This window comes from Vibrio sp. 03_296, assembly GCF_002265885.1.
Genome location: NZ_NPKW01000070.1, coordinates 115,343 through 166,867 on the forward strand (window position 1 = coordinate 115,343; position 51,525 = coordinate 166,867).

47 protein-coding genes (1 of these 47 running past the window's edge) are annotated in these 51,525 nt (G+C 47.9%); 31 read left to right on the forward strand and 16 right to left on the reverse strand.

What is annotated here, in order from left to right:
• On the forward strand, window positions 1-602 hold the end of the coding sequence (locus tag CIK04_RS09100) for a DUF4832 domain-containing protein (RefSeq protein ID WP_097352752.1). Its footprint begins 877 nt before the window's first position; only the last 602 of its 1,479 coding nucleotides appear in the window; its start codon lies off the left edge, out of view; the stop codon is at window positions 600-602.
• A gap of 72 nt (window positions 603-674) precedes the next feature.
• On the opposite strand, the gene CIK04_RS09105 is transcribed toward CIK04_RS09100, so the two are convergent.
• A complete protein-coding gene (locus CIK04_RS09105) occupies window positions 675-1,166 on the reverse strand; it encodes a type II secretion system protein (protein WP_026050545.1) in 492 nt (163 codons plus the stop codon).
• A 246-nt stretch (window positions 1,167-1,412) separates the two neighbouring features.
• Between CIK04_RS09105 and CIK04_RS09110 the strand changes: the two genes are divergently transcribed.
• From CIK04_RS09110 to CIK04_RS09120, 3 genes are read left to right on the forward strand one after another with little or no spacing between them, the layout of a single operon-like run.
• Entirely contained in the window at window positions 1,413-2,396 is a 984-nt protein-coding gene (locus CIK04_RS09110; protein ID WP_086467654.1) for an ABC transporter substrate-binding protein, read from the forward strand.
• Window positions 2,397-2,408: 12 nt separating this feature from the next.
• Window positions 2,409-3,722, forward strand: a complete 1,314-nt coding sequence (locus tag CIK04_RS09115) for a diguanylate cyclase (RefSeq protein WP_097352751.1) — start codon at window positions 2,409-2,411, stop codon at window positions 3,720-3,722.
• Between the two features lie 3 nt (window positions 3,723-3,725).
• Window positions 3,726-4,265: a GNAT family N-acetyltransferase gene (locus CIK04_RS09120; RefSeq protein ID WP_097352750.1), complete on the forward strand. Its 540-nt coding sequence runs from the start codon at window positions 3,726-3,728 to the stop codon at window positions 4,263-4,265.
• 1 nt (window position 4,266) lies between these two features.
• On the opposite strand, the gene CIK04_RS09125 is transcribed toward CIK04_RS09120, so the two are convergent.
• The gene (locus tag CIK04_RS09125; protein WP_097352749.1) at window positions 4,267-4,971 is read right to left on the reverse strand and encodes a DNA-3-methyladenine glycosylase I; all 705 of its coding nucleotides are present in this window, start codon (window positions 4,969-4,971) and stop codon (window positions 4,267-4,269) included.
• Window positions 4,972-5,099: 128 nt separating this feature from the next.
• Between CIK04_RS09125 and CIK04_RS32705 the strand changes: the two genes are divergently transcribed.
• Window positions 5,100-5,273 (forward strand): hypothetical protein, encoded by a 174-nt coding sequence (locus tag CIK04_RS32705; RefSeq protein WP_013571524.1) that lies wholly within the window; start codon window positions 5,100-5,102, stop codon window positions 5,271-5,273.
• A 71-nt stretch (window positions 5,274-5,344) separates the two neighbouring features.
• Here CIK04_RS32705 and CIK04_RS09130 read toward each other — a convergent pair whose 3' ends face one another.
• The 3 genes from CIK04_RS09130 to CIK04_RS09140 are packed head-to-tail and all read right to left on the reverse strand — an operon-like array spanning window position 5,345 to window position 10,750.
• Window positions 5,345-8,152 carry an Hsp70 family protein gene (locus CIK04_RS09130; protein WP_097352748.1) on the reverse strand — a complete coding sequence of 936 codons (2,808 nt, stop codon included), beginning with the start codon at window positions 8,150-8,152 and terminating at the stop codon, window positions 5,345-5,347.
• 58 nt (window positions 8,153-8,210) lie between these two features.
• Window positions 8,211-10,118 (reverse strand): Hsp70 family protein, encoded by a 1,908-nt coding sequence (locus CIK04_RS09135; RefSeq protein WP_058667028.1) that lies wholly within the window; start codon window positions 10,116-10,118, stop codon window positions 8,211-8,213.
• Entirely contained in the window at window positions 10,118-10,750 is a 633-nt protein-coding gene (locus tag CIK04_RS09140) for a DUF2760 domain-containing protein (RefSeq protein ID WP_038940697.1), read from the reverse strand. Before CIK04_RS09140 ends, CIK04_RS09135 begins: the two co-directional genes overlap by 1 nt.
• Window positions 10,751-11,031: 281 nt before the next feature.
• Between CIK04_RS09140 and CIK04_RS09145 the strand changes: the two genes are divergently transcribed.
• On the forward strand, window positions 11,032-12,591 hold the full coding sequence (locus CIK04_RS09145; protein WP_097352747.1) for a diguanylate cyclase: 1,560 nt from the start codon (window positions 11,032-11,034) through the stop codon (window positions 12,589-12,591).
• Between the two features lie 89 nt (window positions 12,592-12,680).
• Window positions 12,681-13,211 carry a 3'-5' exonuclease gene (locus tag CIK04_RS09150; RefSeq protein WP_017421117.1) on the forward strand — a complete coding sequence of 177 codons (531 nt, stop codon included), beginning with the start codon at window positions 12,681-12,683 and terminating at the stop codon, window positions 13,209-13,211.
• Window positions 13,212-13,300: 89 nt separating this feature from the next.
• Here the strand turns inward: CIK04_RS09150 and CIK04_RS09155 are convergent, their stop codons facing one another.
• Entirely contained in the window at window positions 13,301-13,747 is a 447-nt protein-coding gene (locus CIK04_RS09155) for a TerB family tellurite resistance protein (RefSeq protein WP_026050548.1), read from the reverse strand.
• Between the two features lie 71 nt (window positions 13,748-13,818).
• Entirely contained in the window at window positions 13,819-14,178 is a 360-nt protein-coding gene (locus tag CIK04_RS09160; protein WP_011150559.1) for a hypothetical protein, read from the reverse strand.
• Between the two features lie 118 nt (window positions 14,179-14,296).
• Here CIK04_RS09160 and CIK04_RS09165 point away from each other — a divergent pair, with 118 nt between their 5' ends.
• On the forward strand, window positions 14,297-15,601 hold the full coding sequence (locus CIK04_RS09165; RefSeq protein WP_039449757.1) for a MipA/OmpV family protein: 1,305 nt from the start codon (window positions 14,297-14,299) through the stop codon (window positions 15,599-15,601).
• A gap of 66 nt (window positions 15,602-15,667) precedes the next feature.
• On the opposite strand, the gene CIK04_RS09170 is transcribed toward CIK04_RS09165, so the two are convergent.
• Window positions 15,668-16,591 carry a DUF1566 domain-containing protein gene (locus tag CIK04_RS09170; protein ID WP_097352746.1) on the reverse strand — a complete coding sequence of 308 codons (924 nt, stop codon included), beginning with the start codon at window positions 16,589-16,591 and terminating at the stop codon, window positions 15,668-15,670.
• A 10-nt stretch (window positions 16,592-16,601) separates the two neighbouring features.
• On the reverse strand, window positions 16,602-19,490 hold the full coding sequence (locus CIK04_RS09175) for a fibronectin type III domain-containing protein (protein WP_097352745.1): 2,889 nt from the start codon (window positions 19,488-19,490) through the stop codon (window positions 16,602-16,604).
• 248 nt (window positions 19,491-19,738) lie between these two features.
• Between CIK04_RS09175 and CIK04_RS09180 the strand changes: the two genes are divergently transcribed.
• From CIK04_RS09180 to CIK04_RS09240, 13 genes are read left to right on the forward strand one after another with little or no spacing between them, the layout of a single operon-like run.
• Window positions 19,739-19,915, forward strand: coding sequence for a Flp family type IVb pilin (locus CIK04_RS09180; protein ID WP_017421111.1), 177 nt, complete (start codon window positions 19,739-19,741; stop codon window positions 19,913-19,915).
• A gap of 2 nt (window positions 19,916-19,917) precedes the next feature.
• Complete coding sequence (locus CIK04_RS09185) at window positions 19,918-20,349, forward strand: prepilin peptidase (protein WP_097352744.1); 432 nt, start codon at window positions 19,918-19,920, stop codon at window positions 20,347-20,349.
• A gap of 15 nt (window positions 20,350-20,364) precedes the next feature.
• On the forward strand, window positions 20,365-21,204 hold the full coding sequence (cpaB, locus tag CIK04_RS09190) for a Flp pilus assembly protein CpaB (protein WP_038969219.1): 840 nt from the start codon (window positions 20,365-20,367) through the stop codon (window positions 21,202-21,204).
• A 2-nt stretch (window positions 21,205-21,206) separates the two neighbouring features.
• Complete coding sequence (locus CIK04_RS09195; RefSeq protein ID WP_227745964.1) at window positions 21,207-22,598, forward strand: type II and III secretion system protein family protein; 1,392 nt, start codon at window positions 21,207-21,209, stop codon at window positions 22,596-22,598.
• 17 nt (window positions 22,599-22,615) lie between these two features.
• On the forward strand, window positions 22,616-23,185 hold the full coding sequence (locus CIK04_RS09200) for a hypothetical protein (protein ID WP_038964610.1): 570 nt from the start codon (window positions 22,616-22,618) through the stop codon (window positions 23,183-23,185).
• Window positions 23,175-24,272: an AAA family ATPase gene (locus CIK04_RS09205; RefSeq protein ID WP_232708658.1), complete on the forward strand. Its 1,098-nt coding sequence runs from the start codon at window positions 23,175-23,177 to the stop codon at window positions 24,270-24,272. Before CIK04_RS09200 ends, CIK04_RS09205 begins: the two co-directional genes overlap by 11 nt.
• On the forward strand, window positions 24,272-25,564 hold the full coding sequence (locus tag CIK04_RS09210) for a CpaF family protein (RefSeq protein WP_017421105.1): 1,293 nt from the start codon (window positions 24,272-24,274) through the stop codon (window positions 25,562-25,564). The genes CIK04_RS09205 and CIK04_RS09210 overlap by 1 nt, the downstream gene beginning before the upstream one ends.
• A gap of 9 nt (window positions 25,565-25,573) precedes the next feature.
• Window positions 25,574-26,458, forward strand: a complete 885-nt coding sequence (locus tag CIK04_RS09215) for a type II secretion system F family protein (protein WP_097352743.1) — start codon at window positions 25,574-25,576, stop codon at window positions 26,456-26,458.
• 3 nt (window positions 26,459-26,461) lie between these two features.
• Window positions 26,462-27,343 (forward strand): type II secretion system F family protein, encoded by an 882-nt coding sequence (locus CIK04_RS09220; protein WP_097352742.1) that lies wholly within the window; start codon window positions 26,462-26,464, stop codon window positions 27,341-27,343.
• Between the two features lie 47 nt (window positions 27,344-27,390).
• Window positions 27,391-28,131 (forward strand): tetratricopeptide repeat protein, encoded by a 741-nt coding sequence (locus CIK04_RS09225; protein WP_097352741.1) that lies wholly within the window; start codon window positions 27,391-27,393, stop codon window positions 28,129-28,131.
• Window positions 28,128-28,595: a TadE family protein gene (locus CIK04_RS09230; protein WP_086467641.1), complete on the forward strand. Its 468-nt coding sequence runs from the start codon at window positions 28,128-28,130 to the stop codon at window positions 28,593-28,595. The genes CIK04_RS09225 and CIK04_RS09230 overlap by 4 nt, the downstream gene beginning before the upstream one ends.
• Entirely contained in the window at window positions 28,582-29,070 is a 489-nt protein-coding gene (locus CIK04_RS09235) for a TadE/TadG family type IV pilus assembly protein (RefSeq protein WP_097352740.1), read from the forward strand. Before CIK04_RS09230 ends, CIK04_RS09235 begins: the two co-directional genes overlap by 14 nt.
• A gap of 1 nt (window position 29,071) precedes the next feature.
• Window positions 29,072-30,469: a VWA domain-containing protein gene (locus CIK04_RS09240; RefSeq protein ID WP_097352739.1), complete on the forward strand. Its 1,398-nt coding sequence runs from the start codon at window positions 29,072-29,074 to the stop codon at window positions 30,467-30,469.
• A gap of 147 nt (window positions 30,470-30,616) precedes the next feature.
• On the opposite strand, the gene CIK04_RS09245 is transcribed toward CIK04_RS09240, so the two are convergent.
• Both CIK04_RS09245 and CIK04_RS09250 read right to left on the reverse strand, forming a co-directional pair.
• Window positions 30,617-31,204 (reverse strand): FMN-dependent NADH-azoreductase, encoded by a 588-nt coding sequence (locus tag CIK04_RS09245; RefSeq protein WP_017421098.1) that lies wholly within the window; start codon window positions 31,202-31,204, stop codon window positions 30,617-30,619.
• 185 nt (window positions 31,205-31,389) lie between these two features.
• Window positions 31,390-34,242, reverse strand: a complete 2,853-nt coding sequence (locus CIK04_RS09250; RefSeq protein ID WP_097352738.1) for an Ig-like domain-containing protein — start codon at window positions 34,240-34,242, stop codon at window positions 31,390-31,392.
• 337 nt (window positions 34,243-34,579) lie between these two features.
• Between CIK04_RS09250 and hrpA the strand changes: the two genes are divergently transcribed.
• Both hrpA and CIK04_RS09265 read left to right on the forward strand, forming a co-directional pair.
• Window positions 34,580-38,512, forward strand: coding sequence for an ATP-dependent RNA helicase HrpA (gene hrpA / locus CIK04_RS09260; protein WP_097352737.1), 3,933 nt, complete (start codon window positions 34,580-34,582; stop codon window positions 38,510-38,512).
• 121 nt (window positions 38,513-38,633) lie between these two features.
• Complete coding sequence (locus tag CIK04_RS09265) at window positions 38,634-39,131, forward strand: outer membrane beta-barrel protein (RefSeq protein WP_011080213.1); 498 nt, start codon at window positions 38,634-38,636, stop codon at window positions 39,129-39,131.
• Window positions 39,132-39,167: 36 nt separating this feature from the next.
• Here the strand turns inward: CIK04_RS09265 and CIK04_RS09270 are convergent, their stop codons facing one another.
• A complete protein-coding gene (locus tag CIK04_RS09270; protein WP_053543046.1) occupies window positions 39,168-39,620 on the reverse strand; it encodes a hypothetical protein in 453 nt (150 codons plus the stop codon).
• Window positions 39,621-39,833: 213 nt separating this feature from the next.
• Here CIK04_RS09270 and CIK04_RS09275 point away from each other — a divergent pair, with 213 nt between their 5' ends.
• The 4 genes from CIK04_RS09275 to CIK04_RS09290 all read left to right on the forward strand — a co-directional run bounded on the left by CIK04_RS09275 (window position 39,834) and on the right by CIK04_RS09290 (window position 42,724).
• Window positions 39,834-40,232: a hypothetical protein gene (locus CIK04_RS09275; protein ID WP_097352736.1), complete on the forward strand. Its 399-nt coding sequence runs from the start codon at window positions 39,834-39,836 to the stop codon at window positions 40,230-40,232.
• A 43-nt stretch (window positions 40,233-40,275) separates the two neighbouring features.
• The gene (locus tag CIK04_RS09280; RefSeq protein ID WP_017421093.1) at window positions 40,276-40,737 is read left to right on the forward strand and encodes an OsmC family protein; all 462 of its coding nucleotides are present in this window, start codon (window positions 40,276-40,278) and stop codon (window positions 40,735-40,737) included.
• 219 nt (window positions 40,738-40,956) lie between these two features.
• Window positions 40,957-41,865: a triacylglycerol lipase gene (locus CIK04_RS09285; protein ID WP_198516118.1), complete on the forward strand. Its 909-nt coding sequence runs from the start codon at window positions 40,957-40,959 to the stop codon at window positions 41,863-41,865.
• A 16-nt stretch (window positions 41,866-41,881) separates the two neighbouring features.
• Window positions 41,882-42,724 (forward strand): lipase secretion chaperone, encoded by an 843-nt coding sequence (locus CIK04_RS09290; protein ID WP_097352735.1) that lies wholly within the window; start codon window positions 41,882-41,884, stop codon window positions 42,722-42,724.
• A gap of 52 nt (window positions 42,725-42,776) precedes the next feature.
• Here the strand turns inward: CIK04_RS09290 and emrD are convergent, their stop codons facing one another.
• From emrD to speA, 3 genes are all read right to left on the reverse strand, one after another.
• Window positions 42,777-43,982, reverse strand: coding sequence for a multidrug efflux MFS transporter EmrD (gene emrD, locus CIK04_RS09295; protein ID WP_039449780.1), 1,206 nt, complete (start codon window positions 43,980-43,982; stop codon window positions 42,777-42,779).
• A gap of 365 nt (window positions 43,983-44,347) precedes the next feature.
• Window positions 44,348-45,283 carry an agmatinase gene (gene speB / locus CIK04_RS09300; RefSeq protein WP_011080223.1) on the reverse strand — a complete coding sequence of 312 codons (936 nt, stop codon included), beginning with the start codon at window positions 45,281-45,283 and terminating at the stop codon, window positions 44,348-44,350.
• A complete protein-coding gene (speA, locus tag CIK04_RS09305; protein WP_176463308.1) occupies window positions 45,284-47,194 on the reverse strand; it encodes an arginine decarboxylase in 1,911 nt (636 codons plus the stop codon).
• A gap of 213 nt (window positions 47,195-47,407) precedes the next feature.
• On the opposite strand from speA, the gene CIK04_RS09310 reads away from it, so the two are divergent.
• Window positions 47,408-47,884, forward strand: a complete 477-nt coding sequence (locus tag CIK04_RS09310) for an HAD family hydrolase (protein ID WP_097352733.1) — start codon at window positions 47,408-47,410, stop codon at window positions 47,882-47,884.
• A gap of 116 nt (window positions 47,885-48,000) precedes the next feature.
• On the opposite strand, the gene CIK04_RS09315 is transcribed toward CIK04_RS09310, so the two are convergent.
• The gene (locus CIK04_RS09315) at window positions 48,001-48,831 is read right to left on the reverse strand and encodes an HDOD domain-containing protein (protein WP_039539633.1); all 831 of its coding nucleotides are present in this window, start codon (window positions 48,829-48,831) and stop codon (window positions 48,001-48,003) included.
• Window positions 48,832-49,046: 215 nt separating this feature from the next.
• On the opposite strand from CIK04_RS09315, the gene CIK04_RS09320 reads away from it, so the two are divergent.
• From CIK04_RS09320 to CIK04_RS09330, 3 genes are all read left to right on the forward strand, one after another.
• A complete protein-coding gene (locus tag CIK04_RS09320) occupies window positions 49,047-49,619 on the forward strand; it encodes a DJ-1/PfpI family protein (protein WP_045590681.1) in 573 nt (190 codons plus the stop codon).
• 11 nt (window positions 49,620-49,630) lie between these two features.
• On the forward strand, window positions 49,631-50,170 hold the full coding sequence (locus CIK04_RS09325) for a GNAT family N-acetyltransferase (RefSeq protein ID WP_017421086.1): 540 nt from the start codon (window positions 49,631-49,633) through the stop codon (window positions 50,168-50,170).
• Between the two features lie 251 nt (window positions 50,171-50,421).
• A complete protein-coding gene (locus CIK04_RS09330) occupies window positions 50,422-51,231 on the forward strand; it encodes a helix-turn-helix transcriptional regulator (RefSeq protein WP_017421085.1) in 810 nt (269 codons plus the stop codon).
• Window positions 51,232-51,525: the final 294 nt, after the last annotated feature.

The following is a 51,525-nucleotide window of genomic DNA, read 5'->3' on the forward strand; positions in this document are numbered from 1 at the left end:
AAGCCGAACAAAAAGACAGCCAGTTTAAAGAGGCGTGGCAACACGGGCCTATAAGCTTAGAAACCTGCGGTACCATGCAGGAATGGCAAAGCGCTCAGGCATACACATTAGAGGAAGTCCAGGCAAGCTTAGATTGGGCCATTGCACACCATGCTTCTTCGCTTAATCTCAAATCGAAACCGATCCCAGAGGCGTATCGCCCACTGATGGATAACGCGTTGATCAAGTTAGGCTACCGATTGAGAATCAAAAGTTTATCTCACCAGCAGTGGCTCAGTGCGGGCAGCACTTGGGTTATTGAAACCTTGTTCAGTAACGACGGCGTGGCGCCTCCCTATGTTCACCGTAACTTGGCGTATCGTCTGCGTAACAGTGAAGGAGAAACCGTGTTTTCAGCGATATCTAAGTATGACGTGAATACATGGTTACCCGGAGAGCATGCGACAAGAACCAGTTTAACGTTGCCTGATGATCTCGAACGTGGAGATTATGCCGTTGAAGTGGCATTGATTGATAGCCATGGTGAGCTACCGCTGAACTTGGCTAATGATGGCAAGCAAGCCTCTGGTTGGTATCGGCTTTCTCAGTTGAGCATTCAATAACGCTTTTCAGCAAAAACACCCCAAACGGCACCGAGCCTTTTGGGGTGTTTTCTTTTCGATTCTTTTTGCGGTTTAACAGTGCGCAGTTTGCAATTGATAGGTGACATCACCTCCCGCACTGGCGGGGTAAAACACTTCAACGTAGCAACGATGCGTAGGACCCACAGGCTTGTTCGCAAACCCAATTAAAAAATAGGGTTCGGCTGGATTATCCACACCATACCATTTATTGATTGTGAGTTTGGGGTCGAGCCCTGCAAGATCTTGTGCGGGAATCACGTATTTGATCAGGCCAAAATAGCCAATGAGATCGGGATGACCATCCCCATCGAGATCGATATTCGGAGCCAACTGCGCATTGATGGACTCTTGGTTTTGCAAAATGGCTTTGGTGTAGACTTGCGTATTGGCCGTTTCTAGTGCCGTTCTCGCTCCTTGGAGCACCGCAATACGAGCGTCCGTCTGAATATCCAGAAATCGCGCTGCTGCGGTAACCGCAATAATACCAATGATAACCAGCGTCACCACCAGTTCGATGAGAGTAAAGCCTTTCGCTTTGGCCATAAGTCGTCCTAAAAAGTATCGAAATAGGAGTGTAAGACCAGATTAATCAACATCACGTTTCATATCTGAGAAAAACCATACTTGAATCAACAACATTTTTAGAACGTGAATCAAAGCTTTTCTTTTGCAGTTTTAATTGATGATTAAGTGACTAAAAAATGCATTTAGGCACAAAAAATAACCATTTAGTATTATGTGAAATTCAGACTATGATTATATGAGTCTGATTTCATTTGGTTGGCGAGTATGTTGGTTCGGTTCCGAGCAAGTTTGTTTGTCACACTACTGTTAGTAACGGTAGGGGCTGCTGTTTGGCTGAGCAGTCAAAAGCCTCTTTATGACTCTGATTCAGTGATCACCATAGCGGTGTCTCAAACGCCACTTTCTGCCCCGTTTATCATTGCCAAAGAGCTTGGTTATCTTGATTCCGAAGCCCTACGCGTTGATATATTACCTTGTTATGGTGGGGTGAAATGTGCCCAGCTGATGTTTAATGGCGAGGTTCAGTATGCAACGGCATCAGAATCGGTAGTCATGTTTTCCAGCTTTGATCGAAATGATTTTGCTGTTTTGGCGAGCTTTGTGGAGTCAGACAATGATTTAAAGTTACTCACTCTCAAAGAAAATGGCATCGAACAAATTCGTCAACTCGATGGTAAGAAGGTCGGCGTTATAAAAGCCAGTTCCAGTGAGTATTATCTTGATGCGTTGATCAAATCGAGCGTCACGCCAGACATTTTCATAGAAAAGCATTACCTTCCCCCCAACGAAATGAGTATTGCGTTGCTGGATCATCAAGTAGACGCGATCTCTATTTGGGAACCCTACGGCTACCAGCTACAAAATGAAGAGTCCCACCAGATTCACGATTTGAGTATTCGCGGTATCTACCATCTTTCTTTTAACCTTATGGCATTAAAGTCCACGTTGGAATCCGCACCTCAAGAGAACAAGCAAGTGTTGGTGGCCTTAGATCGAGCGCTAGAATGGATGCATGAGCATCCTATAGAGACGCAGAAGATTGTTGCGCGTTATTTGGATATTCCGATTGGGCAGTTGTCTTGGACTTGGGATGACTACACATTTCGCTTGGTGTTGAGTAACAGCTTGCTTTCAAACTTACAGATCCAAGCTCGTTGGGCGCTGGAAAATGGATTGGTGGCGGGTGAGATGCCCGACTACCGAAAACTCATCGATCGAACGCAGTTATCGCGTGCGATACAGCACTAAAGGGTGGCAAGGATGAGTTCATTAACGCAAAAACTGACGCTGCTCTTTTTCTCCACCTTGCTGGTGGTTGGGGTTGTCGCGCACTCTTTGTTTAACGTCTATGAAGAACAAAATAGCATCAGGCAAGAGATGGCGGTGATCAACCTTACTCAGTCAAACCTCGAACAATTGAGAAATCAGCTCTCTTTGTTTATTCAGTACCAAGACGAGGAAAGCTACGAGCAATTGTTTGTGGCACAACAAAAGTTATCAGAACACATTCAACAAACATCTGGCTTTCACCGCACCATGAGCAACTTGGAGCGAATGTGCATAACCTTTCAAGACTTGCTGATTCATGAGCGCTCACTCGGCAACGCCAATTATGCGGCAAAAGAGCTTTTGCACTCACGATATAACATGATTGTGCTGTCAATGGACGAAGAACTCTCATTTCTACAAAGAAATGTGTTGGAAAAACGGCTTGGGCAGTTAACCAGTGTCATCGTTAAAAGTGGCATCTCACTGGTGTGTTTTACTCTGTTGGTCAGTGTTGTGACTTTCCTGATCTTGAAGCGTTTTAAAAAAGGTTGTTCAGTATTGCAGTCGGGATTCAACCAGCTAAGTCACGGTGATTTAGAAAGCCGTATCAGTAGCAAAGGGATAGATGAAGAGTTTGTGGTGGTTGCCGATCGCTTTAATTCGATGAAAACCTCACTCAGGCAGATCACCGTGACCAGAGAACAACTCGAGTTGGAAGTGCTGCGCCAAACGACCGAGTTAAGAGCACAAAAAGAACAGTTGGTTTATCTTTCTGAGCGTGACCCCTTAACGGGTTTGAAGAACCGACGGGCATTTATGACCGCTTTAGAAGACGCAGCCATCAAAGCCAACCGAAGTGGGCTGAAAATGGCACTGTTGTTTATTGATCTCAACAAGTTTAAGGAAATTAACGACACTTACGGACATGATGCTGGCGATGAAATACTGTGTCGCGTAGCAGAACGAATGGTTGATTGTTTTAGGCATTCGGATATCTTGGGCCGGCTAGGGGGAGATGAGTTTGTCGTCTGTCTCGATTTGTTGAAGAGCTATGACGGTGTAATAAGTAAAGCGGAGCAGTTTGCTGAACACATGAGTGCGCCAATTCTCTTTCATGGCCACCACTTGCAAGTAACGCCGAGTATTGGTATCAGTTGTTATCCTGATCAGAGCAGTTCAATATTGGAGCTGGTGAAGTTGGCCGACGAAGACATGTATCAGGCCAAAAACGCCAATGGTGACTTTATTGTTAGCCGTTTTCTGTCACAAGCGCCTGATATGGCGTTACTTAAGGAGTTTAAATAAACAGTGGAAGTTGAAAGTGATCGCCTCAGTATCCGTTGGCCTGAGATAAGCGATGCCTGGCCCTTGTATCAAGGGTATTTTTCCGATGTGGCGGCGTCTAAGTTCTTGGGCAGAGCCGCGCACCCGAATCCCGAAGTCACCTTAAGAAGCATCGAACTTTGGCGATCATTTAGGTATGACGCGCAGGCCGATACGCGAGTGCTGAGCGTGGTGTTGAAAGCCAGCCAGCAACCCATCGGTATTATGGTGCTTAAGCGGGAAGGAGCGGCAATAGAGATTCACTTTGGCCTCAACCGTACATACAGTGGTCAGGGGTACGCGACAGAAATGTGTCGAGCCATGGCGAACGCATTACAAGCAAGCGGATACCACAAGGTCTGGAGCTATGCTCATATTGAGCACACGGCGAGTCTGCGTGTGTTAGAAAAGGCCGGCTTTCAACCTGCAAGGAGACTAAGGTCGTGGATGGTGTTCCCCAACCTTAGTAACGACAAGCAAGATTGCCTTGAAATGATTTATCAGGCTGACGTGCCTGCCCAATAATTTATTCTTCAATCGCACTTTGTACGCGGTTATCTCCCGAGCTAAAAGCGATAACTTGGCTAATTTCCGTGAGACTGCGTCCACTTTGCTGTTGCCAATGAGTAAAGGCCAGCGTTGCGGCTTCTAACGAGCGCTTAGTTTCTTTGCCGCCTTCAATGATTTTATAGCTGCGCAAGTACGCCTCTACATCCCCAGATAAAATAAAGGTATCGACGCCAAGCTGACGTAGGCTGTAAGGGCCGGTGTTACCACCGAGTCGACTGCCGTGCTTTTTCAAAAACGCCCATAGTCCCGTTATTTCTTCTTTCGGCCAGTTCGCCACCATTTGGCCAAATGAGCCGTATTGCAACCCCACTTCGTGCATCATTTGCGCATTCGCTTGAATGGATTTGACCTTAGCGTGATGGCGAATAATACGCGTATCCGCCGCTTTCAGATCCCACTGTTCATCAGAAAGCATCAACAAAGGTGCCACTTTAAAATCAAAGAAGACTTCTTCGAAATTTGGCCACTTGTTTCGCACGACTTTCCAAGAAATGCCACTTTGGAAAATCTTCATACTGAAAGCAGAGAGCCAACGATCATCCGGAATGGCGGCAATTTGCGCTTGGGTGAGTGGTTTGGACAAAAGGGCTTCAAGCTTTGCTTCGCCACCTTTGCGCTCAGCGGCTCTTTGATAGATGTCGTCAAATTTTTCTAGATTCACAATCTCAATCTCCCTTTCTATGCGCTTTTACCGAGGACTAACAAAGCCAAACGATATGTTGACTAACGAATGACATTTTAAAAGCAAGAGTCAGTAAAGTCTGCGACAAAACATGAGGTTATAAAACTATGAAAAAAACATGGATTGCGCTAGGTCTATGCGCATTTTTATCTGGCTGCCAATTGACTAGCGTTGAAGGGGAGTACAAAGATGTGGAAGTGAAACTGAAGAACAAGAGTTCCAGCCACGAGGAAAGCCAATCATTTTGTCCTCCTGGACAGGCGAAAAAAGGGCGATGCTAATTGGTTGGTGCACGATGAAAAACAATCAGCCAGCATGATGCTGGCTGATTGGGCGGTTCAATAATGCTGGTTTACTGAGTCACTAGACGCAACCCGCTAGGGAGTGCATCGCCAAACACGCGTTTAGACTCGCTTTCAGAAAGCTCTTTGACCTCTTCGACCAAGCTTATCCACGCATCCGGCACTCGGCTCTGTTTCAGTTTGGTGAGCACTTGTTGGCGGAAATCTTCAGAGATATCAAAGAGACGATCACCTGTTTTACGACAAATCATCACCGCAGCGAAGGCGATCATCGGTTCTTTTTGCCAGTTTTGATCTAATAGTTTCGGTAACCATTGTTCCGCTTGCTCACGTGGAATGACACGATGTTGGCTTGCGTAGAGCGGTGTACGAGAGGCTAAGCGGCCAATTGCCCACCAGTGTGCTTGTTCAAATTGGTTTTGATTCAGTGCTTTGCTCAAAAACCAACTGGTTAGCAAAACTTTGTCTTCCACTTCAAGATGCTCTAGAGACGCGGCCAGTCGAACCATGGCTTCGTAGCCCATATCTTGAGCGGCTTTTGCTGTTTGTGGGTTTTTCATCGCGCCAGGGTGCAAGTACTTGGCAATGTCGGCAAGCAGCGTTTCCTGTTGCTCTTGGTTCAAACCACCAGCAATACGGCGCCAGAATACCCACCAATCGGTCCAACCTTGATGATTTTGGAACTGGATTCCTTGTTGGTAGAGACCCCACACTTGCTCGATACGCCAAGAATCGGTTGCATCACCAAAACCCGGGCGAAGAGAAAAGCCCGCTAAACGCAGCCAGTTTTTTTCGTGTTGTTCAGAGCGGCGACGACGTTTTCGGCCTTGTGCAAAGGCATCAAACAAGTGGCGTAGGGTGGTGAAGTCCCATTCATCTCGCTTGCCAAGTTTGCGTTCAAGCTCTTTGGCTAATACTTTGATTTCATTGCCTTCGCCACTTTTCTTGTTACCACTATAGAGGCGAGTAATGAGTTCTTTGCACTCATTCAATCGTGGGTGAAGTGTGGCGTGTTCTTGTTCTTCCGCTTTTTTGTTGCGAACTTCAAACTCCAGTGCCCAACGTTTGTCCTCTTCTTCGACACTGACGCACTCCATCTTCAGGGTGCCGACTTCGGTCAATTGACAGGCGAGTTGAACTTCCACACGCTCTTTCTGGTTTGCTTCTAATTCTGCGCCTTCCCCCTGCAATGTAACGATATACGGGGGAAGTGGGGTGAAGATATCAGGGTCGATGTCCGCCATGACGCCGTTCTGAATCGCCACATGGTGCGACAAGGCATCGTGCGTTGAAGTAAGTAGGTTAAAGCGTACAGGTTCACCAAGGGTGAGCGAGAAGCGTCGTCCAGTGAGACGAATTTCTTGTCCTTCTTCGGTGCCTTTTGCAAGCAAACAGAGCGCTTTGCCCATTTTGTTTTTTTCTTGCAGATGCAAAAAGTAAGACCGAGCAGAACCGCCGCCGATTTTTAGTTGTGCACCGCGACGGGCTTTGGCAAAGGCCACGGCCCCTAATGCCACCGACCAATCGGGATGTGGGTTATCAAGGACGGTAACCGGCGCGCCGCGCCAGCGACCGAGCAACTCGGTCATCCGCGCCGTGACGAGGTCACTGTTAAACACGCCGCCGTTCAACAACAGACCTACCGGAATGGCAGGTTGCTCACCCTCTGACTCTCCTAACGCAGCATGAGAGACTTGTTGGTGCTGAGATAAAAACTCGGCCACGTGTTTGCTCACTGCAGGATCGGCAACATAAGGCAAACCAAATTCGACCACGGCGCTGCGGCGTTTATCCGGCGTTTGAGTAAAATCAGAAAGCGGGAAGAAGCCGTCGAGGGCGATTTGATGAACTTCCTGTTTGTTCAAAGCGATGCTCTTGGTGCCGCCAAGCAGTTTGGAACCGCTGCCCAGCATGGTGATCTTCACTTCTTCCGGTGCCTTACTCGAGAGGAGTTGCTCTTTGGCTTTGCGTGTTTGTTGAATCAGTTTGGTGAGGCTGGCAGCATTGAGTTTTTTGCTTTGATTAAAGCGCTGCTCCGCTAAATGCGCGAGGGCCAAATCTAGGTTATCGCCGCCGAGCATGAGGTGTTCACCAACCCCGATGCGATCCAAGGCGAGTGCATCTTGGTTAAATTTTGCTTCAATCAAGCTTAAGTCGGTGGTGCCGCCGCCGACATCGCACACTAAAATCAGCGGGATTTCTTTTAATAACTCTGTGGCATTGTGCTGGTGGCGAGCGTACCAGTCGTAGCAAACCGCTTGAGGCTCTTCGAGCAGAAGCACTTGGCTTAAGCCTGCCAGTTGAGCGGCTTCGAGGGTCAGCTTACGTGCGGTTTCATCAAATGATGCCGGTACGGTGACCACCACCTCTTGCTCTTCGAGCAGATTACCCGGGTGGCGATGATTCCATGCCTGGCGAATGTGATTAAGGTAACTGGCACTGGCAATAACAGGGGAGACTTTCTCAACATCGCTGACCCCGGCCCAAGGCAGTATTTCTGAATGACGATCAACCGCTTGATGAGAAAGCCAGCTCTTAGCGCTCGAAACCTGACGCCCTTCCACCTTCGCGCCCAATTCGCGTGCCCATTCACCAATGATCACATTAGCAATGTCGCCAGCCACATTTTGGTTTTCCCACGGTAAGGTGAGATCGGCAGGCGCGATTTGCCCGTTGGCAGGGTGGTAGCGAAAAGAGGGAAGCAGCGGTTTACGAACCACTTCACCGGGGCCGATAAGCTGGTCAATATCGAAAAGGGAGACGTTGGATTGTTGTAAGTTCTCGGTCAGTTCGCAAAACGCGACCACCGTGTTCGTGGTGCCTAAGTCAATGCCGACAAGATAGCGAGGAGATGCCATGACAAACCCTTGATTGATTTAAAAACGGCACCCTTCGGATGCCGTTTGTTTTGTTCGATTATTCTGCCAGAGAGGCATCGTCACGCACGTCAAATTCCACGTGCCATTTTTGACCATTGTCCGCTGCAATCGCTTCTAAATACAGTGTGCCAAGTTCAGTCACGCGTGAGGCCAATGTCACCGGCACCACTTCGCCTTCACGGCGACCTTCGGAAACCGGTAACGTTACTTGAATTTCTGGTAACTCTTCAAGCTCATCTTGGCCCCAATGGTCCAAATGTGTTCCTGCAAGATCGTCGCGACGAACCGTTGAGCCAAAGAATTGGAAGTTCACTGGTTGGCCGATGATCAAACCAAACTGCTGGCTTGGTACGTCGACACTGGTGCCTTCTTCCATGCCAAACGGAGCCACACACAGTGCTTCCATTGGAGGAGCCATACCCGGAATGGCAGGCATTGCGCTCTCGATACCGACATAATAGCTTGAAGCAATACCACCGCGGATACGTACACCTTGACCACGACGCACTGCGCCATAGTAAGCCGCGCCGCTCGCCACCGCGAGATCCAAATCGACGCCGGTGAGTCGTTTTGCCATCTCTGCATCAGCGTCAAGCAACCATTCGTTAATGGTCTCTTCCAAACGTTCTGCCAATAGCGATGATTTCAGCACACCACCATTGAACAAAATCGCGGTCGGTTTGATGAAATCGACAGCAGCTTGTTGAGCCATGCCCGGCATTCCGCCAACAAACGGGTTGTAATCTTGTGCAGGTACCGCTTCACCGTTGGCATTGGCTTGCTTCGACAAGAACGCTGCAATGTGGCGAGTGATGCCTGCGTCTTGTGCATAAGGCAGGCCCATCTGGGTTAGTGCACCGCGGTTACGTTGTACTGGGTGTTCGGTGATAGCGACTTTAGGGAAGAAGCCATCGACGAGCATTTGCTGCACTTCTTGCTGCGTCAGCTCGGTTTTCAGTGTTGCGCCGAGCAACTTAGAACCGCGGCTTGGCACGACAATCGGTACCGATTGCAGTTCGGCATCATTGAGCAGCGCTTCTTTCGCGTCACGACAAGCGTGCGTCATGGCTTGTACTTGCCAAGGTTGCAGTTCTTTGCCTTCCTGAGCCAGTTTCATCTTCAAGCTGTAGGCGAGGGCAAGATCCATGTTGTCACCGCCCAGAAGAATGTGTTCTCCGACAGCGATACGTTTGAGGGTCAGATTGCCTTCTTCTTCGGTCACTTCCACCAAAGAAAGGTCAGTGGTGCCACCGCCGATGTCCACCACCAGCACGATATCACCTACGGTGACTTCATCGCGCCATTTGTCATTGCTGTTGTCGATCCAGTTATAAAGTGCCGCTTGAGGTTCTTCCAACAAGGTAAGATGGACAAAACCCACATTGCGCGCAGCTTCTGCAGTCAGATCGCGCGCCGCAGGATCAAACGACGCTGGTACCGTAATGGTCACGTCTTGCTCTGATAGCGGGTGATTTGGCTGTGCGTGATCCCACGCCTGCTTTAGATGCTCTAAATAAAGTTCGGTGGCGCGCAATGGTGAAACTTTTTCAATCTCTTCTGGGCTGCCAGCAGGCAAAAACGCATCACGGCGATTCACGCCACCATGGCAAAGCCAAGATTTCGCACTGGCCACCAAACGCAAAGGCGTTTTGCCACCCAGATTACGGGCGATCGCACCGACAAGGGCAGTCGGTTCTGTCGTCCATGGTAACACGCGTGATGCAGGGTTCATCTCATGCTCATGCGGCTGGTAAAGAAAAGAACCAAGCTGGTTGCGAGACTCAACGGTGCCAGGCGCCGTCAATTGTGGAATAGCCATCACTTGTACGCGAGCTTGCTCATCCTGGGTATCCATGAATGACATAACACAGTGCGTGGTACCTAAGTCGATACCAACGCTGAATTTTGCTACTTGCTCGGTTGCGGGTGTCATCATCGTTTCCATTACAGCTCAACCTCAGCGGGTGCGATGATCGAAGCGTCGTAGTTTTCCGCCAGTTTAGGTAGCGACATCGCAGAAGCCTTCCAACCTTTGTGGATTAAGGTGCCGTTAAATGGCGCATTACCCGTTACGTTTCCGACTAAACGGATCGCTTGAGGGTTAAAACCTTCTTCAACCACAATGCGGCTCTCTTCGTCTTCGTTACGGATCGCTTCGAGCGTCACGTACTCTTTCAGTACTTTTTGGCCACCGCTATGAATAACACGCGCTGCAGCGCCCACTTCTTCATCAGAGAATGCGGTGAGATCTTCTTGTAGGAAGTCAATCAAGCGAGCTTCTTGCTGCATGATTGAAAGCAGTTGCATCGCAGAATCAGTGGATGCGGTGGCAAGCTTAGATTGGACTTCCACCACTTTTTCAATCACTTTTTCAACTTCAACGATTTTCTCTACTTCGACGATTTTTTCGACCGGTTTTTCGACTTCAACGATTTTTTCTACAGGCTTCTCAACCACTTTCTCGATCACTTTGGATTTACGAGAAACAGCCACTAGTAGTAATAAAACGCTCGACGCCGCTAGACCTGCGTGAAGCATATCGAACGTTTGAGGAATAAGGTTTAAATCAATGTTCATGCTAATTTTTCTCTATTCGATTGATTTAAAGGTGCATTGATTGGCTCGCGATAGACGACATAGACGGGCGAATTTGCGATTTGCACCTAGTATTAGACGTAAAAATGGTGACGAATATTAGCATATTCAAGCTGCTAGGCTGCAATAAATGCGAGATTGAGGCAAAATTTAGGGCTTGATTGCTGAAAAAAACAACATAACCGACTGGTGTACGATTAATAAGCTTGATGTTTATACGGTTATCGTGTTTATTGGCGATCGATTCGGTGATATTGAATTAAATGGATTTGTTTGTGGGTCAACCTGTTTCTGTCTTTTCTACCAAATGGTTGCGTAGGCATTCTGCCTCGCTTATCGCGTTTGTTGCGACGTTAGTTGTGACGGCAGTTTTCCTCTTTGTTGCCGCCAAAATTCAGCAGCGTTATACCACGACCATGTTTAACAACCTTGCACAGCGTCAAGCTGAATCATTGCGAGAGTTTGTGCAAAACGACTTGGATTATATAGGCTCGGGCGCTAATTTCTTTTACTCCGTTGCGCCGGAAGATTGGGAGCGCTTTGAAGTTTTCGCTCGCCACACTGTGGCATCTTCAAAGAGTTTGATCGGTTTGCAGTGGATGCAAAAAGTCTACCCCGAGCAGCTTGAGCAGCATATTGCCCATGTTAGAGAAACCTTTCCGAATTTCATCGTTTTCACTGTTCCTAAAGATGGCCCCAAGACCGAAGGGTACGTCTTTTCTGACGGGCGACCTATCTACATTGCCAGTGACATTTACCCACGAAGTGAAAAGAATATTGAACTGCTTGGCTTTTATTCGGCTCGAGTTCGTTTCGAGTTGATTCTGGACGATATTTTTAGCACTGGGCGGGCGAATGTTTCCGATAAAGTCCGTTTACTGCAAGATGGTTACGATCGCTCATTAGATAAAACGGGACTGTTGGTTTATCACCCTGTATTCGACCAGCGCCGCGAAACCTTACTTGGTGTTGTGGTGGGGGTGATTCGTAGTACGGTCTACTTTGAAGAACTGGTGACGAAAACCGCGACGGAACTTAGCCTAGTGGTAAGAGTGACAGATTTAGGCTTTGATGCTGAAGATGACCCTATCCTTTACCAGAGCCCTCACTGGTCAAACATTAAAGGTGCTGTGGTGAGTAAAGTGGTGTCGTTGCCAAATCGTGACTGGCAAGTGGAGTTTAAGCTGGAAAGAAGCCTGTCCAAGTGGGACCGTGCTGTGTTAATGGGGATCGTGGTTATCGGCCTCATCATGGCGTCTTTAGTAGCACACGTGGTGAACTTGCAAACTCGCGAGAAGCAACGCCTTAACTATATGCTCAACGAAAAAACCAAAGAGCTGCAGTTTATGGTGGATCATGACTCATTAACTCAATTGTTGAATCGCCGCGCGTTTCGCCACGATTTAACTGAAATGATTGATAAACAAGTGCCATTTAGTTTGATCGGCTTTGATGTTGACCATTTCAAGCAGATCAATGACCAATATGGCCATTTAGGTGGGGACGAAGTGTTGGTTGAAGTGGCAAGGATGATCAGTGCTTTGCTGCAAGAGGGCGACCGTTTTTACCGTTTTGGTGGTGATGAATTTGGCATTCTCTCTTCGGTGACTCAACCAAAAGAGCTGTCGTGTTACCTAGAGTCGATTCGAGAGGGGATCGAAATAACGGCCTGCTATTATCAAGAAACCCCAATTCACTGCACGCTTAGTATAGGGGCCGCGATACATAAAGATGAGGACGTGGAAGAGTTGATACAAAGGATGGATATTCAGCTTTACCGAAGCAAAAACAAAGGGCGAAATTGCGCGACAATTGCAGGCTAATTAGACAAACGGTATGGCTTGAGTCGAGTTTCTGTTTTTATTGAGGTAAACTTCCGCGCTTTATTGGCTGGGAAACGAAAAGGCGATTTATGAACCACAACCGAATTGTTTGCTTTGATTTAGAAATGTGCTGCTGGAACGAAGATGGCGTAGGTCGCACAGGGGAAATCATTGAAATCGGTTTAGCAGAGATTGATTTGCTCAAAGGTGAAATCGTCAAGCGCGCTCAGTATTACGTTAAGCCCGAACACGATGAAGTGTCGCTATTTTGCGCTGAGTTGACAGGGATTACGCCGCGTAAGATTGAAAAGCAGGGTAGGCCGCTGGCTGAAGTGATTAAGTCGATGATCAAGAACTTTGGTGGCAGCAATAAAATCTATGCCTCTTGGGGGCGTGATGACCGAATCCTTATGCAAGAATGCCAAGAAAAAGGCATAGATGCGCCATTCAATGAGTTCATTAATATTGCGACGTTGTACCGAATTCAAAATCGCTTGAAAGATAAGCGTATTGGTCATCGAGCTGCGCAAGAAGCCAAAGGCATTGAGTGGGAAGGGCGTCAACATTCTGGGTATGTGGATGCTTATAACCTCGCTAAACTGGCATTAACCATGTTCTAACGGGTGGATGGCCAAATACATCGTATCTGTAATAAAAAACGCGCCTCGGCGCGTTTTTTCGTTGAGTTTGTTGTGACGTTATTAAAAAACTACTTATCGAGCACTTGCAGTTTGGCACGTATAAAGTCGCTGTGGTCGACATAAAGCAGTTCGGCGGTTTTACGAATGACGGCGTCTTCCAGTGGGTCGATCTCGCCATCAGCGTGGGCAACTTCCCACATGCCTTTAATCAAATCAAAGCGGACTTCTTGAGACAACTCTCTAAGCTGAGAGGTGAAATCATACAAAGAAGCTGATTCAGCGACACCGCTTTGTGCTTGCGTAAGTAAGGCTTCTACTTGAGTATCGTCTAGATTGAGTAGGCGTTTGAGTAATTGCCTTTTAACGGCTTGCTCACGCTCATCGATTTGGTAATCGGCACCGGCGACTTCACAAAGTAGGCTCGCAATGGCCAAATTTGGGTTGGTCGCTTTGTGCTTACTGAGGTCAGAACCCTCAATAAGCTCCTTAAATAATGAAGTTAATACATTAAACATAGTGTTCACCAGCAAACGAGGTTAACTACAACATGAAGTCATTTACGCCATTTTACAAGGTGAGAGGAAGATTAATATCCATCACTGTCGTCGTTTTCTTCAAGAATTTCGATCACCTCAGAGCTTGAGAGCTCATGGCCCATCAGGAAGAGAGCCAACATAGCGTCGGCTTTAGTTTTTGTGTCACTGGCTTCATCGAGAATGTGTTCAAAGCGCTGTCTTATCATGGCAATTTCATGTTCAACAAAGCCACGACCCTCTTCATCGCCTTGGTTTTCTTCTGGAGCATTATCGAATTCAAGAAACAACAAATTATCGTCAAGGCGTGTATTTACCAACCTTTCTGGCAGCCATTCTTCTCCCATCACAACATCGGGATCGTAACCGTCTGGCAGGCTAAGGAGAAAAGTTTTCAGTTCTGAGGCTTTCACATTAAATTCAAATCAATGACAATATCTACTAATTGTAACGGCTAATTGATAATGAACATAAGAGCTTTTCTTCTGTTTGATGAATTAATCAGCGTAATTAACTGGAATTTAAACAAAAATGAAAAAGAAATGGCTGGCTTTAAGTCTAATTGTTGGCTTAGGTGGGACACAAAGCGCTTTGGCTGCAGAAGAGGAAAACTGGGGCATCGCCGCAATGTACCGCACAGCGTCGATTCCTTTTGATACGCAAGGAGGCGATCAAACCGTTAGTACCTTTGTACCTATGATGTTTTTTGACAATGAATATGTGTTCATTCGCGGCATCGAAGGGGGGGCGTACTTGTGGCAGTCAGAAGAGCAACAATTGCAATTTAATGCGCTGACGCGTCTACGTTTTATCGATATTCCCAAGATTGCACAAAACTCTATCGAAGGCGACAAAGCGGATTTCGGTGGACAATTGAAATATCAAATAGACGACCAGTGGCGTTTTGAAGTGGAATTGATGTCTGACGACAGTTTCCGTTTTCACTCCAACTACCGCTTGGCTGCCAAATATGACTTTGGTGACTGGGAGCTAGAGCCTTCAGTCACGCTGCGCTACAAAGACGCTGATTTCAACAGTACTTACTATGCGTTTTCAGATGTCTCCAAACAGAACATTGGCGCCGGTGTGGACACCAATATCGCGTTAAAAGGCCGTTACCACGTTATTTCTAATCTTTACTTGCTCGGCCAAACCAGTATTACGCGTTTAGATAACAATGCTTACAACAGCGATGCGGTGGAAGATCGTTATGAGGGTGAGTTCTACGTTGGCTTTGGTTTCTTTAACGATAAAACCAAAGAACGAAAGTCTAACCTGAAAAACAAGCCGTATCTGCGTGTGGCGCACGGTTGGGGAACGCCGTCGAACATTGGTGAGATATTCAAATTTGAACACGAAAAAGATCCTTACAATAACCAGCTAACGTCAGTGTTCTATGGCCATCCGTTGACAGATGAGTTGTTCGGACTGCCGCTAGACCTCTACTTGCATTCGGGCATCGCGCACCACTGGAGCTCAGAGGTGCAAAGCTCAAGTACAGAGACCGTGGTCTCTATCAAAGCGTATTACACCTTTAACTGGCCGACGCAATGGCGCTTTGGTGTGGCAGAAGGGATGTCTTATATCGACAATATCACCTATATCGAGAAGAGTGAAATGGAGCGTAAGGGTTATACCCCAAGCCATTTGCTCAACTATCTCGACTTTTCATTTGATGTGAATGTGGGTGATTTGGTGGGTAAGAATGATTGGAAGAACGTCTGGTTTGGCTACTCCTTGCATCACCGCTCCGCGATCTTTGAGAAAGCCTCGCAGTTTGGTCGAATCAAAGGCGGCAGTAACTACAACACGGTCTACTTGCAGTTTGATTTTTAACTCCGGCCATTGAGTCATGGATGTCAAAAATAAGAAAGCAGGGGCACGAATGCCCCTGCTTTTGTATTAGCGATTCTCGTGTGGTATCGCTCTGACCAATCGTACATAGTATTTCCACCAATTTTGTTGGCTTTGAATCGTAAGCAGTGAATGGTCGTAGTTCACGCTTAAGATGCTATCACTAGCAATATCTAACTTTGGTACGTTTTTAAAAGAGATGGTCGCCCCATTTTGAGTTGCGTAAGCCTGTTCCATTTTCGAGTAATGGTTACTGTAGAACTTGTTGAGGCTTTCTAACCCTAGATCTTTATCTCCGAAGTGAGGAGAGTTCAAGAACTTGTAGAAACTTGTGCGTGCATTTACCCATTCAGGCACATTGTCTTTTAACCACGGTTCCAGTTTTTGAGCGACATAGTTTTGTGTCTCAAGTGTCCATTCATCGTAGTTCAGGAGCTGCCTGCGTTTTTCCAACCATTCTGCCATTTTTGCATCAACCTCTGAATCGGCTTCTCGGCGTTTTTGCAGTAGCGCTAAGTTATCTTGATGGCGCTGATACAGAATGTCCATTTTCTCTTTGAAAGGGGCGACAGCTTGATAAAGCTGCTCTAAATGCTCGGTGGTTTCCGCTAAGTGGAAGTAATCGGTATAAGTGCCATAGCGACAGCTCTGATCGGAGATGGTAATTAGCTCTTGGGTATGAGGCAGGCGCCACGTTAGCGTGCTGTCCCCTTCGGCTTGATTGAAGGTCTCAATAAGCCCATCAAGATCCAAACGTTTTTCTTGAACCGCATCACCGATGCACTGTTCACCTTGCTGACCCATCGGACACATCATCCATTGAAGCTCAGTTTTGTTATCGTTGATCACCCAGTAGTTCGTGCCTTGAAAGTCAATCATCGTTTTTTCAAAACGCCCTTCTTCTGGAAGGCATTGTGCAGAGACAGGAACGGAAAGCGCCGCTGCTAATGAAATGAGAAAAGTTGTCTTCATGTCTGCTTCCTTATTCCTGATCCACTTTTAATCCATCACTCACCAACATCACTTGATGAGGGGTGTTGATCTGCGTGATTTGTGTTCTCACATCGATGCTGGTAGAGCGAAGTAGATTGGCGTAGCCAGTCAGTGCTGGATTGTGCTCGCTCATCCACAACAAGTTGCCATCTATGCTAGGGAAGTAATCATCATCAAAGTTCAACTGAGGTTTGCCTTTCAAAGTGAGAATATTGAGTGTTTCTTCGTAGGTCGGCAGCCTCCATTCGCTGATGCCACAGAGTTTGGATTCGTTGGCTCGCTGAACTAGCTGATTCACCGTACAGTGGCGCGCTTTGTCTTGGCTATAAACCTCACCATTGATGGCGACACAAAACCCGTTGTATTGGTCGTCTGTTACCGCCAAGTTATCACCATGCAGGTATCGATTGTCGATGCCATACCAGTGACGAATGCGATCGCCTTCCTCCATCTCACTGTTTGGCACAGCCCAAGTTCGGCCAGTTTTGCTTTCCACTGTGCAGCTATGCGGTGTCGCAATATAAGGGAGATCTTGTCGAGCCAAGCGCTCGCCTTGCGCATCGATTTTGAGGAAGGAAAGGGATTGGTAACCATCGGCATTGGAGTTTCGTGCGTAACCACTCATCGAGTCGCAGCCAAAGTCTGAATCAAAACGATGTGAGTTGGTCAGCCCTGCGTCACCGATGCGTACGTTGAACTGAGCGCTTGGTGTCCCTTTATGAGCAATTTGGAAGTAATAACGAGTGAACTTAGTGAGCCCAGTTAACGTTATTATGTTTTCCTCCGCTACCGTTTGATTGGCAGCCTCGCTTAAGTTCGTGAATGGTTTGGTATCCCAGTGCAGCGTGTAACCGCTGTTGCCTTGTGGTTGCCACTCCAAGGTCAGCCAGTCGTCACCGCGCCCACGAACGGCGATACCACGGATTTGGTCTTGCGCAAATTCGGTGTTGCAAATCGATTCCAAGCCGTTGATGGGTTCAACAGGTAGCCAGCTTGTGTTGCTATCCATGGCTGTGTTGAGCTCTGATGCCATCTTAGTGTCTGGTGGGAACTGGCTCAAATTGCTAAACGCTTGAGCGCTCCATTTCAACAAGTTGTTGATGGTGGTGTCGGTATCTTCCATATGATGCGCAACGTCTGAAACGTTTTTCAGCAGTTGGATAACTTGAAACGGCTCAGGCAAGAGGTTGCTTTTGCTATACATGCGGTATTGGGCGTTATAGTCCAAATCAAGCAGTTGTGCTGCAGTACGGAAAAAATCAGAAGCGTTGTCGATAGCCGGTAGTTTGTTGTTGTGCGCCGATGCCATCTGCATCGCAACAATGGAACTCATCAGTTGCAACATTTCTGGTGTGTGCTTGGCAAACAGCGTATCGATCGCCGTTTGTTTCACTGGCTTCGCGTATTGACCGCCACCGTGATGCATTAATCCACTGCGCTCGGCTAATAGTGCATGCGCGTTGTTTTCAAATGAGATTTTTAAACGAGGGAACTCATCAGCAGTGACGATGCCATCTTGGTTCTTATCGATATCGGCACTTGCCAGTTCACAAAACGCGCCTAAGTAGGAGCGCATTTCCACCCCGCTGGCAGGATCGTAGGCGATCACTGTCAACAGATCTTGCATATTGTCGGTCGGATGGGCGCTTGGCTTGGTGAGATCTTCATTCTTGTCGTAATAAACGTAGACTTCATTGCCTGTTGGCTGGCAAGCATCAAAGCCGTTGGCGGTGTCACGTAGAGTAAGGCGCAGCTCAAACTGACGATTCGCCCCCTCAATGGAAGTGGAGGATTTCACGGCGCCAGCGGGCGTGATAGGCAGCAGCAATGGACGCTTGGGTTTGAGCGGATTGTCATAGTGACTGCTTGCCAAAGGATCGTTAGGGTAGGAGCCAATTTGCAACGAGATTTGCGGGTTTTTCATGCCCGAAACGGTTTCACCTTTCAGGACCAGTGTTCTGGTAGGATAGGAATTATCAAGCACTTCACGTAGCACATTGCTCTGCTCAACGGCGTGCATCTCGATCCATTTATCTTCGATACGTTTTTGCCAGCCATCAGCCAAAACAATCGCTTGGTTTTGAGCCATCTGCTCATAGACTGAACTCACCACGTCGATCCAACGAGCGCCCTCAGTCAAAGGTGCAGCAATTGTTTCATGCTTGAGCAAGGCATCAATCAGAGACGCTTTTTCCATCTCTAGAGAAGAGAGTGCAACCTGTTTTTCGCTATCAAATGGATCGGAAATGGTGTGCAACAAGGCGGCGATCGCCATGATTTTCTCACGACCATGTTCGTCCATTAGCTCAAGTGCACTTCGTTCACCACTGGGGTCGAGAGCAACAAACAACGAATTGGTTTGCGAGAATGTCAGTGGCAGCCATTCATCATGTGTGATGAAAGAGTCGCCGTTTTTGTCTGCGGCCAATAACGGTTTCTTAGCGCCTATCGCATTTCGATACAGCAGCACTTCGCGTATTGCGGTTTTCTCTGTGCTGGTGGTCGCGGTACTTAAAGTGCGAACCTCATTTGAAGATTCAAGCGGATAAACAACGCTGACGGCTTCAATGGTTAGGGGAAGCGCATTGCTCAGTTTTGCAGGATCGACCTCGAGTAGATAGCGAGTCTGATGTTCACCTGCGTGTCTTTTCGCGGTTGAGCGCGCCACAATCTCTTCGCCCGCCAGCAGTCTCACTTCCGTTTTGGTGCTTTCATGACTATTCAGTGGTGTCGCTTGAGAGGGGGTAACAAAACCCGTCAAGGTGACTTTCGTGGACGTTGCTGGGCTGGTTGCTGAACCGCCACTGTCACCACCACCACATGCAGTCAACAGACCCGCTATGGTTGAGGCAACCAAACTCTTGGCAAATAAGCGCATTTTCACTCCTTATTGAAAAATTTGCTCGATGGATGAGAAGGGGATTGACGCCGTGATTTGAGTGAATGCTCTATTAATCAGATCAATGATCTAACTAATGGTAAAAATTCGATCAAAAACACTAGCAAAATGTCATTTTGTAAAATATTCATCGCTTTATTTGTTGCGCATAATAATATAAATGTTATCATTTGCAAATGATATTAATTCTCATAACCATTTACATGTTGTTTCAAAAAGGAGTAATGATGCTGAAACAATTCATTAACGATGAAAACGGTGCAACCGCGATTGAATATGGAATCCTTGCTGCCGGTCTTGCGGCTGGTGTGCTGGCTATTTTCGGCTCAGATGGGGTGTTTATTTCTGCGCTGAAAGAGAAGTTTCTTGGCATCGTTAACAGCCTGAACCCTGCAGGCGAGTAAACGTGAATCCAGAGATTGTCGCGATCACTGCCTTATTGGTATTGCTGATGGTGGTCATGCTTAGCGATGCATTACAGCGAAAGATATACAACGCCAACATAGCGCTCTTGTTTTTGGTGGCGACTGGCTATCGTTTTATGCAGGGCTCACCGTTCTGGCTTGATGCCACTTTGTATGCCCTCATTGTCTGTGTCGTGGGGATGCTGCTTTGGCAATACGGCTTGCTCGGCGCGGGGGATGTGAAGTTAGCGGCAGTCTGTGCTTGGATTGTGTTCCCCCACTGGTTTGAGCTTGTTTTACTCAGTGCATTTGGGGCAGGAATATTGGCGGTTTGGCAGTTGGCTCGTGCTTATTTTGCCACATCAAACGCGCATCAAGGGACGGTTCCACTTGGTGTTTCGATATCTGCTTCAACCGCTTACCTTATTTTATAAATTGGATTTTTCATCATGAGTCGTTGGTACATGGCTGTCTTTGCAGCTTTGTCTGTTGCCTTATTACTGGCGGGGTTTGTCTGGTTAGATACCTCCCAGCCCCACCAATCATCAAAACACCTGTCGCCTGTTGAGCGAAAAGCGAAAGTGCTGGTCACTAGCCGAGCGCTGGCGATGGGATCATTTATCGAGCGAGAGAGCTTGGAGTGGAAAGAAGTCTCGCTGCAAGAACGAGAAACCTTGGGAGAGGTGTTTCTTCAGCCCGTGTTTGAGCTAGAACAGATCGCCGGCAGTGTGGCAGTGCAGTTTATTCCCGCCAATACGGTGTTATCTCCCGCCATGTTGTTGCGCCCAGAGCAATCGGATTTTCTGTCTGCACTGGTGAAACCAGGTATGAGAGCGATTTCGATTGAGCTTGACCCAATGGCGGCAGGCCTCGGCTTACTTCGTCCGGGAAACAAAGTGGATGTGCTGCTGACAAGCCAATCGGAAATCGACCAAGACGCCAACGGCACGCCGATATACAACAACATGGCTGTCGAAACGGTATTGCAAAACATTCATTTGCTCGCGATTGGCAATCAATATTCTACCCATCAAAAGCCAGAGAAAAGTGCCAAAAGTTATGATCCAACCTCAGTGACCTTCGAAGTATCACTTCAAGACGCAGAAAAATTGGTGTTGGCCAGCAAGCTCGGGGAGTTATCCCTAGTGTTACGCGGCAATCACGATCAAACCGAAGTGGCCAACAAACCGCTCAAGTGGGCTAAAGATATTTCGGGCGCGTATGACCTTGAGCAACAACCCACCCAGTCGGTGACGGTGATCCGCGGTAACGTGAAGGAGGGGCAGTAATCATGATGCACGTGGCTAAACAATGGTGGCTGGTTGCCGCTTTCACGCTGGTGGTGCCTTTCGCACAGGCGGCCAAAGAGATCACCTTAGAAGTGGGGCAAAGCCGACTCATCCCTCTGTCGAAAGAGATGCGCAGCGTCTACATCGTGGATTCAACCATTGCCGATGTCAAAACACCGTCTGCACGCAGTGCGTTGGTATTTGGCGCGCAAGTGGGCAAAACCGACCTAGTGATTGTTGGCAAAGAAGGGGATGCTATTGCGCACTATCGTCTGAATGTGAAAAACAGTGGTTTGAGCCAATTGGAACGTCACCTTGAGCTCTTATATCCCGCCTACCGCATTAGCCTTCAATCGGTGGGCGATTCGATCGCCGTGGCCGGTACGGTAGCAAGCCCAGAAATGGCGGCGGATATTTTGAGTTTGGTGAACAATTTTGCGCTTGGGCAGATTGCAGACAAAGACCGTCTGAAAGAAATCACAGCGGAAGTGAGCCGTAAATCCGCCAACCAGCCAGAAGGGCCGGGTGGGCAATCGGTGCTGCCTTTGGTGATCAATCAATTAAAAATCACTGCCGCACCTCAAGTGAACATTTCAATCCGTATGGTGGAGATGGCCAAGAGTACCAGTGAAGAACTGGGGATCCGCTGGCAATCGGTCAATCCGAATTGGATGCTGGGTGTGTCACCCGGTAACGAATTTGCCGCAGGACTGGATTTAACTGACCCCGATAATCTCATTAAAGAATCAGCGTTTATGGGCATCATCGATGCGCTGGCATCAAAGAGCCTCGTTAATGTGCTGGCTGAACCGAATCTCACGGCAAAATCGGGTGAAAAAGCCGAATTTTTGGTGGGGGGAGAGTTTCCTTTCCCAAGCATCGATGGTGATTCGGTTGGTGTTGAGTTCAAGAGCTTTGGTGTGGGTCTTTCGGTGACACCAACCGTGCTATCGGAAAATCGCATTTCGCTTACCGTGACACCGGTTGTCAGTGCGCTTAGCCGTCAAAACTCTATCAAAATTAATGGGGTTGATGTGCCGGGGCTGGATAAGCGAACCGCGACCACCACCATCGAGTTGGCTGATGGGCAAAGTTTTGCGTTGGCTGGGTTGCTAAGAACATCAGAAGAAAACTCCGTTGATGCCATTCCATTTTTGGGTGAGTTGCCAGGGGTTGGCGCGCTGTTTCGAACCAACAAGAGTAAACAGATTGAACGTGAACTGGTGATCATTGCCACGGCGAGTCTGGTTCAGCCGACGGGTGATCTCGAGTCCATACCGACACCTCTGGATAGCTTCCGCTCACCAACGCGTTTTGAACGCTTGCTCTTTGGTGAGTTAGAGGGAGAGGCAAACACACCAAAGTTGATTGGTGATTACGGCTATCGCTACTAACAGGATTTCACGACAACATGATTAACAAACGACCGCATCTATGGATGCTTTCAGCTGCGATGCTGTTCAATGTGGGGTGTACCTCAACGCCGAATCTATCCGAACAACGTGAACTGACGTTGAGCTCACACGACGCCGTTTTGCCCGCTTTGCAGCAGCTTTTACAGCCAACACAGCAAAGGGTTGAGCAAGGTGATGTCTCGGTATTGATTCGCACTCAGCAGGTGTCGCACAACAGCCTCGCCCAGTGGCAGCAGCAACTGAGTGAGTCACTCTCTTTGCCTGTGGATGTTCGCTGGCAGCAAGTGGATCAAACCGAAATCGGGGTGAAGATTGACGTCGCTCTCATCCCAAAAACTTGTCGTTTTGAGCCGAATCTGGCGTTGAGTGAGGCGCAGTGTCGCCACAAACGTCGCCTACAAATGGCAATGGCCAATCAGCAGCATTATCGTCAAGGGGCACCACTTTTGATTACCGAAAGCAGCTTGGAAGTGGGGGCCGTGGAGCGTTTGCGCCAAGGTAACGTCAGAATTGCCGAAGACCCAGCGAAGATCACCGATGGTTCAGGAGGTGAAAGTGGAAACTAAGCGTCAATCGATGATGGTGTTTGCCCAAAAAGGCGAGCAACTGAGCGTGATTGAGTCGGTGGTGGATCGCATCGCACAACTTGATTGCCAAATTCACACGCAAAGCCTGAGCGCAGCGATTAAGTATTTGGCGCAGCGCCAATGTGGCGACATTTTACTTTTGCAGGTGCAACGTGATGAGTTGCAACGCTTGACTGAACTGGCCAAAGTGACGCCTCCGGGCTGCCAAGTGATTCTCTTCGGCGAGGAAATTTCCTTGTCGGAATATCGTCATCTGATGCAGATGGGCATCGCCGATTACCTTGCATTACCACTGGATCCCACAGCGCTGCACAAGAGTTTGTTGCACCTTTTAGGGGTGCATGCACAGAAAGGTTTTCAGCAAGGGCAAGTCTATTTGGTGAGTGGTACCAGCGGTGGTGTCGGAACGTCGACTGTTGCGGCTAATTTAGCCGTTGAGTTGGCTAAGCATCGTTCTGTCGCGTTAGTCGACTTTAACCTCAACTTTACTCAGCACCCGATTTTGCTGGGGGTGGAATATCAGCCATCCCTTCATCGCTTAGTGAATGAAGTGGAACGCGTTGATTCGGTGCTGATTCAGCAATTTGGTCAAAACGTGGGCTATCATTTGAGCCTGTTTTATACAGAGGAGCAGGAGGCGTTATCTGTGCAACAGCGAATCAATGTCGTCAATAAGTTAAAACAGCAATTTGCTTATGTGATTTTGGATGTGCCTCATTATCTCATTGAAAGTGTTGAGGATCTCATGCTGTCGGCGGACAACTTCTTACTGGTTCACGATTTCTCACTGCAAGCGGGTCGCCGAGCCGATGGTATTTTGTCGAAACTCGAAGGGTATCTGCACCATGTGCATCTGGTAGGGAACCAGAGCCGCGCCAAAGCGCATAAGCCTTGGAGCGAAAAACAGTTGTTTGAAGCGTGGTCAATCACACAATTTAGTGATCTGCCATTCGATAGCAAAGCGGTGCAAGCGGCAGAGCACAACGGCGAACCTTTGGTAAAACGCGGAGGTAAGTTGGCCAAAGCGATTGGCAAACTAAAAACACGCCTAGCGGGGATCGCCTAATGTTTGGTCACAAAACTCAACTGGTGCATGCCTCCCGAGGTAACCCACTCGTCATGCCAGAAGCCGCGCAAGCGGCTTTTGAAAAGCTGATTGAGCCCTCAGAAGCCGTAAAACTCAGCCGAGCTCAACTGCAGCAAGAGATTAAGAAAGCCGTTGGCCAAATGTCAGCGCAACAGTTGCTGCCTTACAACCAAAGTGAGTTGGCGGTGCTGGTGGAGCAGCTGTGTGACGACATGTTGGGTGTGGGCCCGATTCAATGTTTGGTCGAAGATCCGTCTGTGAGCGACATTCTTGTCAATGGACCAGAGCAAATCTACATCGAGCGTCATGGCAAGTTGTTGAAAACCGATATTCGTTTTCGCGACAAAAAGCACTTGCTCAATGTCGCGCAGCGAATCGTAAACGCAGTTGGCCGTCGTTTAGATGAATCCACCCCGTTAGTGGATGCACGTTTGGAAGATGGCAGCCGCGTTAACATCATCGCACCACCACTTGCGCTAAATGGCGTGTGTATCTCAATTCGTAAATTTCCTGAACGTCAGTACGATCTTCCCGGTTTGGTTGCCTTTGGCAGTATGAGCGAAGAGATGGCGGAATGCCTTGCGTTAGCGGCACGTTGTCGTTTTAACATCTTGGTGTCTGGCGGAACGGGAGCGGGTAAAACCACCTTGCTCAACGCCATGAGCACGCCCATTAGTGAAGATGAACGCATTATCACGATCGAAGATGCGGCTGAGTTGTCACTCACTCAACCTCACTGGATTCAGCTTGAAACGCGAACCGCCAGCTCTGAAGGCACTGGGGCTGTAACCGTGCGAGATTTGGTCAAAAATGCCCTGCGAATGCGACCTGATCGCATCATTTTGGGCGAAGTTCGTGGTGCTGAAGCCTTTGACATGTTGCAAGCGATGAATACCGGCCATGATGGTTCCTTATGTACCTTGCACGCAAACTCACCAGCAGACGCGATGTTGCGTTTGGAGAACATGTTGATGATGGGGGCAGAGCAGATCCCATCAGCGGTTTTGCGTCAGCAAATCAGTTCAGCGTTGGATTTGGTCGTGCAGCTTGAACGCTCGCACGATGGCAAACGCCGTGTCACTGCGATTTCCGCTGTTGGCGGGCTGGAAGAGGGGCAGATCGCCATCCATCCCCTGTTTGACTATCGCCTTGATGAAGAAGGGCGCGGTGATTACCACCAAGGCATCTTGCCGCAAGGCGTGATTGAACGAGCTCGTCACTTCGCATTGGATAAAGCGTGGTTAAGCTTGTTTTCAACCGTAGGGGGTTAAGAGAGCACCATGCTTTGGCTATTGTTTTTGTTCATTTGGCTCGCGATGGGCGCATTGTTCATGCGAGCGCGTCGCGTTGAAGCGAAGCGTGAGAAACAGCGTGAACGTTATCTTAAACCAGTGGCGGTGATGGAGAAAAAGCGACCGCAATGGCTGGCATTTTACAGTCGTATCGAAACCTTGATCGGTGCGGCGCGGTTACAAAAGTACCGCTTGTACTTGGTCATGGCGACCACTGGGTTATTTGTTACCTTGCTCTCACAAGGCATGGCAGCATCGACAGCCTTACTTTTAGTCAGCGTCATGGCGGTGTTGATGACGGTGTTGGCGCTTCGCCATTTTGAGCAGATCGCCATCAGCGAGTTCAACACGCAAATGCCCGATATCATCGACAGTATGGAGCGGGCGGTCAAAGTGGGCGCACCCTTGCACGACATCTTTTTTGCCCTCTCAGAGCAGTATCAAGGCAGTGCTAAACGTCTGTTTATGGCGATGCATGATCGCCTTAAGTTGGGTCATAGTGTCGAAAGAGTGATGCACTTCGCCGCGCTGCAGATGCCAAGCCAAGAGTTTCGCTTTCTGACCACTCTGCTGAGTTTGCAAAGTGAAACTGGGGGGAAGTTATCTCATATGCTCAAGCAACTTGGTCAAACGCTGCGTGAGCGCAGTTTGATGGAAAGCCGCGTGCGAACCATCACGTCGGAATCTCGGACGTCCGCCAAGGTGCTGGCGATCTTACCGCCCGCCTTGATTGGCGTGCTGTATGGTTCTGCTAAGGAACATTTTGATTACCTACTGCGTGACGGTACTGGCCAATGGATTCTGCTCTACGTGGTGCTCAGTGTTACCAGTGGCTTGCTGCTGATTCGTCAACTGACCAAATTCAAGGGGTAAAAGATGGAGCTTGCACAAATCATCGTGATGCTCAGTGCGTTGATGTTATTGGCTATGGCGGTTGTCGCATTGCAAAACACCCACCAACGTAAGCGTCGTGAGGCACGTCTAACGCGTTACATCAAACGAAAAGAGGCGGTTGTTCAACAGGATAATGCGTTGATGCACAACTGGGTAACACGCAATGAAAAAGCGCGTTTAAGCCGTTTGCTTGCCAACGCGGGGTTTCATAAGCCGCAAGCGTTAACATGGCTTTTGTTGGCGAAGTTTGGTTCCGGTGTGATGGTGGCGGCGATGTTGTTGGGGCGCCAAGCATTGAATGGCGAAGCGATCATCAGCATGTGGTCACTGACCTTGGTCTTGGTCGGTTATGTGTTGGGCGCGAATGGCCCTGAGTGGTGGTTGAACCTCAATGCGGATCGTTACCGGAAAAAGCTCAAGCAGTCCGCCCCTGACGCGATTGATCTGTTGGTGTTGTGTGTAGAGTCTGGCTTGTCATTGAATCGGGCATTTGAGCGTGTTGCGCGATACTTGCAAGGTCAGCATAGTGCAATGTCTGAACAGTTTCGCGTCACATCTGCCGAGCTTGATCTGCTTAATGACCGGACTCAAGCGTTGAACAACTTAAGTTGGCGAACGGGCATTCCAGAGCTGCATACCTTGGCGACCACCTTAACAATGGCAGAAAAATATGGTTCACCTTTGGCGGACACACTCAGACAAATCAGTGAAGACGCTCGTCGACAAAGAGCACTGGATATCGAGGAAAAAGCCGGCAAGTTGCCCGGAAAGATCACCTTAATCCAGATGACCATGATCATGTTACCGATGTTGGTGATGGTGATATCACCGATTCTCTCCCAGCTATTAACCAGTTTGGCATAACCATCAGTTAGGGCAGCGGTGCCGCGCTGCCCATTTAGGAATCCCCCATGAAATTTGCCTACAAACTCCTTGTATCAATGTTTGCCCTTTTGCTTGTGGGGTGCGCTGCGCCATCTTCACAACCGAGTGCAGAATCGCTCAATAGTCTAGCGGATACGGCGTTTGAATACGCCCGTTACGATTCGGCTAAAAATAAATACCAACAAGTGCTAGAGATTTACCCCGAGGAAGTCCACGCACGCTTGATGCTCGCTCGCATTGACCTGCTGGAAGACAGGCCACATGCAGCGCAAGCTCAGTTGCAGCAATTGTTGCTAGAAAAATCAGACAATGCCGCCGAAGCCGCATTCATATTGGGCCGCCACTACCTCAACCAAGGCGAACTTCTTCAAGCCAGTAACTATTTGCAGCAAGGCTTAGGCTTTGATGAGCAACATGCAGGCCTGCACAACTTATTGGCCATCACCAAAGACGAACAACAGTTCACCGAGCAAGCGGAGAAGCATTTTCTGCGTGCAATTGAGCTGGAGCCAGACAGCAAAAGCTTTCGCGTTAACCTCTCATTTCACTACCTGCTTCAAGGGAAGTTCAAACTTGCACAATCGCAGTTGCAGCCCTTAATGAAGGGGAATCGCGTACCGGATTTCGTCACGCAGCATTATGCCTTAGTGTTGTTGGCACAAGATGAGGAACAACAAGCCTTTGAGTTGCTCACTCACAGCATGTCATCGCAACAAGCGGAGCAAGATATTGCGCTCCTTAAGCAGCAGTTGAGCCGATTGCAATGAAAGGTCACAAAGGTCAAATAGGCAGTATCAGTGTCGAAGCCGCGCTGATCATGCCGGTTTTGCTCGCCCTAGTGGTGCTGTTTTTTGAAGTGGGACGGGTGCAGTGGCATTTTTCTGCGCTTGACCATGCGATTCAGCAAGCGAGGCGCGCAACTCAACTGAAACAGGTCGCGGACCCAAATGCGCTAATTGAGCACTTTTCACAACAGCTCCAGTTGCACAGTCCGGATTTGGCTCGCCATGCCAATATCGAACCCCAACTGTTTGCCTCAATCGCTCAGTGGCTTGGTGCCGCGCAGAGAGAAACGGTGCAACAGGGGCAGTTGCAGCATGGGGTTATCGTCATTACGGTTTCTCTCGAGCTGCCTCCGTTAGCCATTCCCTTATTAACGGATCAAGAGATGGTCTATCGCTACCGCAATCACATTGCCTTAATACCGGAGAAAGCATTTGAAACTGATTAAGAGTACCCAGCGCAGAACGCAATCGGGCAGTGTGGCGATTGAAGCGCTGATGTTTGTTCCTCTTCTTCTGCTTATGGTGCTGGCTTTTATGGACCTCACCACGTTGATACGCAGTAACGACAAAGTGCAAGAGATCAGCCATACCTTAGTTCGAGCTGTCTCTATGCAAGATATTCAAGATGGAAACGAGCTGCGCGTGTGGATTCCTGCCTACTTGCAACAAGCCGAGCAATTGATGGCAAAGCCAGGTTCTGTGCTGGGGGTGAATGTTCAGTTCCTCTCTGAGCAAAATACGTTTGCAGCGGCAGAAGGGGCGTGCCAACCCCCTCAAGCTGAGTTTGAGTTAAGCGAGGTGGACCTTTGGCTGGTCAGTGTCTGTTATCAGCTAGCACCAAAACAGCTTTTATCCCATTGGTGGGTGCTCTTTTCTGAGCAACAAGCCCTCGTCAGTCATGCGATTTACAAAAGGAGATAGGATGCGCAAGCAAGCTGGCGGTATTTCCGTCTTTATGCTGGTGATGTTAGTGAGCATGTTGGTGTTTGCCGCCTGGGTGACGGATGTGATGCGTATTTACAGCGTGCACAACCAAGTCGCCAACGCTACAGATGCGGCACTCGCCTCCGCGATTATTAGCGAAGTGCCAGAAGCGACCGCTGTTGAACTACTGAATGCAAACCTCAGTTCAGGCGCTGCGAGCCCCTTTATGCAAGACGTTCGTCTGACACATCAGCGCGATGAACAAGAAGAAAACTTACAAGTAGAGCTCGATTTTGTGCCCAACTCACTCAATGTAGCTGCCTCCGAAATTGTGCCAATTTCAGCTAATGCCAAAGCCGGTGTAAGCAGCAATAAAGCGGAAATTGTCTTTATGCTGGATGTTTCAAACTCCATGTCCGGCGAGCCGATGGCAAAAACCAAAGAGGCGTTGCTGGCCTTTGCCGATAAGCTGTATTCGCGAGGCAATCGCAATCAAAATTATGTGGTGAGTATTGTGCCCGCTTCAGGAAATGTGAACACTGGCCCAATGGAGGAGATCTATCTTGGCGCTTTTCGCCGCTACAATCATGCGCAAGTCAAACGAGAAAATGGTTGGAGTGACATGTTTGACCGAGGCAACGGCCGTGCGCCTGCAGTACCTGGGAGGAAACGCAATGCCATGTGTCGCGATTTGGAGTACGAGGGGAACAATCCGGGCACACTCGGTTTGCGCTATTTTCGCAATTTGGAGAAGCAGCCTCAGTTCGCAAACAACAACTCTAAGCGGATAATTCGCCCCATGCATAAACCGGGGGTCTCGGTTTTTGACGATGGCACGCCTTTGGATCCCGCTGTCTATCCATCAACCAACACGCGCGAGAACTATCGACCATTTCATGAAGATAAGGCGATTTTTGATGACATTGAATGCCACGTGAACCCGATTGTGCCATTTATTACCGAGCGGAGGCACTTTGAATCCACGGTTCAGCGTTTAGTCCCAGGCATGAACACCAATAATGCGGAAGGAATGGTCTGGGCGATGCGCCTTTTGTCGCCGTATTGGCAGGGGATTTGGGATGCTTCTCGCCCGCAGTTGCCCCGGCATTACGGTGATGAAAACAGCAGTAAGTACTTGGTGATGTTCTCCGATGGCAACCATTTAATCGACCCTGCGTTTCGCGATAAAAAAATGAAATTGATTTGTACCCAGCTCAAGCAACCGGGCCGCGATGTAAAAGTCATCACCATCAATTTTGGTGGTGCAGCGAGTCAGCGCTTGATGCAGTCGTGCGCGTCTGGGCCGGAATTTTATCATGTGGCGAGTTTGTTTAGTGTAGAGCGCGTGTTTGAGCAGATCGCCGATCAAGTGATCAGCAGTTCATTGATCGAGTAACGCAAGGGTAGAAACGTGATGAAAAAAGCCCTCACATCATGTGAGGGCGCAAACAAACTGGCACGAAGTGGGCAAGGTGCGTTCAATCCGTTGGTGTGCCAGGCAGTGGAATCGGTACGGGTGTTATGACTTAAGCTGTTGGCGTACTTAAGCAGTTAGCGCAGCAAGGTGCTCACTTGCTGAAGCCAAGCCTTTAGAGGCAAAGTCTTCACCCATGTTGAGTGCTTCAGCGTAAACAAATTCAACCTCTGTGATACCAACAAACCCTAATACGGTTTTTAGGTATGGAGTGATGATGTCACTCGCTGCGTCTTTATGAATACCACCACGAGTCGTTACAACAACCGCTTTCTTACCTTCGATCAGTCCTTTCGGACCTTGCTCGGTATAAGTGAAGGTAACGCCAGCACGAGCAATCAAATCGATCCAGTTTTTAAGCTGGGTCGGGACGGTGAAGTTGTACATAGGGGCAGCAATAATTAAGGTGTCAGCGTGTTTGATTTCGGCAATCAGTTGGTCAGAAAGATCAACAATAGCCTGTTGCGCTTCACTTAAATCACCGCTTGCGCGCAATGCTGTCGCTACTTGGAAATCTAAAACAGGCAATGGTTGCTGGGCCAGATCACGAACGACAACGTCTTGTTGGTCGAATTTATTGATGAACTCGTCAACCAGTTTGTTTGATTGAGAGTAATCACCAAGGATGCTTGATTTTAATACCAGTAAACGAGACATAATGAATTCCTTCAATGAGTGTTCAAACTATGGAGCCATTATATCGGGCCGAGGCTGGGGATGAAGCGTCGAAATTTGCTCATCTCATTCGAAAAAACTGAATGAGTCATTGCTAATGTAGCCGTGGGGGATGCACGAAAGGAAGAAAGAAAAAGAGCCGCAACGCGGCTCTTGGAGGCAGGGAATTACTGGTTTTGTTCGATCATTTGATTAAAGTAATCCACTTGTTCTGCCATTGAGAGGCTTTCAGTATTGGAACCTAATGTCCAAATAAAGAAGCCACCGTAGCCATTCTGTTTTTGCCAACGAGCACGCTCGATATTGTTTTCACGCGTTTCGACAAAGCGGCCATTTGGTCCCCACTGGCTATTGATGGTCGCCCCTAGGATGATTTTCGACGGATCGCCCACGTGCTTAGCGTAGTTTGCCATTGCCACGTCATATCGGAAGTTTTCGCCAGCGTCGTAGGCCATCACATTGAAGAAATCGATGCTCTGTTTGGTGTTTTGCAGCAAAGAAATCACTTCACCGTGGTGAATCGAACGGGCGGGTTCAATAAATGAACAGTCGTCATATACGGCAGGGTTTGAACACGATTCCGGATCGGCACCGACGTGATAGGTGGTCAGTGAGAGCAACTTGCTGTCACCCACTTGAGCACGAATACGTTGAATCAGGTCTTCCAAATTGCGATTCGATTGTTCGGTCAATCGCGCGGTCGTCTCGTAGTCGAAATCAATACCATCAATCGAAACGTAACCTGCGAGCTGATATTTACTGTAGTCACATTGGCCGCTCCAATCCGTTGCCAAACACTCGCCAACCATCTCTTCCGGTTTCAAATTGCGTTTGTAAACAGGGTAAGGCTGGTTCATCAGTTTCACCAAACTGTTGGCGATATTCTGACGACCTTGCTCAGTCGCCATGTCATTCCACATGCTTTCGTACGTCGCACCGCCAAAGGCCACCATCATCGCTTTGCGTGGCTGGGCATGTTTGAGTTCCGTCCACGATTGATACGTTGGTGACATCCAATCTGAGTTGTAGCTTGGGGTTAGCATGTCGTCACTGATTTGGATATTGCCAGCGCTGTCCCATTTACCAAAGGAGAGGAAGTAAGCATCCCCCTGAGAGCGTTGAAGCTCTTCGATGTTCGTTAAACCCCAAGAGGTGAGATAGGTGATGCTGCGATCTGGGTTGTCACGTAAGCCAGTATCGGGCTTGGCCTCTTTGACTTCGATATGAGAAACCACCGAGGTTTGCTCGTTGCCTTTGGAATCCGTCGCAATGGCGTAAAGCTGATGTTGACCAAGCTGCGCCCCTAACCACTCATGTTGGTATGGGCTTTGTGTTGCCGTCGCAATCAGCAGATCATCGGCGTAGAAACGCACTTGCGTGACTTCTCCAACAAAACTGGACGCATCGGCGGTCAATGTAATCGCACGGCCTTGGGTAAAGACCGAACCGTCGCTTGGCGAGGTGAGCCCTACAACCAATGTTTTATCCGTGATGGCTACAGTAATCGGTGACGTTTCGCTGCTCGCGCCTTTGTCGTCATAGGCCATCGCCGTCAATTGGTACATGCCCTCTGCTTGTCCCGCCACGGTGAGGCGATAAGCGTCGACATCTTGTTGGCCGTCAGCGGTCGCAACCACTTTTCCATTGAGTAGCACCTCGACTTTTTCGATATCACCATCTTCGTCAGTCGCAGTTAACACGACATCAAATGGTTGGTTTGGTGTGAGGCGATCGCCATTCGATGGTGAAAGCAGATCGACTTCAGGTGCGTAATTAGGGTCACATTGACCAACTTGATCCCAGGCATCTTTCCAAGCGTCTGGGTAGCTAGGGTGTCCGGTTCCAGGTGCCCATACAGGGTTGCCACACCAGCCAAACACTTTACAAGAGAAGATCTCGCCGACATTGGTAACTTGATCGCCCACTTGGTAATTGACGCCATCTTGATAGCGAGGCACATCGCCACAACTGTTACTGGATTCGGTCACGGAGATGCTCACTTGCGCCACGCTTTGCAGTTTTTGTTCATCAACTGCGGTGGCCGAAAGCGTCACGCTACCAGCATTGACAGGCTGCCATTCACATTCGAAAGGCGTGCTTTCGGCAGGTTCAAATTGGCAAATCTCCACGCCATTGGCATCTAAGGTGACGCTCTTTAAATCGTCATCAGCATCAAAGGCTTCAACCGCAATGGCAATACGTTCTGTTTTCTTAAAGCTCTGACCACTTTGTGGTGTCAGGAAGCGAACTTCTGGCGCACTGTACTGGTGATCGGGAATGACGGAAACCGAAACGCTTTGTGATTCCAACTGTTTACCTGCGTGGTCAAACGCCAGCGCGGTGACAGTCTGCGTACCTGTGGTGTTAGGTATCCAGCTTTGCTGATATTCCTGCGTGTTTTCGTCCACTGTTTGCTCGCCAAGTCGACGATTTTCGGCCCAAAACTCCACTTTGTCTGCAGGACCAGAGAGAGAAATGGAGATAGAAGTCGGTTCTGATACGGTTAGCGTGGCACCTTCAACAGGTGCAAGAATGGTGAGTTCAACTTCAGGATCCACTGGAGGAAGAGTGCCCCCGTCGCCATTGAATTTAATGCTCTGTTCAAATCGGGCCAAATCGTTCAGTTGCCCGTTGTAACCTATGGTCAACTGAAACGATTGATTGGCTTGCAAAGTGGTTTTGACCCAATCCTCTTGAGGAAATTGAAACGTCACGATATGCCTTACGCCACCTTGGATGGGTTGATGAGTGATGGCGCTGCTTGGGTAAGAAAGGTGCTCTGACGCCCATTGAACATCGTTGACCGCACTAGGCAAAACAAACTCTATGTTCGATTCACGCATCTCAATTTGGCTATCACCGGCGTTGCTCACTTGCACGCGATAAGTGCTCCACCATTGACTTTCCGAAGGCGCTTGCACGCCGATTTGCACCGTTTCCGCCAATGCTGCAGAGATCGGATTCAACGCGAACCCAACCGTTAGCATCAAGCCGGCAAGTGTTGTGGTTTTTCTGTACATGGTTTTTCCTTATTGTTTCACTTTCCAATGAGCTTGGTTTCGAAGGAAATAGTACTTCGAGATAAAACAATTTTATTGAAGGAAAATTCTTACAAATTAGTAGTTTGGCTTGTAAATTGACAACGAATTTGCAAATTCTGGTGGAATGTCACGATTAAATCTTTTGCTCTAATTGCAGTTGATTTTTGATGTTTCATAGTATTTTCAAATCTGATTTTTGCTATTGATTTGTGCTGTAAATGAGTTGTTGCATCACGCGCCTTACACGCTTCGCGGAATGCGCCGCCCTGTGATACAATCCGCGCAGTTTTATCCCATGAAAATAATAGGAAATGCTTTGACTTCGTCACAGCCAAATACAGAATCCCATGCTTCTGAGCAAAAGGCTCAAGCAAACAGCGCCGCGTCATTACGCAAGGCGCTCAGTCAGTGTTTGATCAAAGATCGCTTTCGTCTGAGTAAGCGCATTGCAGGTGCCAGTAAAATTAACAAAGAATCGGCCCGCAACGCAGTGTTTGATGAGATCGCACTAGACATCGCAAAATCGATGATGGAAGTGGAACAGCGCAGCCGCCATCAACCGAAAATTGAGTACCCAGAAATCCTGCCTGTGAGTCAGAAGAAAGATGACATTGCAGATGCCATTGCTCATCACCAAGTGGTGATTGTGGCGGGTGAAACGGGCTCAGGAAAAACCACGCAGTTACCTAAGATTTGTGCCGAATTAGGCCGTGGTAAGTTTGGCTTGATTGGCCATACGCAGCCACGTCGATTGGCGGCACGCTCGGTGGCCAATCGCATTGCCGAAGAGATGGAAACTCAATTGGGTGATTTTGTCGGCTATAAAGTTCGATTTAACGACCAAATCTCTGAAAATACGCAAATTAAGTTGATGACAGACGGTATCTTGCTGGCCGAGATCCAACACGACCGTTTCCTCAATCAATATGACACCATCATCATCGATGAAGCGCACGAGCGCAGCCTAAACATCGATTTTATCTTGGGTTATTTAAAAGAGTTGCTGCCACGTCGTCCTGATCTGAAAGTCATCATTACGTCGGCAACCATTGACCCAGAGCGATTCTCCAACCACTTTGGCGGCGCGCCGATCATTGAAGTGTCGGGACGGACTTACCCTGTGGAAACGCGCTACCGTCCGTTAGGGGGGGAAACCGAAGACGATCGTGACCAACTTGAAGGCATCTTTGACGCGGTTGACGAGCTGTGCGACGAAGGCTTAGGCGACATTCTTATCTTCATGAATGGTGAGCGTGAAATTCGCGATACCGCGGATGCGCTGGCCAAACGTAAGCTTAAAGATACTGAGATTGTGCCGCTGTACGCGCGTCTTTCTGCGGGCGAGCAAAATAAAATCTTCCAGCCGCATACTGGCCGCCGCATTGTCTTAGCGACCAACGTTGCTGAAACCTCATTAACCGTGCCGGGCATCAAGTACGTGATTGACCCAGGTACTGCACGTATTAGCCGTTACAGCTACCGCACCAAAGTACAACGTCTGCCCATTGAGCCAGTTTCTCAAGCCAGTGCTAACCAGAGAAAAGGTCGTTGTGGTCGTGTGCAAGAGGGTATCTGTATTCGTCTCTACTCTGAGGACGATTTCAATTCACGTCCGGAGTTTACCGATCCTGAAATTCTGCGCACCAACTTAGCGTCGGTTATCTTGCAGATGACAGCTTTGGGCCTTGGCGATATTGAAGCGTTCCCATTTGTTGAAGCGCCAGATAAACGCAACATTCTTGACGGTGTGCGCTTGCTTGAAGAGTTGGGCGCCATCAACAGCAATGCCAAAGATCCGAAAAAACGCCTCACCGCAGTGGGCAAGCAGTTGGCTCGTTTGCCGATTGACCCTCGCTTAGCGCGCATGGTATTGGAAGCGCCAAGATTGGGTTGTTTGAAAGAAGTCATGATCATTGCGGCGGCCTTGTCGATTCAAGATCCGCGAGAGCGACCGTCAGACAAACAGCAATCGGCAGATGATAAGCATCGTCGCTTCTACCATGAAGATTCTGATTTCCTCACCTTTGTGAATTTGTGGAATCACATTCAGAAGCAACAAAAAGCATTGTCGGGTAACCAGTTCCGTCGTCAGTGCAAAGACGATTACCTCAACTACTTGCGTGTTCGTGAGTGGCAAGATGTTTACTTCCAGATCCATCAATCGATGCGTGAGATGGAGTTCAAGCTCAATAGTGAGCCTGGCTCTTACGATGCGGTGCACAGCGCAATTTTGACTGGCCTGTTATCGCATATTGGGATGAAAGATCAGGAGAAAAATGAGTATCACGGTGCACGCAATGCCCGTTTCCATATTTTCCCTGGTTCAGGTCTCTTCAAGAAGCAGCCAAAGTGGGTGATGTCGGCAGAGCTGGTAGAAACCTCGAAACTGTGGGGCCGAATTATCGCCAAAATTCAGCCAGAATGGATTGAACCATTGGCGAAGCATTTGATTAAGCGCAGCCACAGCGAACCGCATTGGTCGAAGAAGCAAGCAGCCGTGATGGCGTACGAAAAAGTGATGCTCTATGGCATTCCGATTGTGCCTAAGCGCTTGGTGAACTACGGCAATATCGATGCATCAGTGAGTCGTGAAATCTTCATTCGCAGTGCGCTGGTGGAAGGCGATTGGGAAACCAAACACGCCTTCTTCAAACAAAACCGTAAATTGCTACTCGAAGTGGAAGAGCTGGAGCACAAATCTCGTCGTCGCGATATTTTGGTTGACGATGAAGAGCTGTTCCAATTTTACGATCAACGCGTTGGCACGGAAGTGGTCTCTGGCCGCCATTTCGACACCTGGTGGAAGCAAGCATCGAAGAAAGAGCCTGAATTGCTGAACTTTGAAAAAGAGATGCTGTTCAAAGGCGATGCAAGCCACGTAACGGATTTGGATTACCCGAATTTCTGGCATCAGAATGGCTTGAAGCTCAAGTTGAGCTACCAGTTTGAACCGGGTGACGACAGCGATGGCGTCACGGTGCACATTCCATTGCCGATTTTGAACCAAATTGATCCGGCGGGCTTCGATTGGCAAATCCCGGGCTTACGTCATGAATTGGTGGTGAGCTTGATTAAGTCGCTACCGAAGACGCTGCGCAAAAACTTTGTGCCTGCGCCAAATTACGCCGATGCATTCTTGTCTCGCGTCACTGCAATGGAAATGCCGTTGCTCGATGCTTTAGAGAAAGAGCTACGCCGTATGACAGGGGCGACGGTGCTGCGTGAAGATTGGAAACCGGATCAAGTTCCTGACCATCTGAAAGTGACTTTCCGTGCGGTTGATGAAAGAAATCGTAAACTGAAAGAGCACAAAGATCTCCATGAGCTAAAAGAAAGCCTGAAAGAGAAGGTACAAGAAACCTTATCAAAAGTGGCGGATGACGATATCGAGCAACAAGGTTTACACACTTGGAGCTTTGGTGAGTTGCCACAGGTATATCAGCAGAAACGCGGCGGCTATCAGGTTAAGGCGTTCCCTGCGCTGGTCGATAACAAAGACAGCGTCGAGATCAAGCTCTACGAAACCGAGCAAGAGCAGATCAGTGCGATGCAGGCCGGTCAACGCCGTTTGATTTTGTTGAATGTGCCATCGCCGATTAAGTATCTGCACGCAAACTTGCCAAACAAATCGAAGCTGGGTTTGTACTTTAACCCGTACGGCAAAGTGCTTGATTTGATTGACGACTGCATTGCTTGTGGCGTTGACAAGCTGATTGAAGAGCGGGGCGGCTTGGTTTGGGAGCCAGAAAAATTTGAAGCGTTGAAGGAACACGTGCGCGCAGAATTGGGCGATACGGTGGTGGATATCGCCAAGCAAGTGGAAACGATTTTGACCACGGCCTTCAACATCAACAAAAAGCTCAAAGGCAAGATTGATTTCACCATGGCATTTGCCCTGTCGGACATCAAAGCGCAAATCGAAGGCCTGATCTTCAAAGGCTTTGCCACCGAATGTGGTTGGAAACGACTGCCAGATATCTTGCGTTACATGAAAGCGATTGAGCGTCGAATGGAAAAACTGCCTATCGACCCGAACAAAGATCGCTTACATATGTTGAAGATTGAGTCGGTAGTCAAAGACTACAAAGAACTATTGAACAAGATTCCGAAAGGATTAGCGGTACCGGAAAATGTGAAAGAGATTCGCTGGATGATCGAGGAGCTGCGAGTCAGTTTCTTTGCTCAACAGCTCGGAACACCTTATCCGGTCTCCGATAAACGAGTAAAAAACGCTATAGAAGCTTGCTAATACGTTGTTTTGCGGTAGGCATATAAATTGCAGACGCTATAATAACGGATATTGATATGTCGGTCAGGTGGCAAAACCATGCCACCTGAATGACTGACTAGTAAACAAGAGAAGGTTAACAATGAAAAAGACTCTTTTAGCACTAGCGCTTATCGGCGCGTCATCAACTGCGATGGCAGATTCATGGATTTACGGCGGTGCGAGTGTAGGTCAGTCTGACTACAAAGGCGAAAGCGACACGTCTTACTCACTGCATGTAGGTACTGGTATTCTACCTATCATCGGTATTGAAGGTGGTATCACTCAACACGGTACTTTTGGTATTGATTACTCAGGCACTAAGCGTGACACCAAGTTGAGCTCTTACTACGCGGCGCTAAAACCAAGCATCGATTTTGGTCCACTGCACATTTGGGCAAAAGGCGGTTTGCACTCATGGGACAAAGAAGTGACTGGTCTTTCTTCTTCCAATGATGACGGTGTCGATATCATGTACGGCGTGGGCGCTGAATACTTTATCTTTGGTCCACTTTCTGTTGGCGCAAGCTACATGAACTACACCATGGACAAAGATGACGTGGGTACATTCTCACTTAACGCGACGCTACACTTCCTATAAGCTGACGCGAAATTGTTCCTATAAACCGCTAACTTGTTAGCGGTTTATTTTTATCCCCACTTTCTCGAAACGTGCTTCTACCGATGGTTGTTCATCCTGATACCACTCCTTTGGCATGGCGTTTTCTAACCCCGCTTTTTTCAGACTCGCTTGTTCATCTTTGGTGATCACAGCGTAGTGCAGCCATTGCTCAAACAGCGACGTCAGCGATACCAAAGAGATCTGCTCATGGTCTTTCCAGTGGGCTTTCAGCAAACCGACGATGCTCTGCTCAGGCACAAGTGGCTCAATAACACATTGCTTAGTGGTGACAACTGAAACCGAACGAGGCAACTTTTCTCTTGCTAAGTGCCAATCTGGCTTGCCTTGACGCGTGAGCAATTGGTGCTGATAGCAATAATAAGGGAAAAGGAAGCGTTCGATGGCGTGCCAACGTTCAGCTTTCACTTCTAACAAGATGTGTTGCAGTTCTATATGGGTGTCGTACATAAGTGCGATGTGGCTTTACAGTAAACTCGAATAGGATGGGCTTATTGTAACGCAGTTCTGCGTGAAAGCGTGGTTTGGCGCAGTAAGCAAGTGAATCAATCCGCGTTATTCTGGTTGGCTTATGAGGCCATAAAATATCAGAATCGAGATTGTCTTGATATCAAAAGGGTTTTCTATAATCATCTTTTTATAAAGCTAACTAGATGAAAAACAATGAAAATTACACATGCCATTTATATCCATTCTGCATTTTTAACCTTTGTTGTGGTGGTCATGCTTTTTTCTTCGGTGGTCTGGGCAAACGACACTTGGTTTGATCCTATGGAAGAGAGCATGCTCAATAAGTACATCATGGGGCGCGTCTTTGTCGAGCAATATCCGCAGCAAGAGACAGCGCGTTGCCATTCTTGCCTAGAACAAAGCGTGATTGAGTTTGATACCCAAACCCGCACGGCGCTCTATTCCCATCCCGGTGGGGAAGAAGGCTACACCAGCATCTATAAATACGAAGATCACACCATTCGTCTCAACGGCTTATTGCTGCACATCAAGTTACAAGAAGACAGAGTTGCATTAGAAACCGAGAGTGGCGTAGTGTTTCTCTCCAATTAAAAATTTTGGCATAAAAGCCAGTTTTGCCATTCATGGAGGGACGATGGCGGAGTACAAAGCGAAAATAGTGTGGCAGCGTCAGGCGAGCGAAGCGTTCTCTGACAATCAATACAGCCGAGGTCACATGTGGGAATTTGATGGGGGTGTGCAGGTACCGGCGTCGGCATCGCCACATGTGGTGCCACTGCCGCTTTCTGTGGCGGAAAATGTCGATCCTGAGGAGGCGTTTGTTGCTGCTCTTTCAAGCTGCCACATGTTGACGTTCCTTGGTATTGCCGCAAAACAGCGCTACGTGATTGACGAATACATCGACGACGCAGTGGGAATCATGGAAGAGAATGAGCAGGGCAGAATGTGGGTGGCCAAAGTGATTTTACGACCAATAATCCGCTTTTCCGGTGACAAGCAGCCTGATCGACAAGCTTTGGAAAAACTGCATCACTTAGCACACCAGCACTGCTTCATTGCGAACTCCGTGAAGAGTGAAGTGATTACCAAAATTTAGCAAAAGCTAATTAAAACAGAACCTTACTTTGTGCGGTATCGTGTGATGTTTACCATTCTTGTTGAACTGTAAGATAGGCTCACGAATGTTAAATTAATGTTAATTAATAATGCCACTTTCGCTGAATTTCCCTTCTACCTTTAATTGGCTCCTCAGAGGTCCGATTAGTAGAAGGAAAATAACTTGAAACGGAAAATATTGTTCGCTGCTCTCTGGTGTATGAGTGCTGCTGCCCTCGCAGGGACCAGCACCTCATCCCTCAATCAAACGGGGTATACGCAAACGCGTTATCCTATCGTGTTAGTCCATGGTCTGTTTGGCTTTGATAAGTTGGCGGGCGTGGATTATTTCTATGGTATTCCTGAATCCTTAACCAAAGATGGTGCCAAGGTGTATGTCGCGCAAGTCTCTGCTACCAACAGCAGCGAAGTGCGTGGTGAGCAGCTCCTGTCACAAGTGGAAATGCTGTTGGCAGCCACTGGCGCAGCAAAGGTCAATTTGATTGGTCACAGCCATGGTGGTCCGACGGCTCGCTATGTTGCTTCTGTTCGGCCTGATCTCGTGGCGTCAGTAACCAGTATTGGTGGGGTCAATAAGGGCTCTAAAGTGGCGGACTTAGTCCGAGGTCATGTTTCCGAAGGCTCGGTCACCGAAGCACTGGCAGTGAAACTCGCGGAGGGGCTTAGCGGTCTGATTGGGCTACTATCTGGGGGCAGTGGCTTGGATCAAGATCCGCTCGCGTCGCTGGATGCACTGACAACACAAGGCTCATTGCGCTTTAACCAATTCTACCCAGAGGGAGTGCCTCAAACCGAGTGCGGCGAGGGTGAGATGTTGGCTGGCAATGGCGTCTATTACTACTCGTGGACGGGTTCGAGCACCTATACCAATGTTTTGGATCCCGCCGATGCACCAATGGCCATTCTTGGTCTGGCGTTCGGTGGTGAAGCGAACGATGGCCTTGTTGGCGCGTGCAGTACCCATTTGGGTAAAGTGATTCGTGACGACTACAAAATGAATCACTTAGATGAGATCAATGGCCTGCTGGGTATTCATCATTTGTTTGAAACGGATCCCGTCACCCTTTATCGCCAGCACGCCAATCGTCTGAAACTACAAGGACTGTAGCCTTAGAGGTAACACTATGAAAAAGACCGCACTGACCATTATCATGATCGCCTTGGGGAGCCTCGGTGCGGTCTATTTTTTACCTTCGGAGCCTGTGGTGGAAAAAGACATACGTGCCACTTCTCAGCACGATACTCTCGTTGATAACACGTCGCCCAAAGCCTTTTTGGACTACTCACTCTCCACGCTAGGTGAAAAACCTTTGCAGGCAATAACACAAGATGTGGTTAGCGAAGAAGGGGTGTTAGGCGAATTGCAGCTGGATGAGCAGTTATTCGCACTTTACCTTCGCTACAAGCGAGCTCTTGCAGATTTAGACGTTGAAATAACGGATTCAGACATCACCTCATTAGAAACCTTGCATCAAGTGATACTCGATTTACAGCGAGAGTTCTTTTCAGCGCAACAAATCGACCTGATTTTTGGCGAGGAGAACCAATTAAGGGCGCTTGCTCTGGAAAAAGCGCGCTTGAGTGAACAGGGCTATTCAGCAGAAGAGCAGAAACAGCTCTGGCGTGATCATTTGGCACTGCAACCGGAATACGTTCAAGAAAGTGACGCCAACCGCCGATTGATGAGTGAATTAGCGCAAGGAGAAGATGCACAAACCACTTATCTCAAGCGAGTGGAACTCGTGGGCGAGCCTGGAGCACAGCGACTGGAAGTGTTGGACCAAAATCGCGCCGAGTTTGATCGCGTTTTTCAACATTACTTAGAGCAACGTAACACAATTCTTGATGACCTCGGCTTGAGCGATGAGCAAAAGCGCCAACAAATCACAATGTTGAGAGAAAGCAGCTTCGACGCAAAACAATGGCGCAGAATTGAAGCTCTTGAGCGCATTGCAGATGGCGGATAATCGCTATCGTAGCAAAATAAAAAAGAGGCGATGAAATCGCCTCTTAGAAAGATCAGATTGCCAGCGGCATTTCATTGGAAGAATCCGGTTTACGATAGACCAAACGCAACCCTAACATCGCAAGGATGGACATTGCGAGCATGAGGCAGCCAAGAGGCAGTTGATCTTGGGCTGGGAACAAGGAGGCGATTAATGTCGCGATACCTGCACCTAGATTTTGCATGCCGCCCAAAATAGCGCCTCCGGTTCCCGCGTGATAAGGGAAAGGAGCCAGTGCGCCCGTGGTCGCCGCTGGGAACAAAATGCCTGCGCCAAGGAAGTAAATCGTCGCACCACCGACCAACGTCAGTGCCGTTGTTTGACCAAACAGACCTGGAATCAGCACCACGGCTGCGCCGATCAGTATTGCGACCAAGCCAACGTTCAGAGCACGCTTTTGTGAGCGACGCTGAGCAATGTAGCTTGATAAGCCCGCACCAATCAGATAGCCCGGGATCGGCAATACAAATAGAATGCTGACGATAGTCGCAGGTAGCCCTAACACACCACCTAATAACACGCCCGCCGCTGCCTCAAAAACCGCCACACCAGCAAAGGTTGCAACTAAGCAAAGTAAGTAACCTTGGAAACGTTTGTTGGATAAAACGTAGTGGTAGCTGCGCGCGACAGACTCGTGTTTACGTTTTTCTTTTGGCAACGTCTCCATCATGCTGGTCATCATGGTAATAATGACCGCAATAGCAAACAGTGCCAAAAACAAATAGCTTGAACGCCAGCCAAAGGTTTCCGTCAGCACGCCACCCAATACAGGAGCCATCAGCGGTGAAAAGATCACGCACATGCTGATCAAACTGTTGGCGCGATGTAATTCTGCGCCTTCAAAGCAGTCACGAGTCAGGGTACGAGACATCGCACCACCACAACCGATACCCAAGCCTTGAACGAAGCTACCGACAAGGAACCAAGTGTACTCGTGCGCAAACAGTGACAGCATAGTGCCGGCAATGTAAATCAATAGACCGGCGATGATGATCGGCTTACGGCCAAGGCGATCCGACAGTGGACCATAGACAAATTGCGATAATCCGTAAGGGATCAAATAGCACGCCATGACAGCCTGCAGTGCAGCAGGCGATACCAAAAACTCACTGGCCATGTGTCCGATTGATGGCACGTACATGGTTTGAGTCATTTGACCCACAGCGGTCAAAATAGCGATCAAAAAGGTAAGCTTGGCTAATGGAAATGACGCGGACATCTGCGCAAATTCTCCGGCTAAATTAAAAACGAAAAAGACCATGACAGATCGGTAAAGACTGCCAAATAATGAGTTTTATAGGGATTTACGGCGCGAGATATTAGTCGTTGATGGCATTGTGATCAATCTGAAAATGTGATCTTAAGCAAGATAAAAATCTATCTTTTGCATTAGAAAAACTAATGATTATTTTTTATTTAACGATCCGTTCATTAATGATTCCTTGGTTTGAGATAACAAAGAGAGGGGCTGAGGAGGAGGTAGAATAGCCTTAGGGTCGTTAGTGGGGAACATGGAAAGTAAGCATAAAAAAATCCGATAAACAGAGTTTATCGGATTTGGTGGTCTTGCTTCAAAGTCTTCGCTTAGAACTCTGATTCAAACTCTTTATTTGCTGCCCAAGCGTACATCAGCTCTAGCGCGATGGTTGCGCCAGCCAGTGCCGTCAAATCGCTTTGATCGTATGGAGGAGAGACTTCCACCACATCCATACCAACGATGTTAACGTCTTTTAGGCCACGGATGATTTTCAAAATCTTGTCCGAGTTCAAGCCGCCGCAGACAGGTGTACCAGTACCTGGTGCAAAAGCCGGATCGAGACAGTCGATATCAAATGTCACATACACCGGCTTATCTGCCACGATGCGGCGGATATCTGCAAGGATCTCTTCTACGCTCATGTCGTTGGCTTGCATCGCATTGATGACGTTAAAGCCGTGACCTTCTTGCTTGTACTCAGTACGGATACCGACTTGTACTGAATGCTTAGGAGAGATAAGCCCTTCTTTTGGCGCATGGTAGAACATGGTGCCGTGGTCATAACTGCTGCCGTTTGCGTACGTGTCGGTGTGTGCATCGAAGTGGATCAGTGCCATTTCACCGTAGTGTTTTGCGTAAGCGCGCAGAATAGGCAGCGTGATGAAGTGATCACCACCAAGGCCAAGCATTGTTTTGCCACTTTTTAGGATCGCAGAGGTCGCTGCTTCCATACGGTAAGTGAAGTCTTCTGCATCACCACAATCGAAGACAAGATCGCCACCGTCAATCACTTTCACCTTTTTGAATAGGTTGAAATCCCAAGGGAATTTCTTACCTTCCCATGCAAGATTCACCGATGCACGACGGATCGCATCTGGGCCCATACGCGCGCCAGGACGACCAGAGGTTGCCATGTCTAGCGGTGCGCCAAAAACAACGAGGTCAGCGTCTGCTGCGACAGGATCTTTGACATACGGACGACGCACAAAACTCATCGAGTTTGAGTAGAGTGAATAATCAGTTTTAGTAAACAAATCATTCATTTAGAAATCCTCTAAATAGGTGTAACCAGACAGACCTTGTTCAAGCTCTGCTAGAATCTGTTGCTGTTCCTCTTGGTCAACGCGCTGCGATACCAAAGAGTGATAATTTTTGCGAATTTGGTCTACATCGATGTGTACGTAACGCATCATGTCTTCGACGGTGTCGCCTTCGTTGATGAAATCGATGTTGATCTCACCTTGGTCGCCCACGTTCACCACAACACTGTGGGTATCACCAAATAGGTTGTGCATGTCACCAAGAATTTCTTGGTATGCACCCACGAGGAAGAAGCCCATCAAGTATGGCTCATCTTCGTTCCATGCAGGCACTGGCAGTGTGCTTTCGATGCCTTGACCATCTACATAGGCGTCAATCGCGCCATCTGAGTCACAGGTGATGTCGAGCATTACTGCACGGCGATCAGCGGCGTTTTGTAAGCCAGACAGTGGCAGAACAGGGAAGACTTGATCAATACCCCATGAATCTGGCAATGATTGGAACAGTGAGAAGTTGACAAAGAACTTATCCGCTAAACGCTCTGACAATTCATCAAGAATTGGGCGATGGAAGCGGTTCTTCGTGCTCATCAAACGGTTCAATTCATAGTAGATACGCAGCGATGTTTGTTCTGCCCACGCGCGATGCTCAAGGGTTAATACCCCGGTCGCAAACTGTGAGTGCACTTCCGCCAAGTCGCTTTGCGTATCGTTGTAAATTTCGATCAGTGCACGAGCATCGGTGCCATTGTGCAAGTTCAACCAGCTGCGCCACATGTTGTTCAGTAGAAGAGGGAAGTCTTCTTCTGGCTCTGTCACGGTTTCTGGTTTGTAAGTTTCAGTACCAATTACGTTCGAGATCAACACTGCGTGGTGTGCTGTCAGTGAACGACCAGACTCAGAAATGATCACTGGCATTGGTTGCTTGTAATCTTTACACACGTCACCCACGGTATTGACGATATTGCGTGCGTACTCCACCAAGCCGTAGTTCATCGAGTTGGAAGACTGGCTGCGAGTGCCATCATAGTCAATCGCTAAGCCGCCACCCACGTCGAAGTAAGTGATGTTGGCACCCAATGTACGCAGCTCACAGTAGAAACGTGCCGATTCATTTACACCATTACGCACATCGCGAATATTTGCCATTTGCGAGCCTAGGTGGAAGTGAACGAGCTGCAACGTATCGAGTTGGTTTTCTTTCTTCAAACGGCTGATCACATTCAGCACTTGTGATGCAGAGAGACCAAATTTCGATTTCTCGCCGCCACTGGCTTGCCATTTACCTGCACCTTGAGAAGCAAGGCGAATACGAATGCCAAGACGTGGTGACACGCCCAAGCTTTTCGCTTCACGTAGCACGAGATCAAGTTCCGACATTTTCTCTAGAACGATGAACACCTTGTGGCCAAGTTTTTCACCGATCAATGCTAAACGGATGTATTCACGGTCTTTATAGCCGTTGCAAACAATAACAGAGCTTGCGTGCTGAGCCATGGCTAGAACAGCGAGAAGCTCAGGTTTACTGCCTGCTTCTAGGCCTAGCTGTTTGGTTTCAAGTTGTGCCTGGCTGGCAAGAATCTCATCAACCACTTCACGCTGTTGGTTTACTTTGATTGGGTAAACAAGCAGGTATTTATTTGGGTATTGATACTCTTCAATTGCCTGGTTAAACGCGTCACAGATCGAATGCACACGTTGATGCAGAATTTGCGGAAATCGAACCAAAACAGGTAGATTGAGCTGACGCTCTTCTAGCTGCTTAACGATTTGGCTTAACTGCACTTGGTGGGCATTGTCACTACGTGGGGAAACGTACATTTCACCTTGGTTATCAATGCCGTAGAAGCCTTGGCTCCAGTAATGAACGTTGTAGTCGGCGCGAACGCGGTCTAATTTGGATGTTTGTTCCACATCTAATCTCACAGAGTATATCCGAAATACAGCAACGGATATTAAGAACAAAACATGAGTGGAGAGTCCCTCTCATGGCCTGGCACGCAACGCGTGTTGCGCGAATTAACGGACAATTTACCACTTGAGTCTAATGAATAAAATTGATTATTACGACAAGAGTTTATTATTGAGAGGTCGGTAAAAAGACCAGCGAATTTTCATGGAGGAACAATGCATAAAGCGATCTTGTTTGATTGGGGAGATACTCTCATGATTGATGACAAAACTCAGCAAGGAAAGATGAGGTATTGGGATAAAATTCAATTGGTTAATGGTGCTTCTGAGACCTTAAGAAAACTGAGTTCTGTCTATCCACTTTACGTAGCAACCGGTGCTGGCGATTCAACAATTAAAGATATTCATGCAGCATTTGAACGTGCTGAAATCGATGTTTTCATTAAAGGCTATTTTAATCGGCAAAACATTCCGTTTCTCAAAGGCTCAAGTGACTTTTATCTCGCCATTTCCTCTGCGTTGGGGGTAAAGCCCCAAGAGCTTTGTATGATTGGAGACAGTCTAGAAAAGGACATCATTCCGGCCAAGCAGGCAGGGTTTTCCGCCATTTGGTTGAATCATCACCGCCATACACCGCCGCCTCAGGTCGTGGCCATTACCCAGTTGCAGGCGCTTGAAAGTTTGTTGTTATAAAAGAGGGCAGCAACGAAAAGCGGTAGGTCAAATGAAAACAACCGAGTGAAGGCGCTTCCATGGCTGTTCACCCGATTGTTTGATTGTAAGACTAAATCAAGTTAACTCAGCCACTGCTAAGCGGCCACCATTTGCATTGCCAAATCGCGCCCGTTTCCTCTCACTTTATCTATCTTGTCGACAAAAGCGGCGGAGATACACAGCAAGCGTGAATCGGGATGGTTGGCCAGGAAATGTGCTTTTTCACTGGGATCTTTAAAATCATCCCAACTTTTGTTTATTGCACGCGCGAAATGAATAATGGTCGCGAGCTTTGGTGATACATCGGCCTCTCTGGGTTCATGGAAATGTTCAATTGCATCCGCCATCTCTTCAGGAAACTTCCAACTTCGTGCCAATTTGGCTCCTAATGTTGGTGATGAGACATTCAGTAGCTCTTCTTGTACGGCAATGGCGTCTGCACCTTTATTAACGCGTTGGTTAATCTCCATGGCTTGTTCGGGCACTAATGTGTGGATCATCAACTCGCCAATGTTGTGCAAGACTCCAGTGGTAAAGGTTTCATTGACGTCCATTCCAGCTTCTGCCGCCAATTTGGACGAGATGACCGAAACCTCGAAGGTGTCGGTCCAGTATTTTTCCATATCCAAGGTTTTGACCCGTGGGAAAGCGCTGGAAAGTACCGAGGCGACCACTAGCGTTCTCACAGGGCCCGTGCCGACACGAATCAAAGCATCATTGATGGTGGCGATGGATTTCGTACCACCAAAGTGGGCGGAATTGGCCATACGTAGCAATCGGGCGCTGAGCACTTGATCCATTGATATCTTTTTCGCTAAAGCGCCAAAGTTAACCTCTTCTTGGTTAACCATCTCCAGTAATTCTTGCAGCAGACTTTGAATACGTGGTAATTCATTTAATCGAGTTATTAACGCAGCCTGACTCATGATCATTCTCCTCAATGCTCAGCATAATGAGCGTTAGCCATTTGAATATAGGTCAGGTCATCTGATATTTACAAAAAAGTAAATAATAACGATGGTGGCCCTTGATGCCCGTATGGGGTAGGTAAATCAGAGCAGTGACTTCGCAGCGTTAACCGTGCTGAGAAAAGCGCTTAAGCCACTTGGAAGTGAAACAATGGATAATCAGTGAGGCAAGGATGAACATTGGAATTTATATTTATGATGAGGCGGAAGTCCTCGATTTTGCAGGACCATTTGAAGTGTTTTCAACCGCCAACCGTTTTGGTCAAAACCATTGGCAAGTCGCATTGATTGGCGAAACAGACAAACAGGTAAAAGGGCGAGGAGGCTTCTATGTTCAGCCCCACTATTCCATCGACAATCACCCTCACTTAGATTTGCTTTTGGTTGTCGGGGGCGATCATCGTGATGAAGTTAAGAAACGCAATGTTATCAACTGGATCGGTAAAACGGCAATGCAGGCGAGTTTAGTCGCCTCCGTGTGTACCGGAAGCTTTCTGCTGGCGGAAGCTGGCTTGCTTGATGGTTTGCAAGTCACGACGCATTGGGAAGACATCGAAGATTTAAAACAGCGTTATCCCAAGCTGGCGGTTTTGTCGCAACGGCGTTGGGTGGATAGCGGAAAATACACCACCAGTGGTGGAATTTCTGCTGGTATAGATATGAGCCTCTATTTGGTCGCCAAGTTGAAAGGCGAGGATTTGGCTCGTCAGACGGCCAAGCAAATGGAGTATCAGTGGAATCAATAATGAGGTCATCCGTGACAAGTGTGGAGCAAGGGCGTTTTCATTTGAGAATGCTGAGCGGTAGCGATGAGGCATCGCTGCTGGTATTTGAATACGAAAATCGCCATTGGTTTGAGCGTTTCATCACACCGCGAGACGCGTCGATGTTTTCTGAGCAGGGGATCCGAAAACACATCGATTACTGTTTATCAGAATACCAACATAAGCGAATGCTACCAATGATTGTTGAATCGGATGATGGCGCCATTGTGGGGCGTGTGAACTTTCACGACATCAAGTTTAACCGTGGCGTTGCGACGCTCGGTTATCGATTTTCTGAAGAGAGTGCAGGAAAAGGCATTGCCACACAAATGGTGACAAAATCGATGGTGGTATTGGAAAACCTAGGTTTTAGAAGCGTGCTTGCTGTGGTTGCCTCAGACAATTTTGCATCGCAAAGAGTGCTCGAAAAATGTGGTTTTAGGCAGATGAACCTGATCGCAAATTATGTGACCTTGCACGGTCAATCGGTCGATTGTTTTCGATATTTGTATCAATTTAAGGTTAAAAAGTAGCCATGCTTAACAGAAATTAGAAAAAATACTCTAAATGATGAAATTAGAGGATGATGTTCTCTTTGTTATTGTTTTTAATGAATAAACGAGATAACTACTTAAAATGTGTGTGTTTGGTGATATTTGTTCCATAAATGCTAAAACACGTTTTTGAGCACATTATTTATAACTAAATCAACATAAATAGTTGCTAAAGATCTTGAACTGGTTACAAATGTAGCCCGGAAATACTAATAATAGGGAAAGAAGATATGCAAGATACCACTCCCGAGTATCTGTTGGCTGCTTTAAGACAGGCGATCAAAAGCAAGGGGCTGACATATCGAGAGTTGTCTGACAGGTTAGGAATACCTCTTTCTACGTTTAAAAGACACCTTTATAGCTCGAACATTTCGCTCGATAAGCTGCTGGAATATTGCCGTGAGACAGATACTTCGCTAGAAGAGCTGCAAAAACTGGCGGTTCAGTTACAAACCAACGATGAAAATTACTTCAGTCACACTCAAGACGAAGTGTTTTTCAATTTTCCGGAACTTTACGACTTTTACCGAGAAATTCGTCATTTGCGTGACAAAGATGGATTTCGTTGGATGAAAGAAAAACATGGGCTTGATGAATCAACCACTTACTCCTATTTCCGTGCTTTGGAAATGTTAGGTTTGATCAAGTTAAGTGAAGATCACAAGTTCAGTTTGATCGGTCCAATGTACTATCGTTTTGCGGACAACTCTAAGCTCAACAAGAAGTACACACAAACACTGAAAGATCAGACCACCGCGTATAAAGATTGCGTCAAAATTGGTTTTTCACGTATGAATTTGACCGATGACCAACTTAAAGCGATTGGTAAAGTGATTGCCAAAGAAGTGCTGAAGTATCATAGCGAAAATATGGCGGAAGGTAATTTTGAAGTGTCTGATTTCAAAAACGTGCTCTTGATTGCGAGCCCCCATGAGCCGTTGATGTTCTCTGATGGCATTGGAAAACTGCCAAATGATTTCTTAAACCAAATCAAAGATGCAATTGACAAATCAGGGGATAAGCCGAGTCTTGCTCTCTAGAGTGGGATAAACGAAATCTTTGGCTATCTTGAATGAAAAATAAAAAAGAGCCGTCACATGAAGTGTGGCGGCTCAGATTGATGACGAACCCCGCTTTTTAAGTGGGGTTCTTTTTTGGAAGCGACCGTAGGTCGCGATCGTGATTTTTTTTGTTATATCGTGCGCAGAAGTTTCCATTCATTACACGGGTATACAGAAGCAAGTATCTGCCTTATTTCTGCCATATTTAAGCCCATTTTTCGTAGATAGTTCACCACCAACGCTATCTTCTTGATGTTTTGGGCTGCCGCTGCC

What these genes read in the sequence shown, in the direction of transcription:
- CIK04_RS09105 (WP_026050545.1), bottom strand. Translation starts at nt 1,166, where the DNA reads ATGGCCAAAGCGAAAGGCTTTACTCTCATCGAACTGGTGGTGACGCTG.
- CIK04_RS09110 (WP_086467654.1), top strand. Translation starts at nt 1,413, where the DNA reads ATGTTGGTTCGGTTCCGAGCAAGTTTGTTTGTCACACTACTGTTAGTA.
- CIK04_RS09115 (WP_097352751.1), top strand. Translation starts at nt 2,409, where the DNA reads ATGAGTTCATTAACGCAAAAACTGACGCTGCTCTTTTTCTCCACCTTG.
- CIK04_RS32705 (WP_013571524.1), top strand. Translation starts at nt 5,100, where the DNA reads ATGAAAAAAACATGGATTGCGCTAGGTCTATGCGCATTTTTATCTGGC.
- CIK04_RS09130 (WP_097352748.1), bottom strand. Translation starts at nt 8,152, where the DNA reads ATGGCATCTCCTCGCTATCTTGTCGGCATTGACTTAGGCACCACGAAC.
- CIK04_RS09135 (WP_058667028.1), bottom strand. Translation starts at nt 10,118, where the DNA reads ATGGAAACGATGATGACACCCGCAACCGAGCAAGTAGCAAAATTCAGC.
- CIK04_RS09140 (WP_038940697.1), bottom strand. Translation starts at nt 10,750, where the DNA reads ATGAACATTGATTTAAACCTTATTCCTCAAACGTTCGATATGCTTCAC.
- CIK04_RS09145 (WP_097352747.1), top strand. Translation starts at nt 11,032, where the DNA reads ATGGATTTGTTTGTGGGTCAACCTGTTTCTGTCTTTTCTACCAAATGG.
- CIK04_RS09150 (WP_017421117.1), top strand. Translation starts at nt 12,681, where the DNA reads ATGAACCACAACCGAATTGTTTGCTTTGATTTAGAAATGTGCTGCTGG.
- CIK04_RS09155 (WP_026050548.1), bottom strand. Translation starts at nt 13,747, where the DNA reads ATGTTTAATGTATTAACTTCATTATTTAAGGAGCTTATTGAGGGTTCT.
- CIK04_RS09165 (WP_039449757.1), top strand. Translation starts at nt 14,297, where the DNA reads ATGAAAAAGAAATGGCTGGCTTTAAGTCTAATTGTTGGCTTAGGTGGG.
- CIK04_RS09170 (WP_097352746.1), bottom strand. Translation starts at nt 16,591, where the DNA reads ATGAAGACAACTTTTCTCATTTCATTAGCAGCGGCGCTTTCCGTTCCT.
- CIK04_RS09175 (WP_097352745.1), bottom strand. Translation starts at nt 19,490, where the DNA reads ATGCGCTTATTTGCCAAGAGTTTGGTTGCCTCAACCATAGCGGGTCTG.
- CIK04_RS09180 (WP_017421111.1), top strand. Translation starts at nt 19,739, where the DNA reads ATGCTGAAACAATTCATTAACGATGAAAACGGTGCAACCGCGATTGAA.
- cpaB (WP_038969219.1), top strand. Translation starts at nt 20,365, where the DNA reads ATGAGTCGTTGGTACATGGCTGTCTTTGCAGCTTTGTCTGTTGCCTTA.
- CIK04_RS09195 (WP_227745964.1), top strand. Translation starts at nt 21,207, where the DNA reads ATGATGCACGTGGCTAAACAATGGTGGCTGGTTGCCGCTTTCACGCTG.
- CIK04_RS09200 (WP_038964610.1), top strand. Translation starts at nt 22,616, where the DNA reads ATGATTAACAAACGACCGCATCTATGGATGCTTTCAGCTGCGATGCTG.
- CIK04_RS09210 (WP_017421105.1), top strand. Translation starts at nt 24,272, where the DNA reads ATGTTTGGTCACAAAACTCAACTGGTGCATGCCTCCCGAGGTAACCCA.
- CIK04_RS09215 (WP_097352743.1), top strand. Translation starts at nt 25,574, where the DNA reads ATGCTTTGGCTATTGTTTTTGTTCATTTGGCTCGCGATGGGCGCATTG.
- CIK04_RS09220 (WP_097352742.1), top strand. Translation starts at nt 26,462, where the DNA reads ATGGAGCTTGCACAAATCATCGTGATGCTCAGTGCGTTGATGTTATTG.
- CIK04_RS09225 (WP_097352741.1), top strand. Translation starts at nt 27,391, where the DNA reads ATGAAATTTGCCTACAAACTCCTTGTATCAATGTTTGCCCTTTTGCTT.
- CIK04_RS09230 (WP_086467641.1), top strand. Translation starts at nt 28,128, where the DNA reads ATGAAAGGTCACAAAGGTCAAATAGGCAGTATCAGTGTCGAAGCCGCG.
- CIK04_RS09240 (WP_097352739.1), top strand. Translation starts at nt 29,072, where the DNA reads ATGCGCAAGCAAGCTGGCGGTATTTCCGTCTTTATGCTGGTGATGTTA.
- CIK04_RS09245 (WP_017421098.1), bottom strand. Translation starts at nt 31,204, where the DNA reads ATGTCTCGTTTACTGGTATTAAAATCAAGCATCCTTGGTGATTACTCT.
- CIK04_RS09250 (WP_097352738.1), bottom strand. Translation starts at nt 34,242, where the DNA reads ATGTACAGAAAAACCACAACACTTGCCGGCTTGATGCTAACGGTTGGG.
- CIK04_RS09265 (WP_011080213.1), top strand. Translation starts at nt 38,634, where the DNA reads ATGAAAAAGACTCTTTTAGCACTAGCGCTTATCGGCGCGTCATCAACT.
- CIK04_RS09270 (WP_053543046.1), bottom strand. Translation starts at nt 39,620, where the DNA reads ATGTACGACACCCATATAGAACTGCAACACATCTTGTTAGAAGTGAAA.
- CIK04_RS09275 (WP_097352736.1), top strand. Translation starts at nt 39,834, where the DNA reads ATGAAAATTACACATGCCATTTATATCCATTCTGCATTTTTAACCTTT.
- CIK04_RS09280 (WP_017421093.1), top strand. Translation starts at nt 40,276, where the DNA reads ATGGCGGAGTACAAAGCGAAAATAGTGTGGCAGCGTCAGGCGAGCGAA.
- CIK04_RS09285 (WP_198516118.1), top strand. Translation starts at nt 40,957, where the DNA reads ATGAGTGCTGCTGCCCTCGCAGGGACCAGCACCTCATCCCTCAATCAA.
- CIK04_RS09290 (WP_097352735.1), top strand. Translation starts at nt 41,882, where the DNA reads ATGAAAAAGACCGCACTGACCATTATCATGATCGCCTTGGGGAGCCTC.
- emrD (WP_039449780.1), bottom strand. Translation starts at nt 43,982, where the DNA reads ATGTCCGCGTCATTTCCATTAGCCAAGCTTACCTTTTTGATCGCTATT.
- speB (WP_011080223.1), bottom strand. Translation starts at nt 45,283, where the DNA reads ATGAATGATTTGTTTACTAAAACTGATTATTCACTCTACTCAAACTCG.
- CIK04_RS09310 (WP_097352733.1), top strand. Translation starts at nt 47,408, where the DNA reads ATGCATAAAGCGATCTTGTTTGATTGGGGAGATACTCTCATGATTGAT.
- CIK04_RS09315 (WP_039539633.1), bottom strand. Translation starts at nt 48,831, where the DNA reads ATGAGTCAGGCTGCGTTAATAACTCGATTAAATGAATTACCACGTATT.
- CIK04_RS09320 (WP_045590681.1), top strand. Translation starts at nt 49,047, where the DNA reads ATGAACATTGGAATTTATATTTATGATGAGGCGGAAGTCCTCGATTTT.
- CIK04_RS09330 (WP_017421085.1), top strand. Translation starts at nt 50,422, where the DNA reads ATGCAAGATACCACTCCCGAGTATCTGTTGGCTGCTTTAAGACAGGCG.